The sequence below is a fragment of the Paraburkholderia piptadeniae genome (assembly GCF_900007165.1).
Lineage (GTDB): Bacteria > Pseudomonadota > Gammaproteobacteria > Burkholderiales > Burkholderiaceae > Paraburkholderia > Paraburkholderia piptadeniae.
Genome location: NZ_CYGY02000046.1, coordinates 114,630 through 170,379 on the forward strand (window position 1 = coordinate 114,630; position 55,750 = coordinate 170,379).

Sequence of the window (55,750 nt, forward strand, 5' to 3'; positions counted from 1 at the left end):
GGCGGCGCTCACGGGCTTCGTCGCCGATAGCCAGTCCGGGCGCGTCGCGGGAATCCGTGCTGGCTCGACAGGCGGCGTCGACGCGCTGTCGAGCGGCGCGTCCCAATGGCTCGCTGCGGGCAGCAGGAACGCGTACAGATCGGCGGGCACGCGGTCGCGCAACACGGCGCGCGCGAGAATGCGTCGCGTCTCGAACGATTGCAGATCGAAGTACATCGCGTAGACGACCAGCAGCGAATCTTCGGGCCGCCACGCTTCGGGCTGCGTGCGCAGCATCCAGTACTCGAATGGCCGCGACGACAGCGCGGCGAGGCCGGCATTGACGCCCGCCGTATAGCGCTCGACGATTTGCCGCTGGTCGGCGGGCATCGCCTCGACGATCGCGTGCGCGCGGGTGCGAAAGCGATGCAGGCGGTTGCGCCTGTCGAGATCGAGCGCATTCGGGCCGATCAGCGCGGACACCTCGCCCGCCGCGACGCGCCTGAGCAGGTCCATCTGAAAGAAGCGGTCCTGCGCGTGCAGGAAGCCGGTCGCATATGCGACGTCGGCACGCGACGCGCCGTGTATCGTCGGCACGCCGAGCGCGTCGCGCTCGATCGTCACCTTCGCCGACAGCGACGGCGCGCGCTGCGTTCCATCCAGTTGCGCAAGACTGCCGCGCAGCAGCAGCCAGCCGCCGAGCAGCGCCGCGCACAGCAGCGCGACGACCAGGCCCGCCAGCGCGAGCGCGGCGATCCCGACAGTCCGACCGATTGATTTTCCCGAGAACTGGCTTTCGACGGCGCGGCGACGGCTCATTGTTGGCTGATCGTTTGGAATTCGCTGGGTTCAGGGATCAAGGCGTCCGCGCATTGTGCACGAAGCCGTTTGCACTTTCCCATACGGTCACGGCGAAAGCGCGCGTTCTCGAGCATGCTGGATTTTGATCCAGTATCCAGGGCGCTCGTGCACCGCCGCGCGCGCCGGCGCGGCGTCGCGCAGCGGCTGATGGCGGCCGCCGACGCCGTGGCCCGCGACGAATGCAAGACCGTGCTCGTGCTCGACACGGTGACGGGCGGCGACGCCGAGCGCTTGTATGCGCGCGCGGGCTGGCAGCGGGTCGGCGAGGTGCCGAAATACGCGTTGATGCCGGATGGATCTTTCTGCGGAACGACCTTCTATTACAAGCATCTTTAGCGCGGCGCGGCCGAAGCGGAAAGTCGACCTTCGACAAACGTTTGCGAATTTGCGAAAACAACCCTTAATCTTTTCCGCCACGCGCCGTTATCGCGAGAGCATTCCCACTACTCGCAGGCGACATGGCCAAGACCATTCCGTTTCCCGGCGGCAACCAGGCGGCGCGCGCGCGGCAGGCGAAAGCATTGCTGCTGCCGATCCCGCGCAGCATGGCCGCCGAGCTGATCCTGCCCGTCCACATCGCGCTCGACGCGCTGCGGCGCGGCGCGGGCAGCATGAGCGCCGCGCAGACGCTCACGCAGACGATGCTGCTCACCGGCTTTCTCTGTGATCTCGGCTACGGCGCGATGACGTACGAGCAATTGCGAACCGCCGATCAGGCGATGGCCGCCACGTTCGATCACGGCCGCGCGACGGACGAATGGCGTCTCGACGAAGCGCACGTCGAGCTGCTCGCGCACATCGTCAGCACTTACGACGCGCAATTGCAGCGCGCGCCCCTCAGCGCGTTGACGGATGCAAGCGCCCGGCTCGACCGCATCATCGCGAACGGCGGCGCCGAGCCGACGCTGCGCAAGCAGGCCTGACAACGACGACTCCCTGCTCCCGAACCTTCTCACCGTTGGGGTCGGAGCGCATCGACAGCGGCAAGCGCACATTGCCTGTATCCTCTGCTGTTACCGACACGCCGCGCGAGCGGCCGCACCATCACTGCAACCATCTTGTATGGGACGGGAGTAAGCGCTAAGGCGCCCTCCCGTCGACCGCGGAGAAACTGCATGGGACGGGAGTAAGCATGGGACGGAAGTAAGCGCTGAAGCGCTAACTCCCGTCGACACGCCAACTCCCATCGACAGCGGAGAGGCTTCATGACAGACGACAAGCGCAGCCCCGAAAACATCGATCCCGATCTGCTCGAAGTAGCGCGCGAAATTTTCGACTGCGCGCGCCGCGGCGAAGCGAACATGCTGGCCGCCGTCATCGAGAAAGGCGCGCCGCCGAATCTGCGCAACGAGAAAGGCGACAGCCTCGTGATGCTCGCCGCCTATCACGGTCACGCCGATGCCGTGCGCGTGCTGCTCGAACGCGGCGCGGACCCGAACCTGCGCAACGACAACGGACAGACGCCCATCGCGGGCGCGGCGTTCAAGGGTTTCAAGGACGTCGTCGAGACCTTGCTCGCGCACGGCGCGGACGTCGAAGGTGCGTCGCCGGATGGGCGGACCGCGCTGATGATCGCCGCGATGTTCAATCGCACTGAAATGGTCGAACTGCTGCTCGCGCATGGCGCCGATCCGAACGCGCGCGACGCGAACGGTGTCTCGCCCGCCGATGCCGCGAGCCGCATGGGCGCGCCCGACACGGCCGCGCTGCTCGCGAAGAAGGCGGGCGCATGAAGCTCGCGGGCAAGAGTGTCGCCGTCGTCGCGCCGGCAGGCGTGCCCGATATGGAGCACGTCGAGCACAGCATCGCGCTGCTCGAAAGCTGGGGGCTGCGCGTGCAGGTGGGCGCGCATGTGCGCGACCGCTATCGGTATCACGCGGGCAAGCACGAAGACCGTGCCGCCGATCTGCACCGCGCGCTGACCGATCCATCCGTCGATATCGTGTGGATCGCGCGCGGCGGTTATGGCAGCGTCTATTGCCTGCACGCGCTGCCGCCGGAAGTCCCTTGCGCGAAGACGGTCGTGGGCTTTTCGGACGCGACTGCGCTGTTCGGCGCGCTGCACGGCATGCCCAATGTGCGCGTCATCCACGGTCCGACCTTGAACGGGCTCGCGACAAAACACGACGACGCGTCGCGCGACAGCATGCTCGCCGAGTTGCGCGAGGAACGCGCCGCGCCTGTTCCGCTGCAACGTCTGCATGGTTCGGGCACGCCGCGCGTCGAAGGCCATCTTGCGGGCGGCAACATCACCGTGCTCGCCAGTCTTGCGGGCACGCAATGGCAGGCGCGCTGCAACGGCGCGATCGTGCTGCTCGAAGACGTGACGGAGTTCGCCTATCGCATCGACCGAAGCATGATGCAGTTGCGCGAAGCGGGCGTATTCGATGGGGCGCGTGCGTTCGTGCTCGGCGATTTCATCCGCTGTCCGCTGCCGGACAACGCGGACTTTACGTTGCACGACATGCTCGTCGATCTGCTCAAGCCATATGACGTGCCGATCTATGCGGGCTTTCCGTTCGGTCACGGCTCGCGCAATCATGCATGGACGTATGGCGCGCACGCTGTGCTCGAAGGCGATCAGCTGGTTCGCTAGCGGGCCAGTTGCGCGAGAACGCGCTGGACGATGTAGATGTCGGGCGCGTCTGCTGCGTCTGCTGCGTCTGCTGCATTTGCTGCATTTGCCATCAGCGACTCGCGCGCGCACCACGGATACGGCAAGCGGCTCGCCCAGCGCAACAGGCTGCCGGCGGACGCTTTCGGCAACGTCGCCATTTCTTCGATCGTGATGTGCAGCCGCGTCAGGCAGCGCGCATGCGAATCGCCCGTCCAGTCGTAGCGGCCGTAACCGATGCGCGCCGCGCCCGTTCCCTTTTCCGTCATGCAGACGAGCCAGTCGCATGAAAACTCGCGCTGCCCATCGACGGGCATCGCGCCCACACAGAACGTATAAACGTTCTCGTACTTCTGCGCGAAATCGCTGACCAGCACCGATGCAATCGCATCGCGTCCATGTGTCTGCTGCGGAAACGCGATGGCCGTTGTCTTCACGGTCATCGCAAGCGATGCGTCGTGTGCGAACGCATCCGTCAGAAGATGCGGGCGATTGCCGTCCTTCGCGTAGACGTACGATTCGATTGCGTCTTTGAGATTGGCCATCGGTCAAACCATGTCGATAAGAACGAGCCGATCAGTCTAAGCCCTTCGTGTCGTTGCGCCTCGCTTGCCCTTGACGCCGGCACGGACTCTCGCCTTCTCTCGAATGCCACGCGCATTCTTTGCACGACATGACACAACTTGACGAAACGGGCGTTGCACGTGGAGCGCTCGCGTTCGACAATGCCTCTTCCTTGCCGCGGTCCCGCTCGCGCATGCATCCCACAGTTCGAACACGCGCCCTCGATGAACTCCCGCTTCGGCCGTCTCACGCGCATCCATTCCTTCATGCCGCTTGCCGGCGCGACGCTGATGCTGGGCATCGCGATGTCGTTCACGGCGCCGTATCTATCGCTGTTCGGCGTCGAGCAGGCGGGCATGACGCCGTTGAAGCTCGGTCTGTTCATGACACTGATCGCAGCAAGCGGCGTCATCGCTAGCGCGTGGGCAGGCAAGTGGTCCGACAAACATGGACATCATCGCGGGTTGCTCCTCGCGGCGTTGATCGCCGCATCGCTCGGCTTTCTGCTGCTTTGTTTCGTGCGCAACTATGAGGCGCTACTTGCAATCGGCGTCGCGTTTCTCGGCGCGGGCGGCTCGGCGATGTCGCTGGTGTTCTCGTTTGCTCGCGCCGCGCTGCCCGTGCACGACGAAGCGGAGCGCGCGTTCGCGCTGGCGACGCTGCGCACGGTGCTGTCGATGGCGTGGGTGTTCGGCCCGTCGGTGGGCGCGCTCGTGCTCGCGGGCGCGGGCTTCTATGGGCTCTTTCTGTTCGCTGCCGCGAGCTTCGCCGCATGCTGCGCGATCGTATGGCGCATGCGCCAATCGCCAGCCGGCGATCCGCACAGCGCGCCGTCACACTACGCGGGCGACCCCGCCTCATCGCTCGAAGTGACGACGCCCGAACCCGCCGAAGCGCCGCCGCCCTCGCCGCCCCATGCGCCCGGCACGCAGCGGCAAATCTGGCGCTCCATCGTCGCGTTGACCTTGATCGGTCTTGCCGCCAACGCGACGATGATCGTGCTGCCGCTTTATGTCGTGCACGGCATGAAGGGCACGCGGCTCGACGTGTCGATCATGCTCGGCCTTGGCGCGTTCCTCGAAATTCCAATGATGCTCGCGCTCGGCGCACGCGGCTCCACGCTCAACAAGCTGAACTGGCTCGCGGCCTGTGCGGCCGTGCATGTCGTGTATTTCATTGCCGTCGCGGCAGCGGGAACGGTCAACCTGCTGATTCCGATGCAGGCGTTCAATGCGTTCGTCGTGGCCGTCACGTCGTGTCTCGGCATGACGTACATGCAGGACTTGATGCCGCGCTCGCCCGGCGCGGCCACGGCGTTGTTCTTCAACGCGTCGCGGGTCGGCTCGATTCTGTCGGGCGTGTTGTCGGGTGTGCTCGTCGCGGGTCTTGGCTATCGCGGGACGTTCCTCGTCTGCGGATGCCTCGCGCTCGGCGCACTCATCCTGTTCGCCGATCCACCGTGGAAGCGCATCGCGCAACGCATGCGCGACCTGTGGGACGACTGGCGGCATCCGGCGCAATGAGTGCGCCATGCGACGATGCACCTGCTGCATCGCCGACGCGCCAGCAATGCAACACATGTCACGCGCTCCCGAAAACCCTCACCTTCAAGCGAACACGCCCGCTTGCGAGCAGCCATCAAGCGATGAACAGTAGGATCGGATGGGGCCGTATGGGTGCAGGTTGACGTCAAGCTCGCGCGTGCGTTCGATCGCTTAGAACGGCTCCTTGAACGGCCGCAGATCGATTTCGTGCGTCCACGCGGACGGGTGCTGAAGATGAATCTGCCAGTACGCCTCGGCGATGGCGTCGACATTCAACAGTCCGTTCTCGCCGCGCTCGGTCGCCGCCTGCGGACGCGCATTGCGCAGACGCTCGCCGTCGATGCCGCCGTCGATCACCACATGCGCGACATGCAGCCCGAGCGGCCCGAACTCGCGCGCCATGCTTTGCGCCACCATCCGCAGTCCGGCTTTTGCCGCCGCAAAGTGCGCGAAGCCGGGCTTGCCGCGCAGACTCGCCGATGCGCCCGTGAAGATCACCGTGCCGCGTCCGAGCGGCGCGAGCCGCCGCGCTGCCTCGCGTCCAACCAGAAAGCCGCCGACGGGACCCGAGCGAAGGAAGTCCTCCATCTGCTCTTGCGTCAGATCGCAAAACGGAACGTAGCGGTTGTTGCCGACGTTGTAGACGACGAGCGAAGGCACGTCGATATCGTCGGGCGGCGACATCGCCTTGTCGAACAGACGCATGACGTCGGCTTCCGATGCACCGTCCATCGCGAACGATTCCGCCGATTCGCCACGGCCCGCGATGTGTTTCGTCACGGCATCGAGCTTCGCCTGGGTGCGGCCCGCGACGATCACGTGATATCCGTTCGCCGCGATCTTTCTGCACAGCGCCGCGCCCAGACCGAGTTCGGCGCCTACGCCGATCACCATTGCGCTATTCCGCTTCATCGCGTCTCTCCGTTGTCCACGCGCCGTGCAGCACGGCGCATTGAAATCGTCGCGCGATTATAGGCACCGAACGCGAACGGCTGCCGGTGAAACGACACGCGCGGAAGCGACCGTTTTTCCGATCAGCGAGAAGTGGATGCGGCCGCCCGCCATCGCGAACGGAGTCAAGGCTCGGGGTTGTCGAGGTCCGATCTCACGACCGCTTCGCCGTGGCGCTGCGCGGCCTCGCGCGCCTGATCGCCGTCGATGAACGGCCCGATGTCGGGCGCGCCCGCAAAAGGGAACAGCAGCCGCCCGTCCGTTTTGCGCACGACCTTCAACTGCCCCATGTATGAGCCTTCCGTCGTGCGGCGGTAGGTGGCGTAGATCTGATAGTCGTCCGGCGACTCGGGTTTCGAGGCCACAGTGTCGCGTGCTTTCGGGAAAATCATCCGTGGCCTTGTCATCTTGCAACTCCAGGGTTGAATGCCCGTCTCGGCTTGTTGCCGGCATTTCGGTGAAATGGCGCAATGTCTCGCGTGACCTCGCGTGACCTCGCGTGACCTCGCGTGACCTCGCGTGACAGGTGCGGGGCGCGCACATTGCGGGTCGGTTCAGGCTGTACGGCCGCTCGCAGCGTCGGTGCGCCGTCGGCGTCAATGCACATTGGCGCCGCCGCCCGGCTTGCCGATGCCCGGCAAGCGCTGGTCGCCGCGGGTGCGGCCCGGATTGGGGACACCCGTGTCGGATGCGGCCGCGCCCGTCATGCCGGGCGTCGACGACTGCTGTGGCTGCGGCGTCTTCAGTTCGCCGGAAGTGATGCCAGGCGCCGATATCGGCTTGTCGCTCGGCGTCGCGAGATGCGAGTCTGTCTGCGCGTAATGGACTACGGGCGCGACTACCGGCACAACTAGCGGCACAACTACCGGCACGACCACCGGCGCGGCGACCGACGCACCGGCAAAGATTGCCGCCGTCGCGCCGCCTGCAATGGAAACCGTGTTCACGACATGCTCCTTTGTTCAGCCTGTCCGGAAACGCTCAGCAAACCCCGTTCCGCTGTGTCTGCGGCGCTTCACAACTGTGCTTCGAGACCGCGCTCGACGGCTGCACCCGATGCGCAGATTCGCATGCACGTCCATGCGTAATCCGCGATCGCCAGCGCGAGAGGCGCATGCCTCTGCCGGGAACGATGCATGCTCGAATACGCTTGATGACGCAGCGAAATGGCTGCGCGTTTGCCATATCGATCGAAAAAGGAGAACGCCATGCCACTGAAGAGAGGCACGTCGAAGGAAACCATCTCGCGCAACATCAAGACGGAAAAGAAGGCGGGCAAATCGCAGAAGCAGTCCGTTGCGATTGCGCTGAATCAGGCGCGCAAGTCCGGCGCGAAGATTCCGAAGAAGAGCGAGAAGTAGGCTCGCATCGTTTGCTCGAGACGCGGGCGGAGCGATCGGCCCGCGTGACGCGCCGACGGCTTCGGCGAGCGAGCCCAGCCGGCGGCGCCTTTTTCTTTCCAGCGCCCTTTCCAGCTTTCCTATCCCTTACGCAAGACGCGAAACGCGCGCGCTACCGCGTGCGCTCCTCGTCGTACTCCGGGCGCACGCCGCGCGGCAGCCACGGTTCCTTGCGAATGCACCACAGTTCGTAGTCCGGTTCGAACAGGCCCGTCTCGTCGAACGCGCCAAGCGGCACCGCTATTTCGTCACGATCTGCGTACATCATGAACGCGACCGATCCGCACGCCGGGCAGAAGTGACGCCGCCCCTGTTCGGAGCTTCGCCATTCGCGCGTGCTGCCCGTAAAAGCCACGGCGTCACGGTGGAAAATCGCATACGAACCAAATGCCGATCCGTGCACGCGCCGACATGTCATGCAATGGCACATGCCGACTCGTATCGGCGCGCCCACCGCGCGAAACCGCACTGCGTCGCATGCGCAACCGCCTTCATGGATTTGCTGCCGGGACTCGTGACTCATCGTGTCCTCCATCAGGTGAAGCCTCATCCTGCTGCACGGAGCCAGTCGGCGTCAAACGTTGCCAACCCCACGAAATCCGGGCACCTGTATGGGTGCAAGGCCTATACTTCGGTAACGGTCGGACCGCTGTTTTGCCGCCTGGCCGGCCACTTCACACGAGCGTATTGACGCCGGCTACAGACCCCTATGAGTGGATCTGACCGTCGCTAACCATTACTCTTCCAGCACCATGAGCGACGGCATCGAAAGCGCCCGCCGTGCAGGCGTCCTGCGTACTGGCGACCTGAGCGAACGCCCCGCGCGCGCACCCGACCATGCCGCCGAAGTGCGAACGCTTGTCACAGTTGCGGGCGCGCAAACGGGACGCCGCGACACGCTGCTGCAAGCCATCGCCGATGCCGCGCTCGCATCGTGCCGCGCGGGCAGCGCCGGCATCAGCCTGCTCGAAACGACGAGCGAAGGCGAAGCCGTATTCCGCTGGCGCGCGGTCGCGGGAGCTTGCGCGGGCCTCGAAGGCCAGACGACGGCGTGGGCCGAATGCCCTTGCGGCGTGACGCTTCAGCTCGGCGCGCCGCAACTGTTCGTCGATCCGCAGCGGTACTTCACGGCCCTGGGCGAAGCCGGCGCGATGATGATGGAAGGCATCATTACGCCGATTCCCTCCCGCAGCGCGGACTCGAAACAGCTAGGCGCGATCTGGGTTGCCTCGCACGACGACCATCAGTTCGACCGCGAGGACGTGCGTCTGCTCGGCAATCTCGCTGTGCTCGCGGGCGCGGCGTTGACGCTGCTCGATGCGCAACAGGCGGCCGAAGCGGAAGCGGCCGCCGCGCAACAGGCGCGACGTGCGCTCGAAGATGCGGCGAGCCGGCGCGACGAATTCATCGCGATGCTCGGCCACGAACTGCGCAATCCGATGGCGCCCATCGACAGCTCGATCGCCGCGCTCAAGGTGCTGTGCGCGGGCGAAAAGCCCGCTAACGAAGTGCTCGCGATCGCGCAGCGGCAGATGCGTCAGTTGCGCACGCTCGTCGACGATCTGCTCGACGCCGCGCGGCTGCGCCACGGCAAGCTCGCGATCAAGTACAGCCGCACGTCGCTGAACGAGATCGTGTACGACGCCGTGACGGCGCTCAAGCATCACGTCGACGCACGCAAGCATCGGCTCGTGATCGAAGGACTCGACGAGCCCGTTTATGTGCGCGCCGATCATGTGCGGCTCAGCCAGGTGGTCGGCAATCTGCTGTCCAACGCCGCGAAGTACACGCCTGCGGGCGGCACGCTGCGGCTGCGCGTGCAGGTCGATACGGATAGCCCGGCCGTCGATCCCGAACTCGGCGGCGTCGTGTCGATCATCATCGAGGACAACGGCGTCGGCATGAGTCCCGAAGCGCTCGCGCACGTGTTCGAACTGTTCGCGCAATCGCCGTCGAGCATGCGCCGCTCCGAAGGCGGTCTCGGCATCGGGCTCGCGGTCGCGAAGCGGCTCGTCGAACTGCACGACGGCACGATTGCGCTCGACAGCCTGGGCGTCGGGCGCGGCACGATCGTGTCGCTGCGTCTGCCGATTCTCGATGGCGAGCCAAGGCTCGCTGCAGATCTGCCCGTCGTGACGAGCGCCGCGCCGAGCCGCATTCTGCTCGTCGACGACAACGCCGATGCGCTCGACGCGCTGCACTTGCTGCTCGAACTCGAAGGCCACAACGTGATCGTCGCGCGCGGCGGACGCGAAGCGGTGCGGGTCGCGGCGAAGGAAATGCCCGAAGTCGGCATCATCGATATCGGCATGCCGGAAATGGACGGCTTCGAAGTGGCGCGCACGATCCGCTCGAACCGGGACCTCGCGCATATGTTCCTGATCGCGCTGACGGGCTACTCGTCGGAATCGGACAAGTCGCGCGCGCTCGCGGCAGGCTTCGACTATCACCTGACGAAGCCTGTATCGATGGAACGGCTCGCCGATGTGCTGTCGCATCGCGACGGCAGAAACGTCAGCGGTCTTGTCTGATGTAATGCGCGATGGCGCGAAGGTGAGCCGGCGTGTGTTCATCGGTGTCACTTTTCCTTAGTCCCGCAAACCCTCACCTATGACCGCGCGGCGCACTTCGACGCACTCTTGATGCCGCCCGCAAAACCTTATGGAACAAGGGTTTGCGACTGGCATCGGTGCGCGCTCGAAGCGCTTCCGCCTCACTCCCGAATCTTCTCACCTTGATGGCACGCTCTTCATCGAACTTGCGTTCCATTCGCAGACCCAGGTAAGGAACCGGCGAAGAATCCGGCAGGGCCGATCCAGCGCGCGCTCTCTCTTTGACGCCATGCATTTCCGTTTGGCCCTCGTGCTAAATCGTTGATTTACCAGGGTTCCGGCTTGGCCGATGATGTCTCGCGTCCGCAGCAAACATCTAACGGCAGGAGCCCATCATGTCCATGCAAGCCCTCGTGCTCAACCAGTACAACGGTCCGCTCGAACGGGTGACGCTGCCCATCCCCGAGCCCGCGCGCGGCCAGGTGCTGGTGCGAATCAACGCAAGCGGTCTGAATCCGCTCGATACGAAGATCCGTGTGGGCAACGCGGCCCATGCGTGTCATCCGTTGCCGCTCGTGCTCGGCATCGATCTCGCGGGCGTGGTCGTCGCGGTCGGGGCGGACGTGACTGCGTTCAGGACGGGCGACGAGGTGTACGGAATGACGGGCGGCGTCGGCGGCATCCAGGGTTCACTCGCGCAGTACGCGGCCGTCGATGCGCAACTGCTCGCCCACAAGCCATCCAGTCTGTCGATGCGCGAAGCCGCCGCGTTGCCGCTCGCGTTCATCACGTCGTACTCGGGCATCGTCGAGCGCGCGCATCTGCGTGCCGGTCAAACCGTGCTCGTGCAAGGCGGAGCGGGAGGCGTCGGGCATGTGTCGGTTCAGCTTGCGCGCGCGCTCGGCGCTCGCGTCTTCGCGACGGCAAGCGCGCGCGATCACGATGTCGTCGCGCGATTCGGCGCAACGCCGATCGATTATTCGGCGCGCAGCGTCGAACAGTACGTCGACGAACTGACCAATGGCGAAGGATTCGATCTCGTCGTCGATACCGTCGGCGGTGCGGCACTGGATGCATCGTTTGCGGCCGTCAGGCATTTCGGCCATGTGGTGAGCGCGCTCGGCTGGGGCACGCATGCGCTCGCGCCGCTGTCGTTTCGCGAGGCGACGTACTCGGGCGTGTTCACGCTTTATCCGCTGCTCACGGGCAAAAATCGCGCGCATCATGGCGAGATGCTCGAGGAGGCGACGCGTCTTGCCGAGCAAGGCAAGCTCGCGCCGCGCGTCGATCCGCGCCGCTTCGATCTTGCCTCTGCCGAGCGCGCATACGATGCGATCACGCAGCGCACCGCGCGCGGCAAGATCGTCGTCGAAATCGATTGATGGTTTGATTGATAGGCTGCTGGCGGCTCACACGTTCGCGAGCCGTTCGACCACGAGATCGAGCAGCGCACGCAGACGTGCGAGACGCTTCAGGTCGCGATGATAGGCGAGCCATACATCGCGGCCTGGCGGCGCTTCGCCGAGATCGATGCGGCGCAGGCCCGGCGTGTTGTCGCCGAGCGGACACGGCAGCACCGCGAAGCCGCCGCCTTCGGCACACATGCGCGCCTGCGCGCCGCGGTTGTTGCTCGCGTAGGCGATGTGCGCGTTCGGCAGCATCTGCCTGATCCACGCGACGTCGGGCAATTCGCCGAACGCGGTATCCATCGTGATCAGCGACCGGCCCTTGCCGTCGCCGCGCACGGGCGCAACGAGATCCGTGCGTCCGTAGAGCGCGTAATCCATATGCATCAGCTTGCGCTGGATGATGTCGGGTTCGTCGAACGGCGTGATGCGAAACACCAGATCGGCTTCGCGGCGCGCGAGGTTGTAGCGGCGCGAATCGGTGATCAGCTCGATCGACATCTGCGGATGACGCGCCAGAAACTCCGCGAATACAGGTGTCAGCACGTGAATGCCGTACCAGTCCGACGACGAGACGCGCAGTCCGCCTGACAATTGCTGCTCGCTGCCCGCGAGCGATCGCATGAACGCGTGCGCTTCTTCTTCCATGCGCTCGGCGTAGACGAGAACGGCCTGGCCTTCGTCGGTGAGCACGAAGCCATCGGCCGTGCGTTGAAAGAACGTGTGGCCGATGGCTTCTTCGAGCGCACGCAAGCGGCGGCCCATCGTCGGCTGCGTCTGTCCGAGCTGGCGCGCAGCCGCGCCCAGCGTGCCGCAGCGAGCGACCGCGAGGAAGATTCTCACGTCGCTCCAGTCCAGTTTCGAATCGTTCATAGACGCTCTTCGCTGCATGCGATCGATCGCGTTGCCTGCGATTATGACGGGCGACGGCACGCTTGCGGTGATCGTCGCGTGGGTGGATCGCGCGCGGTTGCGTGGCAAAGGTGAGAGCTTTCGGGAGTACGGCGTCTTGCGATTCGATACCCGTAAAAGCTCACCTTTGACGCGATGCGCGACTGTTTCATACGCGCTCGCACATGCGAGCCGAACGATTTACGCCTTGTTTTAGCGTCGTTTTTGCGCTTGAGGTGAATCGCGTGTTGCGCTTGGCGATCACCATCGGCGCGGGTCCTGTAAAACCTCACCTAAGCCGCGCGAACGCGTACAACTTGCGCACTCAGTGAAAGCACGCTCAGAACTTCATCTTCACCTGGAAGCCGATCGTGAACGGGAGGTGGTCGGAAGGAATTGGCGGAACGACGATGAAGTTCGCGCCGACGCGCTTATATTCGACCATCACGATGGGCGCGACGACGGGACCGATCGTGTGATCGTGACCGAGGCCCCAGCTGCCGTAGTTGTATCCGGAGATGATGCCGCCCATCGCAGCCAGGCGGATAACGCCCAAGTGCGCGAACTCGGGTGCCCAGACGGCGCCGCCGTACCATGACGGACGGCTTAACGAATTGCGAAACCCGCCCCCCGTCAGCGCCCATTGCCCGTTGAGCCAGCATTCGAGGCCGAGCCCTGGATTGAACTGCTCGAAGTGCGTGCCCGGGTCCGGGTTGATGTGATACGAGGCGAGCATCGCATCGACCCACACGCCTCCACTGCACCAGTCGGCCGCGCGCACGCCCGACGCCCCGATCAAACCGATACCTGCTATCACACCCGCCACGCACGCACGACGTATCTTGTTCTTGATCTTTCCAAACGGCATGTGTTCTCCGCGACCGGTCGCGCGCCGGCGTCATCGATGTCGCAATGAGTGTCGAATTGCTTTCCAGTCGCGCACTGTACCCCACAACCATGATGTTGATGTGGAGTGTGCGCTCGGAACGACAACGCGCTCGCAGACGGCAACGATAGCGAAAGAACGATGACAGCCAGGTGAATGCGTTGAACGCGCAATCACCTGGGCAACATGCGTGAGACTTAAAGGCCGAGATCCGACAGCCCCGGATGATCGTCCGGACGACGGCCGAGCGGCCAGCGGTACAGGCGTTCTTCTTCGCGGATCGGCTTGTCGTTGATGCTCGCGTGCCGATAAGCCATCAGTCCGTTCTCGTCGAACTCCCAGTTCTCGTTGCCATACGAACGGAACCAGTTGCCCGAATCGTCGTGCCACTCATAGGCGAAGCGCACGGCGATGCGGTTATCGGTGAACGCCCACAGTTCCTTGATCAGCCGGTAGTCGAGTTCCCTGGCCCACTTGCGCTGCAAGAACGTGACGATCTCGGCACGCCCTGTCGGGAACTCCGAGCGGTTGCGCCATTTGCTTTGCGGCGTGTAAGCGAGCGACACGCGTTCCGGCTCGCGCGTATTCCATGCGTCTTCTGCGGCGCGTACTTTCTGGATGGCCGTCTCGCGCGTGAACGGCGGGACGGGCGGACGTCTTTCGATTTCGGCCATGATGTTTCCTCGTTGAACTGCGTCAGGTGGACCTTCGCCCGTTCGGCGAACGGGTGCTTTCACTTGCGGCATCGAGCAGATGCATGGCGGCCGCGCGCGCATCGAGTGCCGCATCGGGGTCGCCGCTCACGAGCGCGACGCCAATCGCGCCGTCGATCAGGATCAGCCATTGACGCGACAGACGCGCTGCGCGCCGTCCGTCGCCGCCTGTCGACGCAACGTATTCGTCGCATTGCGTGCGCACGAATTCGAGCAGACGCTCCTTGTGTTCGCGCGCGACGACGCGAATCGGATCGTCAGGCGAAGCGATCTCGCCCGACGCATTGAGAAACGCGCAGCCATGAAACGATTCCGACGCAAACCATTCGCGCAATACATCGAACATCGCGAGCAGGCGAGCACGCGGATGCTTGCCACGGCGCAGCGTGCTTTCGCTGAACCATGTCATCCAGCGTTCGTCGCGCCTTTCGAGCGCGGCCGCCACCAGCGCATCTTTCGATTCGAAGTGCGTGTAGAAGCTTTTGCGCGCCGTGCCCGACTGCCGGACGATTGCATCGACGCCTGTTGCGTGAATGCCGCCCGCGTAGATCAGGGCTTCCGTTGCGTCGAGCAGCCGTTCGCGCGCGCTGGAGGTAGTGTCATCGGAGGTAGTCATGCGTGAAGGGTAGAACGATCATTCTCCCTCGTCAAGTTTTTGCTCGCTGTGCGATGTCCAGTCCGCTATCGGCGCGTTCGCGCGGCTTGCATTATCGTGTTGGGTAATCGTTCAAAAGGATGAGTGTCATGAGCATCGTTTTTCGCCGTCCTGCGCTTGTTGCAGTGTGTGCCGCTGTGTTCGCCGCGACGTTGGGCGCGTGCACGCCGTTGCAGGTCGTCACGCACACTGTCACGGCAACGGAAGCGCGAGTGCCCGCCGGCCAGTACAACCTCGATCCACATCACACGAGCATCACGTTCGATGTCGATCACTTGAAGTACACGCGCTTCACGATGCGATTCGATCGTGTGGAAGGTCAGCTCGACTGGAAGGAAGGCGGGCTCGACAAGAGCCAGGTGACGGTGACGATCGACGCCGCGAGCATCGATACGCACGTCGCGCTACTGGACAAGATGGTGAAGGGTCCGGACATGCTCGATGTCGAGCGCAATCCGCAGATCCGTTTTGTCAGCACGCGTTTCGAACGCACAGGCGATGCGCGCGGCAAGCTGACGGGCGATCTGACAATACGCGGCGTGACGCAGCCGGTCACGCTCGATGTGACGTTCAACGGCTATGGACGCGATCCGCTGACAAAAGCCGATACGCTCGGCTTTTCCGCGGACGGCCGGTTCAGCCGTTCGAAGTTTGGTCTGACGACGTGGTATCCCGCCGTGGGCGATGACATTCACGTCGTCATTCAGACAGAGGCCGCGCGTCCGCCCGCGAGCTGAACGCGCGTAGTCATCATGCCGTCCAGTCGAGGATGACTTTTCCGCTTTCCCCTGAGAGCATTGTCGCGAAAGCTTCTTCGTAATCGTCGACGGCAAAGCGATGCGTGAGAATCGGCGATAGATCGAGTCCGCTTTGCAGCATCGCGACCATCTTGTACCAGGTCTCGAACATCTCGCGGCCATAAATGCCCTTGATTTCGAGGCCTTTGAAGATGACCTGCGTCCAGTCGATGGCCGTTTGCGCGGGCGGAATGCCAAGCAGCGCGACCTTGCCGCCATGGTTCATCGCTTCGAGCATCGACGTGAACGCGCTCGGCACGCCCGACATTTCAAGGCCGACGTCGAAGCCTTCCGTCATGCGTAGATCGCTCATCACGTCGCGCAGCGATTCGCGCGACACGTTCACCGCGCGCGTCGCGCCCATCTTGCGCGCGAGGTCGAGCCGGTAATCGTTGATGTCGGTGATCACGACGTTGCGCGCGCCGACGTGCTTCGCGATCGCCACGGCCATAATGCCGATCGGCCCCGCGCCTGTAATCAGCACGTCTTCGCCGACGAGATTGAACGAGAGCGCCGTGTGTGTCGCGTTGCCGAACGGATCGAAGATCGCGGCGAGATCGTCGGAGATTTCGGGCGGGATCTTGAATGCGTTGAACGCGGGAATCACGAGATATTCGGCAAACGCGCCCTCGCGATTCACACCGACGCCGACGGTGTTGCGGCACAGATGCCGGCGCCCCGCGCGACAGTTGCGACAGAAGCCGCACGTGATATGCCCTTCGCCCGAGACGCGATCGCCGATCGAAAAGCCGCGCACTTCCTGGCCCATTTCGACGATTTCGCCGACGTACTCGTGACCGACATGCATCGGCACAGGGATCGTTTTTTGTGCCCAGTCGTCCCACTTCCAGATGTGAATGTCAGTGCCGCAAATCGCAGTGCGAGTGATGCGGATCATCACATCGTTGTGACCCACTTCGGGCTTCTTCACGCGGGTCAATGTGAGGCCCGGAGCGCGTTCGAGTTTTGCCAGTGCTTTCATTGCAATTGATGTCCCGTTTCAGATCACGCCAAGCGAACGGCCTACACGCGCAAACGCGTCGACGGTCCGATCGATCTGTTCCGCCGTGTGCGCGGCGCTCATCTGCGTGCGAATCCGCGCGCGGCCCTTCGGCACGACGGGATACGAGAAGCCGATCACGTACACGCCTTCTTTCAACAGCGCATCGGCCATGTTCGATGCGAGTTGCGCGTCGCCGAGCATCACGGGAATGATCGGATGTTCGCCCGGTACGAGCGTGAAGCCATGCGCGTTCATCGCGTGACGGAAGTGCGCGCCGTTTTCGCGGACGCGTTCGCGCAACTGCCTGCCTTCGTCGCTCGCGAGCAGTTCGAGCACTTTCAGCGATGCGGCCGCGATGCTCGGCGTGAGCGTGTTCGAGAATAGATACGGACGCGAACGCTGCCGCAGCAGATCGACGATTTCCTGGCGCGCCGCGACGTAGCCACCTGAAGCGCCGCCAAGTGCCTTGCCCAGCGTGCCCGTGATGATGTCGACGCGATCGATCACGCCGCAATGCTCGGGCGTGCCGCGTCCGTGCTCGCCGATAAAGCCGACGGCGTGCGAATCGTCGACCATCACGAGCGCACCGTAGCGGTCCGCGAGATCGCAAATGCCTGCGAGGTCGGCGGTGATGCCGTCCATCGAAAAGACGCCGTCCGTCGCGATCAGCTTGAAGCGCGCACCCGCCGCATCGGCTTCACGCAGTCTCGCTTCGAGATCCGCGAGGTCGTTGTTCTTGTAGCGGTAACGCTTCGCTTTCGACAGCCGCACGCCGTCGATGATGCTCGCGTGGTTCAGTTCGTCGCTGATGATTGCGTCGTTATCGTCGAGCAACGTTTCGAACAGGCCGCCGTTTGCATCGAAGCAGCTCGAATAGAGGATGCAGTCGTCCGTCTTCAGAAACGCGGACAACGCACGTTCGAGTTCCTTGTGAACAGTCTGCGTGCCGCAAATGAAACGTACCGACGCCATGCCGAAGCCGTCCTTGTCGAGCCCTTCTTTGGCGGCAGCGATCAGGCGCGCATCGTTCGCGAGGCCGAGATAATTGTTCGCACAGAAGTTCAGCACATCGGCGCCGCTGTCGAGACGGATGTCGGACGATTGCGGGCTCGCGATCACGCGCTCGGTCTTGTGAAAACCATCGGCGCGGATCTGGTCGAGCGTGTTGCGCAGATGCGCGAGGAAAGGGTCACGCATGAAACGGCTCCTTGAATGGCCGACTTTTCAACCAACATCAACGCACGATGTGCAGCGACGCGGAGGCCTGCTATAGTCGGCGATCGGCTTTTATCGGAAATTTTCGTTTTTTCGAACTAAAGTTCGATATGTCGAACAACTCTAAACGATAGGTCTGGAAATGGCAAGTTCGGGAATGCGCCGGGGGGCGTCGGGCACGGCCGTCACCGCAGCGCAAACGGCTGCCGCGCCACCGCGCGTCGGCGAGCAAATTCAACGGTTGCGCAGCGAACGCAAGATGACGCTCGACGATCTGTCGCGCGCAGCGGGCGTGTCGAAATCGATGTTGTCGGAAATTGAACGCGACAAGGCGAATCCGACGATCGCCGTCGCGTGGCGGCTGACGAATGCGCTCGGCGTCAGTCTGGATTCGCTATTTGCGCCACAAAAGGCGCCGGAGCCGATTGCGGTTTCTGGTCCGCACGACATCCCGACGCTGAGCGGTCACGACGCCAGATATCAGCTGCGCGTGTGGGGGCCGATCGAGCTGGCGGGCAAATTCGAATGGTATGAATTGACGCTCCAGGCGGGCGGCGCATTGGTGTCGAGCGCTCACGAGCCGGGTACGCGCGAACATCTGACGGTTTTGCACGGCGTCATCGATATCGACGCGGCGGGGACGACGAAACGTCTGAAGGCTGCGGATACGGCACGCTATGTCGCCGACGAACCGCATGCGATTCGCAATGCCGGTAAGGGTGAAGCGAAGGCCTTGCTGGTCGTGATCCACGGTTAGGCCTGCGCAGCCGGTTCTTCGGCAATACACCAGGTTGCGGCCGATACTGTATGTTTGTACAGTATACGCGACTGACGGGAGCCGAAGAAATGAACATCAAGCAAGAACAGGATCTGGCGGCGCTGCGCTTCAAGTCGGCCGCGCGCGACCTTGAGCATATCGTCCGGCATATCGCCGCGCGTTACATCGTGCAGCGGGTGCCGCTTACCTGGCGTCTTCTGCATGCCATCGAAGCGGAAGCACTCGCCGATCTCGGTTTTGCCAGCCGGCACGATCCGTTCATGCTCGCGCTGTTTCAACGGCCAACCGATTTTCAATTCCCCGAGACGGATGATCCCGTGGACTTCGGGCGGTCGAATGCGCTGCCCGCTGTGTTTGCGTTTGCCGTTGCGGCGTATGACGAAGCGCAGAAATCGAGGAGCGAAACTCCGACGCGGCGAGCGGCGAGTGGAAGTGTCCGCCGGGCTTGGGGCGGGTGAAGGGCATTCGGCGTCGGCTTCGAGGTATCAGGAGGGGCGGCGCCGGGAGTTTATGCGCGTAAAGTCACCGACTACAATCGTTTCACGCAACTAACGGAAGGACAGACCATGCCCTCAGCCAATCCCGTTGGCTCCATCGGCCCGTCACCCGATGCGACGGACCTGTTCGATCAGGAACGTCAGGACTGGCTCGTCGACCCGCGCACCGCATTCGACGCCTGGCTTGCGAGTCAGAATTTCCGCAATTCGTCGGCGGAGGTCTATCGCGCTCAGTGGGGACTTTTCCTCGAATGGCTGCAGGCTCGGCACAAAAACCTTGTGACCGTCGACATGCGCTCGATTGCCGAATTCGTTGCTGGACTCTCGATACGCAAACCGCAGCGCGCCCGCTATTTGCGGTTGATCGAACGTGTGCTCGATCATGTGCGCGAAATCGAACTCGCATCCACGAACCCGGCGCGCTTTATCGCTCAGGATGGCGAAGCGGAATGGCGCAACGCGCGTGACAACGAGCCGACAGGTTTTCTCACGGCCGCAGAACGTTCCGCATTGATCGCGCATCTTTCTTCGTCTGTCGCGCATCTGTCACCGGCGCAACGCTGGCGCGAGCGTCGGGATCGTGCATTGATTGCCGTATTTCTCGGCGGCGGCATCAAGACGGGCGAAGCGCGGACACTTGCGCTTGGTTGCGTGACGGCCTGTTCGCCGTGGATCGTGATCGAAGCGGCGAACCCGCTTTTTACGCGCCGGACACGCCTGGCGCCGTTCGCCGTTTCGATCCTCGACACATGGCTCGAAGAACGCAAGCAGGCGGAATTGCCGGGCGATCTGGTTTTCCCGGCATCGCCATCCGGGCGGCCGATGCACAAGGCGACTATGCTGCGAGCCGTCGACGCGTTGACGGAAGCGTCGGGCATTGGCCATTCCCGGGAAGCTCGCGCAAGCCCGCATACGCTACGCAACTCATTCGCAGCGGACCTGTTCGAAAGTGGGATGGAAGTCGAGGTCGTCGGGCAATGGCTAGGATTCGCCCAGGCTGTATCCGCGAATCGGCTGCATCGCGCATGGAAAACCTGGGCTGAACAACAGAAATTCGACGAAGAAAGACAGCTCGCAACGTCTGCCGTATCTCCCGCGAGTGCCGACGACACGCGGGACGACGACTAGACGTATCCCGTAAACCCTCACCTACGCGGTCCCGAAAAAACTCACTTTGGCCGCTTTTGGGTTACTGAAAGCGATCCGATCAGGACAAGGAAGCGCTTTGCGCTGGCGACATGAAGCGCGTCACGGCCGTCAGCCGCGAGCTACCCGTCCCCGATGAATGCTCGCATTCCGGACAAAGCAGCTCGTAACGGCCGTCGACCTGAGACAGTTCGGGTTCACCATCAGCGCATTTCGGACAACGGAGCGGGATTGTGACGTGCCCGTCGACGGCTGTTCCGATCGACTCGAGTTCATTGGCACTCAGCCTTCCTGCGCTCGCCAGATGACAGAGCAGATCCGCAATGGCGGGGCTGATGCCCCGCTGAGCGCGCAGCGCAGCCATCTGGCGCGTCAACAGATCGAGTTCCTCCGACTGTTCGCGCAGCTGCGCGTCAAGCCGATCGCCCCGTGCTTTCGCGGCCGCGAGTTGCTGAATGAAATCGAATTCCTTTCGGCTCGCATCGCGCACACCTGCCTGATAGGTCGTTGCCATCGCGCGTAACGAATCGAGCTCCACCAGCATCGGCTTGACGCGGCGTTCGGCTTCGGCCACCGCGTCCTTGATCTGTTGCGCATAGTGTTCGGTGTTCTGGCGCATTTCCCCCTGCAGGGCGTCGAGACGATCGCGCAATCCTGCATTCGCCGATTGCTCGACATCCACGCGCCTGTGTAGCGACTCGTTTTCGGCTTCAAGCCGGCGAACGGATGCTTTCAGTCCTTCCTGGTAAGCTGATCCGCTGGTGTTGGCTGCGGCGAGTTGAGTCTCAAGCACGCGTACGCGTTCCCATGCAGCGTCAGCGCGGACTTCGCTGCGCTGAATGGCTTCTTGGGAAACTTCGCGTCGGATCTTGCCCTCGTGTGAGTCTCGCTCGGCAGCGGCAAGTAACGTTCTTAGTTCTTGGCGTTCTTCATCGAGCGAGGCCCTTGCATGCGCCAACGCGTCTTCGAATAACGCGCCAAGCAACTCACCCGCGCGTTCCTCGAGCGATTTTGGAATGGCGCCACCGCTAATTCGTACACGCGATACTGAGCGTATGCGCTCCCAGAAGCTGTCGACGTCTTTTGGTATGTCGCTAGCGCTGCCCGTCTGCGTAAGTTCACGCACGGCGGCCATCGATGGCCGAATGCCGAGATCAAAAAAGAGCCGTTTGCAGGCGTGAAGCGACAATTCCTGACGACGCGCGCCATTCGCGCGCAGCGTGTCGAGTTCTTTTCGGATGGACTGGCGCTCTTCGTCCAGATTCATGGCTGCCTCAAGGTCGCGGAAGTCGACGAATCATAACAATTTACGTAGCGTTTGTTACGAATTTCATTCGACGCGCGTCATTCCTGCAACGAAGGCTTGATATCTACGCAATTCGGCGCAGCGAACCGGGATCGATGAGCGTCTTCGTGAAACAAATCGAAGCGTAGTCGATAAGTCATTGTTATGACGGCATTTTAGGTGATTGACCGATGTTTTGGCACTGTTTCACGGAGCGGGTGGGTGGTGCCGGGTTTGTGGTCTTCGAGGAAGCTCGCGGGGCACGTGTTGAGAGTAATAAAAGTAAACACCTTTGAACCTTAGTTAAAGACGTTAACGCCCGACGAAAGCCTTATGGGGCAAGGCGCTGCGCGGGATTAGGTGAAGCTTTACGGGAGACGTGGTGAGGTTTCGCGGGATCGCGCAGTGATGAGGTTCGGGGAGACGGGTGAGCCGGCTCGGGAAGGGTCGTGAGTGGCTTCGGGAACACCAAAGATTGGCCAGTTGGCCAAAGGTGAGCGCTTTCGGGAGGTTAGATCGATCAATGGCCCGCCAACGCTGATTGGTGTACCTCCGTCGCCGGTAGAAGCGGGTGAGCGGATTCAGGACGGCGATTCCAATGATCATTGAGCTGATTTCCTGGGCATTTCGCACGGTCGGTGAGCACTCGCGGGAGAAAACCGGACATCATGGTGAGATTTTTCGGGACTCGAAGGGCATTTAGGCTTGTATTTGGGCCGCGCAATCCCGATCGGTGAGGTTTTTCGGGAGCTGGTCGCCGTCCGTTTCGATCGGCAGGCGCGCTAAATGAGCGACTGTTGCGAGCATCGATCTTGAGGTGAGCGGATTCAGGAGATAAAGCCGCACGCATATCGTGCGCCAGTTTTTGCACCCACAATTCGGAAAGGTGAGGCTTTGCGGGAATCATGTGCGCCCGGTTTGGGCTGAAAGGTGAGGAAATGCAGGAGCGTCGGAGTCGCAATCGCGCTGAGAGGTCGTATTAGCGCGGGTTCGGCGACGGTGCCATGACCTGGTTCATTGCGTGAAGGTGAAGATTTTCGGGAGAGTCGGGCGATCAGATTTTGGGCATCACTGCGTCACTGGTTAGGGCTGAGGTGAGAGTTTCCGGGAGTCGAGCACTGACCCGGCAGGGTCGGCGCATATCTAAGTATCTAAATTTGCGGGTTTTTCACTTCGTAATCCACCAAAGGTGAGCTTCTTCGGGACGTCGGGCTGCCGATTCGCGGCGGTACAAAGCTGGGTCTGGATCGGCTCACAGGTGAGCATTTTCAGGAGGTTTTTTGCGCGCCCGAATTGTGTATGGGTTCAGGAAGCCCATCCGGTACCGGGTCAGTCATTCGCAAAGGTGAGAATATTCGGGACAGCGTCTTCGCAGTTTGACCGAGACCCAGCGCTTACCGAAAGCTGGGAATCCGCATGTACATCTCCGCGTTTGCGCCTACATCGGCCCCGCTCGGCGGATTTCTCCGTGTCGGCGGCCGGTCAGCCGATCAAAACATCGCTTTCGATGGTTTCGTCGACCCTTCACTGGCCCACTGACTTAGCCGTAGCACCCGTCGACGCGGCTTGGACGGCCGCCTCCCCACGGATACTGACGCGCGAGACCTGGATGGCCGGCCGGTCGTTCACGATGCGTCCGCAAATAGCCGTTCGCTGTTCTAGCGCTACCAGGAGCCGCAGCAGCATCTGCACGCGTCGTTTATTTGCGACTTCTGCAAAGGTGAGCCGTTACGGGAAGCGATTACGACGGTCGTCGCGCGCGCGACGCGACCTCACGTCAAGCAATCCCGCGACCATCAATGCCATGACAAAATGCGTCCGAAATCAAAAGGTGAGGCTTTGCGGGAGTGGCTCTGGGTGAGTTGGCTGCCGTAAACGCGTTTCACCCCAAGTAGGTGAGATAACCGCTATAGACGTGCATCACCACAGCCGGTATCCTTTCGCAAAATCTCTTCTTGACTCGACGCATGGCCACGAAGCGCGCGAAAAAAACCGATGTGGTGAGCCCAAGCTCCGCCGAATTGCGCAAGGCCGTCGAGGCGATTGCCATTCAGCCGAAGAGCGGCAAGATCACGCTGCTAACCCGCAAGCTCTTCAACGTGTTGCTCGCAGTCGCCCAGCAGGCGGATGAATCGGGCGACACCTATCGTGCGCTGCTTTCCGACATCGTCGCCAACTCCGCTTTCGATTCCAACGATACTGCACTCGTCAAGGAGCACCTGCGCCGGATGGTGTCGGTGCAGGTTGAGTGGAGCCAGGGCACGTCGAGCCAGAAGCCAGGGCGCAAGTGGGGCATCTCGACGCTGATCGCCGACGCCGAAATTCTCGAGGACCCCGCGACGCGGCGCGTCTGGGTAGAGTTCTCGTTCGCGCCGAAAATCAAGAAAAAGCTGCTCGATCCGGTGCAATACGCGCGGCTGAGCCTTCAGTTCCAGAGCCAGTTGCGCAGTAGCGCAGGTCTGGCGCTGTACGAAATCTGCGTGCGCTATCTGACCAATCCCAGCCATCTAACGATGCGTGAGGCGTGGGAGTGGTGGCGGCCGATCCTGTCCGGCACGCCTGACATGGAAGCCGGCGATGAAGCCAAGCGCGAGTACAAATATTTCAAGCGCGACTATCTGCGCCCGGCCATTGCGGAAGTCAATGCCGTTACGAATATCTTTGTCGAACTGATCGAACATCGCGAAGGCCGTCGGGTCGCGGAAATCCAGTTTCGCGTGACCGAGCGCAAGCAGCCGATGCTGGCGCTGGACGAGCATCCGAACGTCTTCGACAGTACGCTTGTCGACCGCATGGTGAAGATCGGCATCCCGCTCAAGGAAGCGCAGACGCTATACGCGGACAGCGAGGAAAACCGTATCCGCGCCGCGTTGCAAATGACGGAGCAGCGGATGCGCAGCACAACGCTACCGCCCGTGCGCAGTGCGCCAGCGCTGTTCAAGGACGCTTTGAAAAAGGGTTATGCTCCACCCGTCGATGCATTGCCTTCGGCACCCGCCAGCAAAGGCGCCATCGCGGCACCAGCAGATGATCTGAAGGCGCGTCTGCTGGGCGAATACATGGCGTATCGGCGCAAGGAGGCGCAGGCGCTGTACGACGAACAAGGTGAAGCAGAGCGTGAACTGGCGCGTCACTCGTTCGAGGAAGATGAACTGCCGGGTCTTGGTGCACACATGCGCGACGATTGGCGTCGACGCGGGCTGGAGTCGAAGCTGACGGAGACGGCGTTCTTCGACTGGCTCGCGCGCAGAACCTGGGGCGAGCCGACGGATGGCGATCTGCTTGCATTCACACTGAGTCAGTCGCGGGCCGCCTGAGCGCACAACCGGGCGCGCACTCGCTGCGCGCCCGTTGCTTTCCCTTACTGCTCCGCTAACATCTGTTCGATTTGCCGGAGTATCTCGTCGCGTTTCTCACGCGTGAGTCCGCGCAATTTCAGTTCGATCCGATCATCGCCGTACGACTTCAGATCGCCGACGGACACACCACCAAGCTTGATATCGAGCCGTTGTGCGTAACGCTGACGGCCGGCCGGTTTCGCACTCTCCTGCGCAGTCGCCCTGCCCTTGACGATGTCCGCGACCTGCCGCGTGCTCAGATCATCCGAAAGAATCTTGTTGATCAGGCGCAGTGTTGAATCAGTGCCGCGCGCCGAATGATACCGGCCAACCTGGTACGCCATGTTCGAACCGAATCGATCCGGCCGCGCCACCATCTCCTGCATCACGGCCTCCGGCAGCTTCGAAATCGACAGTGCGACAGCGATGGTCGACTCATCCAGGCCGAGATGTTCGGCGAGTTCTTTTTGACTCTGGAAGTGCTCTTCGTCCAGGAAGCGGCGCCATACGACGGCGTTGTCGAACACCGTCTGCGAATCGCGCTGGACGTTGAGGTCGTAGCCGAGTTTGTAGCTCTGAATGCCGATCGGCAGATCGATCACGATCGCCTTTACCGTCTCCTTGTTCGCCTCCTTCAACGCGCGAACACGTCGACCACCGTCGCTGACGAAGTAACTGCCGGGATTGTTGTAATCAGGAATGACGTGGATGGCCTGCTGCTGTCCTTGCTTCGCGAGGTTGACGGCAAGTTCGGCAATCGACGACTTCAGATAAAAGTACCGCGGATTGAACGGACTCGGCTTGATCGCCTTCAGCGGAAGTTCGATGATCTGGCCAGGGCGGTAGCCGTGCTCGGCTCGCCAGTTGCGGTATTCGACCGACTCGTTTGCCGCTTCCGCTGGCTCGGCGTCGCTGATGGCGGACGACATTGCAGGCGCGCTCGTGAAAGCCGCGATGTTCGAGGTCTTGGGCGCATTCTGCACGAGTCCGTCGATCGCGTTGAGCCGATCGAGCGCGGTGCGCTTTTCGCTGCTGGTCGAATCGGGGCGTGCCTGGAAGCCTTTGGCGAATTGGGACGGTTTCATTCAGGTACCTTTATGCGCATAAATTCAGGGAAGCAGAGCGGCGATCTCGTCGGCGCATGCGCGGATTTCGATGCTGGCAAGCTTGGCGCCTCGGTCGTTCATCTGTAGGACCGTCTGGCCGAGCGCCATTGCCTGCTTGTAGGCCTCTCGCGTCGGAATCTGGGTTCGCAAAAGCGGAAAACCGAGCTCTTCTAGTGCGCGCTTGAGTTCGCGCGTCAGCATTCTCTTCTCTTCGGTCTTATTGAGAAGAAAGACTGCGCGCAGGTCTTCGTTCATGACCTGCGCCTGCTGTACCAATTTCACGAGCCCGATGCTCGACCAGTAATCAGCCGGAGACGACGATGTGGGAATGACCGCGACCGTCGCAGCTAGCAGGACGACGCCGGAGACTTTCTCAGTGATGGACGGCGGACAATCGACGACGATCAGGTCGTAGTCGGCAACGAACTTCTTGATCTCGCGATGGATCTGAGCACCGGCTTCGGAGAGATTGACGACAGGGAACGGGATGCCGGACTCGCTATCCGAGGATGCGCTGGCCCAATGGATGAGGGTGTTTTGACCGTCGGCGTCAACAACCAGAACGCGCTTGCCTCGCTCGTGAAAGGCTGCGCCGAGGTGCATCGCAATTGTGCTCTTACCGACGCCGCCCTTCTGCTGTGTAACCGCGATGATTTCTGCCGCCAACGTTCACCTCCTCTTTTTGTACGCCGCTGAATTTTACCTTGTTAAATTTGTAATTCAATCAATTTTGCTCAGATCCAACGGTTATAGGCCGTTCGGCATGGGTTTATGCGCATAAAGGACGGGTGAGTAATCCGCCCGGCAGTCCGTGTATCCCGTGGGGACAGGATTGGGCGGGTGGGACTTTGCAGATGTGATTGAGGTTCTAAGTGGCGTTGGTGTGGGAGAGGCGATATTGACTGCATGGCGAATGCGATAGGCGACGAATGTCGACCATCTATTCATGTGCACCCCGGTTTATGCGCATAAACGATTCATGCTTCGCAGCGCAAACCGGTTGTCGCACCGTTCTACCCGGCCCCGATCTCTTCGTGATCTCGATCGGCTTTATGCGCATAAACCGGGGTGCACATGGCTGCACTACCTGCGGGATGAAGCAATCAGGCTCCTGGGTGCGAACCGAACCAAGGGATATGAGAGTCGCGCTCCTCAGACTGCGGCTCTCAACTTCTAGAGATGAAGACTCGCGGACCGATAAAGCGAGCCCACGGGAACGCGCAATCGTCGCTTGGTGCATGAACAACCTCGCTCGAATTCAACGGAAACGCTGCCGTCCGTGTCCCGCGCACGGAACTTTGTATTCCCCGAAAGGCAGGTCCTTAGACGGGCCAGCAGCTTCCATTGCCAACAGCGCTTGCGGCGCAGCTCTTGTCCGCAAACCGATGGTTAGATGTTGTGGCTACCGCAGCCGAGATAGCACGCCACGCCTAAGCCAATCAATTTCAACGGAGGGTTCCTTGTCAACGTCACGAGCGACATAACCCGCCGCGATCCAACCTACGAGTGAGCGACCGCTCTCCCAACGCTAATACAACTGCTCGCGCGACGGACCCCGCTCAAGATTCGTCGCGCAACCAGTTTGCGCCCAAGCGATCCGCGCAGCATGGCCGTAAAATCCTCCGTTTCATCCCGATCCGGCCTACAGCACTATGATCACCATCTACCACAACCCCCGCTGCTCGAAATCACGCGGCGCGTGCGACCTCATTGGCGACGTCTACAATCCGTCGAATGAACCCGTCGAGATCCTCGAGTACCTTCGTACTCCGTTATCCGTAACGCAGTTGAAGCAACTGAACCAGCAGCTTGGCTGCGCGGTACGCGAAATGATCCGAGATTCGGAACCGGCCTATAAAGAACTAGGACTCGCCGACACTTCATTGAGTGACGCTCAGTTATACGAAGCAATCGCCGCTCATCCGATCCTTCTTCAACGTCCAATCGTGGTTCGCAACGGACGTGCCGTCATCGGTCGACCGCCGGAGAATGTGAAAGCGCTGTTTCCCGAGTTCGCGAATTAGGCCGACAAGCATCAAACGAGCTGTCCGTATCGCGTTCCGACCAAAGCGTGGCAGCAATTGACGCACGGCTGACACTCTTACTGACGCAAGTCCAAATAGACTACGGTAGAAGCCGCGCAAGGCATCATCGCGCGGCGCTCTAATCTCGACCTCATGTGGGAGGACCGACATGCTGGAACTTAGACAGTCATGTGAAGCATGTGGCAAAGCGCTTCCACCAACCGCCACCGATGCGATGATCTGCAGCTTCGAATGCACGTTTTGCGAGGTCTGTGCGCTGACGAAGTTGCGCAACGTGTGCCCCAACTGCGGCGGGAATTTCCAACACCGTCCGATCCGTCCCGCTGCAATGCTCGCGAAACATCCCGCAGCGGCGGAACGGCACCCTGTCAACGTAGACGAGACATCACACAGCGGATTTTTCGCGCGTTATCGCGATACGCCGCCCTCACAGCGGTAGACACTCGACGGCGCACGAAAAGTGCAAAAAAGGCGCCTCATAAGAAGAACCTAGGCGCCCTTTTCTTCATCCCGCCGACGTCGAACCGGGGACTTCACACTTTCCCACCTCCATCGAGCCCGCTCCCCGTGCGCCAGACCTGCTTCCCGCGCTCGGACAGCTCACCGCAGCTATGCGTCTCGTCGGCTTGCGTACCGTCGACGGCCATATCGCCTCCCGGTTGTTCAAGCGAACGCGGTTTCTGCTGCTTTCTCGCGGCGATTGCCTCATCGTGGGATTTTCCAGAATGATCCAAGCTCATGATGTGGTCCTCCCAATGAAGTCTCTAAAAATGTAATCCGAGCACAGACCGCTCCCGGACGCATTAAGCTCTCAAAAGTTCGAGAAATCGCTTGTCCACAAGTTCACTTCGAAGCTGTAACAGCAGGTATTGTCGCGAGCCGTTTGTCGCGCTTTGCGGCCGCCCGGCAACCCGCTTGATTGATAAGGCAAAGATTCCACCTATCCACAGGGTTATCCAGAAAATCTGTGGATAACTTTTGCATCCCCCGATTTATCCACTGCGCGCGGCTAGCGTGTTATATCGCGTGCCGAATTCGGCGCTATGGTTCACACATCGGCCACTATGATTGACCGGCCGCATCTTTTTTTTCGCGCGTTCCGCGCCAACCGAGGAAGGAAGACATGGCCTATCACATTGCAGTCGTCGTCGGCAGCTTGCGCCGCGACTCGACCAACCGCCTTCTGGCGAAGGCATTGATTTCGCTCGCGCCTTCAGATTTTTCTTTTGAGTTTCTGGACATCGGCTCGCTTCCGCTTTATAGCCAGGATTACGACCACGATTTCCCAGAAGCGGCTCGCAACTTTAAGCAGCGGATTCTCGCTGCCAACGCATTGCTGTTCGTGACGCCTGAATACAACCGGTCGATACCCGGCGTGCTGAAGAACGCGCTCGACTGGGGCTCGCGCCCGTGGGGACATAGTGTGTGGGCCGGCAAGCCGGGCGCGGTGATCGGCACGTCGCCGGCTGCGACGGGCACGGCGTTGTCGCAGCAACATTTGCGCAACGTGCTGGCCTATCTCGATGTGGCGACGCTCGGCCAGCCGGAAATGTTCATCAAACACACGGCTGGCCAGATCGACGAAAACGGCAATATCGAAAGCGACGACACGCGCAAGTTCCTGCAAAAGTTTGTCGATCGCTACGTGGATTGGGTGAAGCGGCACATCGGCTAACGCCGCTTATCGACATGAGGCAGCGGCGCTCGACACCGGGCGCCGCCTCGCTTTCCGAACGGGATTGTCACAACATGCACGGCTACGTGTGACGATGCCCTGTCACGCGATCCCAGCCGTGCCGCACGGCGGCTTTGAACCGCTCCCAGCTGCCCTCCGGCCTGTCCCGCTCCCAGTGCTCGCGGACTTCGGGCTCGACTTCATCCCACTGCCGGTCTTGATAGCGGGTTTCGCGCGCCATCGCCGCGCCGTGATGATAGGCGGGTACATATTCGTCGAAGCGCGAGCCTTCGTCCGCGTACTGGGCGTCGTAGTGAGCGCGGAAATCTTCCTCGTACTCGAGGAATTCGTCGGGGACCTGTTGAGGCATCGCGCGCGCGGGCTCGGCCGTATCGGGTGTCATCACGGCGCCTGAACCGGCGATGCCCGCCGATGCAACGGCCGCTGCTCCAGGCGTTTCGCCCGGAGGCGTGACGGGTGGCGTGCTGGTCGGCGCCGCGTAGTTCGGATACTGACCCGGCCGCGTCGTCTCCTGCTGCGCCGCTGTGCGTGACGGCGCCGAGCCCGGCTGTTCCGGCGGCGGCGTTTCGGGCCGCATCACCGCGCCGGCGCCCGGCGCGCTCGCTGCGGCGAGTGCCTGCGCCGACGGCTCGTCGACGGGCGGTACGCCGTGCAGCGTATCCATCTGGGCACGCTTGCGCGCTTCTTCTCCGGTGAGCCGCGCATCGCTCGACGGCTGGGCCGCCGTCGGCACGGCAGCCGGCGTACTGATGCCGAGCTCATCCATCACCGAATGCTCGCGACGTGCCTGTGCCGCATCGTCGCGCGTTGCCGCTGCGCGGCTGCCCTCTGCCGGACGTTCGCTGACTTCGATCGCGCCCAGCCGCGTCAGCGAATTGCGCGCGAGTTCCGCGTGCGACTCGCTCGCGGCGTTCACGGCCACGAGCACCGCGCCGCGACGCACGGCTTCCGTGTAGCGCTCGGCCTCGGGCGCCGTCGTGCCCGAAGTCTGGAAGAGACTCGACAGAAATCGTTCGATATTCGCGATCACGCCGGGCGTATGCGCGGTGGCGACATCGGCGGGCGTTTCGGGGTTCGCCTGCAATTCGATGTCGGCGGAGGCGAAGCCGGCCTGCACGAGCATGTTGCGCGCGCTCTCGGCTTGCGCGTAGCTGTCGAAAAGACCAATCACGGTGTGTCGCATGTCTGTCTCCTGCGGCTTTCTGAACGGACCCCCGGCGCAGCCGAGGCCGCTCGTTCGTCGATGCCGTGAAACGCGCAACGTTCATGCCGGAATGCGCGACCGCGCAGTCAGCCGGAACGACGAAGGACGGGGCAACGAACCTGCGCCAGCGTCGAAACCATCGTCAATCGACGCGCGCCACGTTGCGTGGCGCCCTTTTACAACTAGCTGGTAATCCCTGGCAGTGCGTTCGAACCGGCCGGATGCGTCGGCGATTGCGCGATTTCCCGCTGCAGCGTCTGCAGGAATTTGTCGAGCAGCGCGATATCGAAGGGCTTCGACAACATGCGCGCGTCGACGTGGCGCGCGCGCTCCAACTCTTCAGCATAGCCCGTGACGAGAATCACCGGGAGCTTGGTCTCGAAGGTCTGGATATGCTCGGCGAGATCGATGCCGTTCAGCTTGCCCGGCATGTGGATGTCGGAGATCACGAGATCGAACGGCAGCGGCTCGCCCGCATGCTTCTGCGCCGCGCGCGCGGCGTCGAGCCGTTCGACTGCTGCGTCGGCGTTGAATGTGCACGTGACCTCGTGGCCCATCATCTGCAGCAGCGCTTCCGTGCCCGCGGCGACTTCGTCGTTATCCTCGACGAGCAGAATGCGCAGTCCGTGCGGCGCGTCCCGTTGCTCGGCGACGGGTTCGACGGGCCGCTCGACTTCCGGCGCGTGCGTCGCTCGCGGCAGATAGAGCCGCACCGACGTGCCCGCGCCGATCGCGCTGTCGATCGCCGCGAGGCCGCCCGAGCGCTCGCAGAACGCGAACACCTGCGGCAAGCCGAGACCCGTACCCATGCCTTTCGGCTTGGTCGTGAAGAGCGGCTCGAACGCGCGCGACAGCACGTCCGGCGGCATGCCGACGCCCGTATCTTCCAGCGACAGCTGCACGAAATCGCCTGTGATCGGAAAACCGTCTTCATGACGGAAACTCACGTTGCTCGTGCGCACCGTGAAGCGGCCGCCGTTCGGCATTGCATCGCGCGCATTGACGGCGACGTTGATCAGCGCCAGCTCGAGCTCGGCGACATCGACGTGCATCGGCCACACGCCGACGCCGACGTCCATCACCAGCGCGGCCTTTGCGCCGAGCGACGCGCGCAGCAGATCGTGGCAGCCGGGCAGCCAGCGCGCGACGTCGAGCGTTTCGCTGCGCAACGGCTGCTTGCGCGCGACGCCGAGCAACTGCCGCGTGAGCGACTGGCCGCTTTTCAATGCGCGCTCGATCGCGGCCAGTTCGCGATCGAACGTGGCCGCGCCGCGCCGGCGCAGGATCTGCGCGTTGGCCGAGACGATCATCAGCAGGTTGTTGAAATCGTGCGCGACGCTGCCGACCAGATTGCCGAGCGCTTCCATCTTGCGCGACTGCCGGTACGCCGATTCGATCGAGCGGCGCATCGACGCTTCCGCCTGCCAGCGCTCCCACGCCTCTTCCTCGGCGGCGAGCCGCTTGAGCGACAGCCAGATCACGCACCACAGCGCGATCGACGGCACGAACATCGACAGGATCAGCACGCTCAAATGCCGATACCACGTGGCCCAGATCGCCGACGTGCGATAGCCGCACGTCACATAGACGGGGTACGAGCCGACGCGGCGAAACGCGACGATCAGGCCCTCGCCGTCGACCGTCGAACGCACGCGCACGACGCCCGCGCGCCGGCCTTCGGCGAGTGCATCGGTATAGGCGTTGTGGCGCGTCGGTTCCTCGACTTTCGACATCGGAGTGACGGGGTAGCGCGCGAGCAGCGAAGCGTCGGCGCGCGTCAGCGCCATCGTCATCGGCGAGTCGGTGCCGCCGCGCAGCTCGCGGTAGAACGCGTTGAAATAGCTGGGCCGCAATGCGACGGATACGATGCCCGCGAACGAGCCGTCGTCCGCGCGCCGCGCGACGCCCGTATTGAACACGACTTCCCCCGCCACGTTTCCGACCATCACCTTCGACACGTGCTCGAGCACCTGGCCGTCGCGGATGCCGACGAAATCCTCGCGCTGGCTGATCGACACGGACGGCGCCGGATAGAAGCGGCTGCTCGCGAGCAGGGTGCCATCCCGGCCGAAGATGGCGACGGCCGCGACTTGCGGATAGCCGCCGCCCATCGTTTGCAGCTTCTCGTGGATCGAGGCTTCGCGATCGCGGATGCCGTCGTCGTCGAGACCCTGGACGAGATCGACGACGCGCGCATCGAGCGCCTCGTTCATGTCGAACACCTTCAGCGCATGCTCTTCGGCGACGCGCACGGTGCGCAGCGTCACATCCGTCGCGTCGGCTTCGCGCGAGCGCAGGTCGCTGAACGCCATCGCCGCGACGAACACGCACGGCAGCACGACGGCCGCCACCAGCAGCGCGATCAGCGTCATGCGGCGCACGGCGAAGTTGTGCTCGGGCACGGCGGGAAACACGGCTTCGTCGGGCCGCGCGGCGCGTGCGCGCCCGTCCGATGCTTTCACGTCGACGGAATCGGGCCGGTCAGGTTTCGTCATGGCGCAGGCCGCGCAGGCGGCGGGTGGCAAGCGGTAGAGCTCTCATCATAGAGTCGGTGCGCGGCTTGCTCGCGTGCAATGCAACCATGCGCGCAACGGCCGCGCCCCATCGAGGCTTGAAAGCGTTGGCCGGATACGCCTGCAAATCAGCGACGAATCCAGAAGCGCAAACGTACACAAAAGTAAAAAGACGATCTTCCGTCGAGCTGATTGCCATATTTTCACTGCAATTCGACTGTTTTGAGTTGATTTCATTCGACGAACGCCCGTTCGCGAGTTGCCTTTTCGCCGATTTGCTTCGAAAATTGCGCAACGATAAATACTCAGCCCGCCATGATCGGGCGAAATCCGCGCGAGGGCCCGGGCATTGCATGCCATGCAAGTCCCGCCAAACCCTCGCGGAGACCAGCGGGGCACCACGGAGCCATGAACGCCGTCTTGCCGCCGCAGCATGATCAACGGGGTAGGCTTCGAAAATGCCGGTCATTGACGTTGTCCATTGCGTGCACACTGCATCGGCCGCGCGCCGCCCGTGCAGCGCGCGCCGTACGGCGCGTTCGTCGGGCCGCCATCGTGTCGAGCATCGCTCGTGCCGACCGCTTCTCCTTGCCGCTTACTCCTCGTCCGTGCGGTTCCGTTGCGCGACTGCGCGAGCGGCCACTAAAGATTAAATTCACGCCGCCGTTAACACGTACGAGCCCACTCCGTTTCCAGTCCACTGCCATGTCTTTGCCCATTGTGATCGCCGATGATTCGCTGCTTGCCCGCAAGGTGCTCACCAAGGCATTGCCGGAGGATTGGAAAGTCGACATCACCTATGCCTCGAACGGCCGCGAAGCGCTCGATCATTATCGCAAGGGCCGCGCATCGGTGATGTTTCTCGATCTGACGATGCCCGACATGACGGGCTATCAGGTTCTTGAGGCTCTACAGCACGAGGACCTCAATACGTTCGTGATCGTCGTGTCCGCCGATATCCAGCCGATGGCAAGGGAGCGCGTGCGCACGCTTGGCGCGATTGCCTTTATCGCCAAGCCCGTGACCCCGGAGGCGCTGCGTCCCATCCTGAAGGAGTACGGTTTGTATGTCTGAGCCAGTCCTAAACGAAGAGCAGCGCGACGCGCTGCAGGAGATCGCCAATCTGGCGATGGGCCAGGCCGCGACGCGCCTCGCGCTCCTGCTCGATGCGTTCATCGAACTTTCCGTGCCGCGCGTGCGCGTGGTCGCCGTGCGCGAGGCGGCGCAGGCGCTGCGCGACATGACGGGCATCAACGAGCCCGTCAGCGCCGTCCGGCAGGGCTTCCGGTCCGACATCAAGGGCGAGGCGCTCGTGATCTGCCGCACGGGCAGCATCGAGCAGCTGTGCGCGCTCGTGAGCGATCCGTACGCGAAGTCCGCGTACGAGGCGACGTCGCAGGAAGAACTCATGTTCGACGTCGCGAACATCCTGACGGGCGCGTGCGTGTCGTGCATCCTCGACCAGCTCGGGCGCACGCCGGTGTTTTCGCCGCCGGGCCTGCTCGGTTCTGCGATGTCGCTCGACGACGTCTTCCAGCCGAAAGTGCTCGCCTGGGAGGCCGCGCTGTTGGTCGAAGTGAACTTCGCGCTGGAGGATCAGAGTTTCCGCGCCCACCTCGTGATGCTGATGGCGGAAGACTCGATCCGCCATCTGAGCACCGCGCTGGACGCGTTGCTTTCCAGCCTATGAATGCTCCGCTTCCAACGCTGAGCGACCTGGTCGTCGAACGGGTCGGCTTTGGCATTTTCGTGCTCGACCGTCAGATGAACGTGCTGATGTGGAACCGCTTCATGCACGATCACAGCGGACTGTCGGCGCAGCAGGTGGTCGGCAGGTCGATTTTCGCCAGCTTTCCGGAACTGCCGCGCGTGTGGTTCACGCGCAAGGTCGAAAGCGTTTTCCAGCTCGGCAGCTTTGCGTTCAGCTCGTGGGAGCAGCGTCCGTATCTGTTCAAGTTCGATCATGACCGGCCGATCACGGGCGGCGTCGATTACATGCAGCAGGACTGCACGTTCATGCCGATCATGCGCGAGCGCGAAGTGGAGGCCGTCTGCGTGACGGTGTGCGATGTGACGCACGTGAGCATCGTGCAGCGCGAGCGCGAAGAGGCTGTCGCGAAGCTGCAGGAATACGCGGACCGCGACGGCTTGACGGGTATCGCGAACCGACGGTTCTTCGAAGCGCGGTTGCGCGACGAATACACGCGCTGGCAGCGCTACGGCGGCAATCTGTCGATCCTGCTATTCGATCTCGATCACTTCAAGAAGATCAACGACCAGTTCGGCCACATGGTCGGCGATACCGTGCTGCGCGAGATGGCTCGGCGCGTGTCGCACGTCGTGCGTGCGCAGGATACGTTCGGGCGTTTCGGCGGCGAGGAGTTCGCGTTGCTGCTGCCGTGCACGCCGCTCGACGATGCGATGCAGGTCGCGGAGAAGATCCGGAACACGATCGGCGGATCGGCCGTCGATGTGCAAGGCGTGAACGTGCCGGTGACTGCGAGCGTCGGCGGCGCGGCGGCGCGGGTGGGCGTGCCGGCCTACGAGGCGCTCATCAACGAGGCGGACGCCGCGCTCTATAGCGCGAAGCGGCAGGGGCGCAACCGCTCGGTGGCCTTCATCTGAGTGGTTTTCGTGGCGCGGGGGCCGGGCGCCCGCCGGCAAGCCGCACGTGTTCGACGCCCGCTGCGCTGATTCACTTACGGCTCATCCACGAGCCGACGATGCGCCACTGGCCGTCGCGACGCAAGAAATCGTCCTTGAATGCGAACACGGCTGACTGACCGTTCGGCGCCATGAAGTGATCTTCGCCGACTGCGACGGCCTGATCGCCGTCCACATGAATCTGCACATTCTGCAGCGTCTGCTTCGAGCCTGCGGGCAAGGGCGGCGCGCTCAGCACATCGCTTTTCGTACGCGCCGCGCCCGACGGCGTGATCTCGCGATACGAGTCGTCGAGCAGTGCTTTGAGCGTGTCGCGATCGCGATGCATGCTTGCCTGCAGCCACGTTTCCTCCATCTGGCGGATCACGGCTTCGTCGTTTTGCGTGGCGAAGACGGGTGCCGAAAACACAAAAGCGGCGAGAAGAGGCGCGGCTAAAAACATATGGAATTTCATGATTTTCCTTCAATAAAACGAAATTGGCGGATTATTTAAAATCAATTAATTTTGAACGCGAAAATGATCGATCAATTAATACCGGAGATAATCCGACTGAAAATGGACTCCAGGAAAATGTCGACATATTTGATGTCGACCATTTGCGGGCGGACAGCGCTTTGGCCTGTGGTGTGTCCCTTCGGTGTTCATAGCGACGACAAATGTAATCGCGATTTGCCCCGCGATATCTCAGACAAGTCTTAATTTGAGATAGCCCGCCAATCAACGCCATAACCAGAGCTGACAAAGCGATTTTGATTGGCATTGCGCCAAATGCCGCCGGCATTACCCCGTCGACCTCCCATACCGATTAACCGTGCGCCTGCGCGCTTGCCGCGCTCACACGATCGCTCGCTGTTTCTGCGGCGCCTGTCAAAGGTTGGTATACTTTTCGCCGTTTTCCGGCCTTTGTGGCTGGAGTTTCGCGCGTGTCCGCGCGCGCGGGCGGCTTGCCCTGCGGGTAGGCATGACTTCTTGATCGCCCCCTCGTGGGTGTCTCAGCGGAGATCGTCTTGGCCGTTTCCAACCTCGTCGTGGACGAAACACAAACTGACGCAGCCGCCGCAAGTTCGGGCAGCTCGTTTTATCTCGCGATGCGCATCCTGCCGCCGGCGCAGCGCGACGCGATGTACCAGGTCTACGCCTTCTGCCGCGCCGTCGACGATATCGCCGACAGCAACCTGCCGCGCGCCGAACGCGCCGCGGGTCTCGAGCGCTGGCGGGCGGACATCGACGCGTGCTACGCGGGCTCGCCGCGCGCGTCGCTGCGCGAACTGACCCGGCACATCCACACGTTTCACCTGCAGCGCGAAGACTTCCACGCGATGATCGACGGCATGGCGATGGACGCCGCCGCCGACATCTGCGCGCCCGACGAAGCGACGCTCGATCTGTACTGCGACCGCGTCGCGAGCGCGGCGGGCCGGTTGTCGGTGAGAATTTTCGGGATGGAGGAGCAGCCCGGCATCGAGCTATCGCATCATCTGGGACGCGCGCTGCAACTGACGAACATCCTGCGCGATATCGACGAAGACGCCGCGATCAACCGCTGCTATCTGCCGTACGAGCTGCTCGCGCGGGAAGGCATCGCGACGTCGAATCCGCTTACGGTCGCCGACGATCCGTCTCTGCCTCGCGTGTGCGCGACGCTCGTCGAGCGCGCGAAGCAGCACTTCGCCGCCGCCGACGCGATCATGGATGCGCAGCCGCGCGCGCAGGTTCGCGCGCCGCGCATCATGTCGGGCGTCTATCGCGTGCTGCTCGATCGCACGCTGGATCGCGGCTTCGACATTCCGCGCACGAAGATCAGCAAGCCGAAGCTGCGGATGCTGGCCATCGTCGCGCGCTACGCTTTCTTTTGATGCGCAAGCTGGTCCATGTGATCGGCGCGGGGCTGGCCGGTCTGGCGGCTGCTGTGCAGTTGCAGCGGCGCGGCGCGCAGGTGATCCTGTACGAAGCGGCCGAACAGGCGGGCGGCCGCTGCCGTTCGTACTACGACCGCGTGCTCGCGGGCACGGTCGACAGCGGCAATCACCTGATGCTGTCGGGCCAGCAGGCGACGCTGAACTACTTGCGCGCAATCGGTTCCGCCGACGAACTTGTCGGGCCGATACAGCCCGAATACCCCTTCGTCGATCTCGCGACGAACCGGCGCTGGACAGTCCGGATGTCGCCGGGACGTTTTCCGGCGTGGATTTTCGAGGCCGGCGCGCGCGTGCCGGAGACCGTGTGGTCGGACTATCTGTCGATCGTGCCGCTGCTGTTCGCGAAGCCCGGCCGCACCGTCGCGCAGACGATGCGCAGCAACGGCGTGTTGTGGGACCGCATGCTGCGGCCCCTGCTGCTCGCGATGACGAACATCGAGCCGCGCCACGCGACGGCCGAAGTGGCGGGCGCTGCGCTGCGCGACACGCTCGCGGCGGGCGGCCCCGCAAGCCGGCCGCTGATTGCGCGCAACGGGCTGGGCTCTGCCTTCGTCGAACCGGCGCTGCGTCTTTTGCAGCACGGCGGCGCGGCGATCCGGCTCGGCACGCGGCTCGACGCGCTCGAGCTTGCGCACGCGTCGGAGAGCCGCGTGAGCGCGCTTCGATTCGGTGACGAGCGCGTCGAAATCGGCGTGAACGAGGCCGTCGTGCTGGCCGTGACGCCGGATGTCGCGCAAGCGCTGCTGCCGGCCGTGCAGGCGCCGGGCCGGTTCTCCGCCGTCGTGACGGCGCATTACGCCGTCGAGCCGCCGCTCGGCCACCCGCCGCTGACGGGCCTCGTCAACGCGACCGCCGACTGGCTGATCGCGTCCGACGGGCGTCTGTCGGTGACGGCATATGACGCCGCGAGTCTCATCGATACGCCGCGCGACGAACTCGCGCGTACGCTGTGGAAGGACATCGCGAGAGCGACGGGGCTGTCAGACGATCTGCCGCTGAAGTGGCAGGTGACGGTCGAGCCGCGCGCGACGATCGCCGCGCGGCCCGAAGACGAGATGCGCCGTCCCGCTACGCGCACTCGCTGGAACAATCTGATGCTTGCAGGCGACTGGACGGCAACCGGCCTGCCAGCGGGCATCGAAGGAGCGATCCGCTCGGGCCGGAAGGCCGCGGATACGCTATTGAATGAACTGATGGAACGCCGATGAACGACCTATCCATGACCCAGACGCTGGGCGATGCACTGCCTCAAACGCTGATCGACGATCACGCCCCCGTCGCTGCCGCGCTGGCGACGGGCGCCGCGCCCGTCGATGCGCTCGACGCCGCCGTCACGCGCGCGACCGATGCGATCCTCGCCGCGCAAAAGGACGACGGCCACTGGGTCTACGAACTCGAAGCCGACGCGACGATTCCCGCCGAATACGTGCTGCTCGTTCATTACCTCGGCGAGACGCCCGACGTCGAACTCGAACAGAAGATCGCGCGCTATCTGCGCCGCATCCAGTTGCCCAACGGCGGCTGGCCGCTCTTCATGGATGGCGCGCTCGACGTCAGCGCGAGCGTGAAGGCCTACTTCGCGCTGAAGATGATTGGCGATCCGGAAGACGCCGAGCACATGGTCCGCGCGCGCGAGGCGATTCTCGCGAACGGCGGCGCCGAGGCGGTGAACGTGTTCACGCGCATTCTGCTGGCGCTCTTCGGCGTGGTGACGTGGTACGCGGTGCCGATGATGCCCGTCGAAATCATGCTGCTGCCCAAGTGGTTCCCGTTCCATCTGTCGAAGGTGTCGTACTGGGCGCGCACCGTGATCGTGCCGTTGCTCGTGCTGAACGCGAAGCGCCCCGTCGCGCGCAATCCGCGCGGCGTGCGCATCGACGAACTGTTCCGCGGCGCGCCCGTGACGACGGGCCTGCTGCCGCGCTCGGGCCACCAGAGCAAAGGCTGGTTCGCCTTTTTCCGCACCGTCGACGGCGTGCTGCGCATGACGGACGGCCTGTTCCCGAAAGCGTCGCGCGAGCGCGCGATCAAGGCGGCCGTCGCATTCGTCGATGAACGTCTGAACGGCGAAGACGGCCTCGGCGCGATTTTCCCGGCGATGGCGAACTCGGTGATGATGTACGACGTGCTCGGCTATCCCGCCGATCACCCGAATCGCGCGATTGCCCGCAAGTCGATCGACAAGCTGCTCGTCATCCACGAAGACGAAGCGTATTGCCAGCCGTGCCTGTCGCCCGTGTGGGACACGTCGCTCATCGCGCATGCGCTGCTCGAAACGGGCGACGAGCGCGCCGAAGAGGCCGTGCTGCGCGGCCTCGAATGGCTGCGCCCGCTGCAGATTCTCGACGTGCGCGGCGACTGGATTTCGCGCCGTCCGGATACGCGTCCCGGCGGCTGGGCATTCCAGTACAACAACGCCCATTACCCCGACGTCGACGATACGGCCGTGGTCGCAATGGCGATGCAACGCGCGGCGGCGCTGACGAAATCGGATGTCGACGGCAACGCGATTGCCCGCGCCCGCGAGTGGGTGGTCGGCATGCAGAGCAGCGACGGTGGCTGGGGCGCGTTCGAGCCGGAAAACACGCAGTACTACCTGAACAACATTCCGTTCTCCGATCACGGCGCATTGCTCGATCCGCCGACGGCGGACGTGTCGGGCCGCTGTCTGTCAATGCTCGCGCAACTCGGCGAAATGCCCGCGACGAGCGAGCCGGCGCGCCGCGCGTACGACTATCTGCTGAAGGAGCAGGAAGAAGATGGCAGCTGGTACGGCCGCTGGGGCATGAACTTTATCTACGGCACGTGGACGGCGCTGTGCGCGCTCAACGCGGCGGGCATCTCGCTCGAAGACGCGCGCATCAAACGCGCCGCGCAATGGCTCGTGTCGATCCAGAACCCGGACGGCGGCTGGGGCGAAGACGGCACCAGCTACAAGCTCGACTACCGCGGCTACGAAAAGGCGACGAGCATTCCGTCGCAGACGTCGTGGGCGCTGCTCGGGCTGATGGCAGCCGGTTACGTCGATCATCCCGCCGTCGCGCGCGGCATCGAATATCTGAAGAGCGAGCAGCGCGACCACGGCCTGTGGGACGAAGAGCGCTTTTCCGCGACGGGCTTCCCGCGCGTGTTCTATCTGCGCTACCACGGCTATCGCAAGTTCTTCCCACTGTGGGCCCTCGCGCGCTACCGCAACCTGACGCGCACGGGCGAGAAGCGCGTCACCGTCGGAATGTGATGGCGGCTCGGCCCGATCGCATGAACGCGAGCCTGCCCGTCATCGCCGTCACGGGGATGGCGTTCGAGGCGCGCATCGCGCGCGGCAAGGGCGTCGACGCTGTGTTCGCGGCGCGCGCCGATCTGCTCGAACGCGCGCTCAACGAAGCCGTCGCGCGCGGCTGCGCGGGCATCGTCAGCTTCGGCACGGCGGGCGGGCTGGCGCCCGATCTGGCGCCCGGCGCGCTGATCGTCGCGAGCAGCGTGCATAGTCCGCTCGGAAAGGTCGATACCGATCTGCGCTGGTCCGCGCGCATCGTCACCGCGCTCGGCGCGACCCCGCTGAATACAAAGCTGTGGCGCGGCCCGATGGCGGGCGTCGGCGCGCCGCTCGTCGGCGCTGCGGACAAGGAGGCGCTGCATGCGTCGACGGGCGCGCTTGCTGTCGACATGGAATCTCACCTCGCGGGCGCGATCGCCGAGGCGAACGGCTTGCCCTTTGCGGTCTGCCGCGCCGTCGTCGATCCGGCGTGGCGCACGCTGCCCTCCGCCGCGACGGCGGGCCTGCGCGACGACGGCACAACGGCCATCGGGCCGATCCTGCGCGAACTGGCGCGCCAGCCGTCGCAACTGGGCGGCCTGCTGCAGGTTGCCGCCGACGCCCGCGCCGCCCGTAGCACGCTCGTCGCTGCCCGGCACGCCCTGGAACGCTCGGGCGCGCTCCTCTTTCCCTGACGCATCAAGCCGCACGCTGCACGCCGCGAAAACGAAACAGTGTGTTGGTCTTGATAACCTAGGGAAAACCCTTATGTCTGATATAGTGCTACGTATTAACCCTAGGGCGCGCCGACGAGCGCGTCCGCGCTATTCCGAAGAGGGACCGAATGAATTTCCACACACGCAAATGGGTCAAGCCTGAAGACCTCAATCCCAACGGCACGCTGTTCGGCGGCAGCCTGCTGCGCTGGATCGACGAAGAAGCCGCCATTTACGCGATCTGCCAGCTCGACAACCAGCGCGTCGTGACCAAGTTCATGTCCGAGATCAACTTTGTCAGCTCGGCGCGGCAGGGCGACATCATCGAGCTCGGCATGACGGCGACCCATTTCGGCAGGACGTCGATCACGCTGCGCTGCGAAGTACGCAACAAGATCACGCGCAAGAGCATTCTGACCGTCGAAAAGATGGTGTTCGTGAATCTCGACGAGAACGGCAATCCGGCGCCGCACGGCCGCAAGAAGATCCGCTACGCCGACGAGGCTTTCGAGCGCTACAGCGAAAAGCTGCGCGCGATGCAGCAGCAACCGGCGTTGCTTGCATCGGAAGACGCCGAGGCAGTTAATGCTGTCGATCAGGAAGCGGACGCAGCGCATTGACGCGCGGCGCGGCGGTTCATCGCCGTAATCCTTCGGCTAGCTGAGTCGGCCGCACAAAAAATCCCCGGTTGGTTGCGTGACCAGCCGGGGATTTTTTTGCATCCACAGGACAAAAGCCAAAGCGGCTTATTGCGAAGGGGACTTGTCGGGCGAAGGCGAGGGCGACGGCGCGGGAGCCGCGCCTTGCGCTGGCGCTGCGCCCGACGGGTTCGACATCGACGGGACGGGCGTGCCGTCGCTGGGCGCCGTCGACGAGGCGGGCGGCGGCGCGGACGTGTCGCCCGGATCTTCGTAGTTCGGCAAGCCGTCGTCATTGGCGGGCGGCGTCCGCTTTGCGCCACCTGCGCCCGATGCGCCTTCCGGCGGCGCGGCCTCGCCCGGATTCTCGTAGTTTGGCAAGCCGGTGGGCGCCGCGCCCGGAACAGTCGACGGCGCCACGCCCGACGCCCCCGAAGGCGCTTCCGCACCCGAATCCTCGGGCTCGCTATAGTTCGGCAGATTCGAAGCGGGCGCGCCAGCGTTGCGCAGCAGCGAGCGGCGCTGCTGCGTGTAGGCGTCGCGGACGAACGAGTATTTGTCGAGCGCGGCCTGTTCCAGCAGCGTCGTCGCGCCGAGCAGATCCGAACGCACGCTGACGAACTGCAGGAAGTACAGCGGGTACTTGTACTCCGCGTCCAGATACGTCATCGGGTTCGCGCGGAAATCGACGAAATAGCCGAGGCCGTCGCGGAACGAACTCGGCCCGAAAAGCGGCAGCACCAGATACGGACCCGACGGCACGCCCCAGCGTCCGAGCGTCAGGCCGAAGTCCTGCTTGTGCTTCGGCAGTCCGGCAGGCGTCGCGAAATCGATCAGGCCGCCGATGCCGAACGTCGAGTTCATCGCGAAGCGCATCAGGCTTTCCGTCGCGTCCTTGATGTGCAACTGCAGAAGGCTGTTGGCGAAGTTGTCCAGATCCCCGAGGTTCGAGAAGAAGTTGCTGATCGCCTGGCGCAGCGGCTGCGGCGTGACCTTCTGATAGCCCTTCGCGATCGGCACGGCGACGGTGCGATCGAGTGCATCGTTGAACGTGAAAATCGCGCGGTTCATCGGTTCGAGCGGGTCTCCCGGCTTCCGGTCCGGTCCTGTTGCACACCCCGTCGCAAGACTCGCGGCGGCCAGCGCCAGCGCGGCTGTTCGCATCTTCATGCGGCTATCCTTGTTGTTTCTTCAATGCGCGGCGAGCGCGCGGTTTGCCCATCAACACCGGCTGAAATACCACAGCGCCCGTCAGCGTGCAGACAAGGGACAGCGCGAGCAGCCGTCCCATGCTCGATGTGCCCGGATGGTGCGACAGCCACAGACTGCCGAACGCCGTCGCCGTGGTCGCCGCGCTGAACAGCACGGCATGCGTGAGACTCGATTGCAGCAGGCCTGTCTGTCCCCGGCGCCATGCCATCACAAAGTAGATCTTGAACGCCACGCCGACGCCGAGCATCAGCGGCAACGCGATGATATTCGCGAAGTTCAGCGGCATGTTGAACGCGACGCACAACTCCAGCGTGACGATAGCCGACACCAGCAGCGGCACGAGCGTGCGCAGCACGTCGCCGAACCGGCGCAGCGTGAGCCACAGCAGCACCGTGATCGACAGGATGGCCCACGCGCCCGCCTGCAGGAACGCCGTGATGATCACGTTCGCCGAGTGCAGGATCGAGATCGGCCCGCCGATTGCGCCAGGCTCCGCCGTCTTCACGGCCTTCGCGAAGTTGCGCAGCATCACGTCGTCGCCGGGATCGGCGCCGGGCGGCACCTTCGGCGAAATCTCGACGAGCGCCTGGCCCGTCTTCGACACCCAGCTCTCCGCGATGTCCTTCGGCACGTTCTCGCGCGTGATCTCCGATGGTTGCAGCAAGGTCGTCAGCTGGTGCAGCGAGATTTTCAGCGGTTCCGACATCGCGCGCTCGGCGCGGTCGCGCGTCGAGACATCGGCGTTCGCGAGCTTGGTCAGCGTATCGGACAGATGCTTCGCTTCGGCGGCGCCGGGGCCCGGGTGATCTTCGGAGGCGAGTGCGAGCTGGTTCGCGCAGCGCTTCAACGCGGCGACGCGCACGGCATCCGTGGCGGGCGGCGCGGGCGTCTGCGTGAGCGCGGGCAACAGCTGCTGGGCGGCCGCCGAAATCAGCGCGAGCTTTTGCGGCTGGTCGGCGGGAATGTACGTGGAGAGCGTCGTCGTGCGGCCGACTTCCGGCAGCTTCGAAAGCCGCGCGGCAATCGCGTCCGCGGCTGCCAGCGAAGGCGCGAGCGCGCGCACGTTGTTGACGGCGGCTTCGGGGGCGTCGTTGAGGGAGATCAGCGTCGCCATCGACTCCGTGTTCGGGTCTTTCAGATGCAGCGGATTGAAGTCGAAACGCAGATGCAGCAGCAGCGGCGATGCGCCGATGATCGCCACGGCTGTCGCGATCAGCACCGGCGTGCGGTTGCGGTCGAGAAAGTCGTCGACGGGTGCGAGGAACTTGAAGCCCGGCGACTCCGGTTCGCCCCGCGGATTGAGCACCTTGATGAGCGCGGGCAGCAACGTCATGTTGGTCACGTAGGCGACGAACATGCCGACGCCCGCGATCTTGCCCAGTTCGGACACGCCGCGATAGGCCGTCGGCAGGAACGAAAAGAAGCTCTCGGCAACGGCGACGGCGGCGAGCGTCAACGGCACGCCGATGCTGTAAGCGGTGTGAATGAGCGCGGCCGCGAGCCGGTCATCACGATTGCGCTCCTCGCGATACTTCACGCCGAACTGCACGCCAAAGTCGACGCCGAGCCCGACGAACAGCACCATGAACGCGACGGAAATCATGTTCAGCGCGTCGACCATCATCAGCCCGAGCGCGGCCGTGATGGCGAGGCCCACGAACAGCGTGACGAACACGGCGAAGATCAGGCGCCCCGAGCGCAGCGCGAGCCAAAGAATGCCAAGCACAACGAGGAACGTCGCGATGCCGTTGATCTCCGCGCCGTCCTGCACCGATGCGAACTCTTCATCGGCGAGAGGCTGTTCGCCCGTCAGCCGGATGCGCGCGCCGTACTGCGCATCGAGATCGAGCGATGCAGCCGTCTTGCGAATCTCTTCCGATGCATGCGCGCCCGCTTGCAGCGCCGCGTAGTTGACGACGGGTTGCACCACGATGAACGCCCGCGCGGGCATCTTCGCGGCGTCCTTGTCGACGAGCGCGCGCCACGAGAACACGGCGGGCTCGTTGGCGAGCACGTGATCGATCACGGTCGCGCTGCGCGACAGCAGGTTGCTCATGTCGGCGAGCTTCACCTGGCCGATCTGCAGCGGCAGCAACAGGCTCGTGGTCAGCGTGCCCGCGAGACCCGTCAGGCTCGGATCGTGCGCGAGCGAGTTGATGAGGGGGCGCGCCTTGGCCAGTTGCCCGGTCGTCGATTGCACTTCGCTGACGGAAGGAAACAGCAAGCCGTTCTTTTCGAAGAACGGCCCGCTGCCCGGTTGCGATACCGAGACGAACTCCTTCGTTTCCTTTTGCAGTTCCGTGGCGAGCGTGTTGGCGGCGGCGTTCGCGTATTCGGGTGCGCCGGCCTCGACGACGACGAGCAGCGTTTGCCCGCGATCGGGGAAGGCCTTGTCGATCTGCTTTTCCAGCGCGGACCATTGCGCATCGTTCTCAACGAGACGGCTGGTGTCGGTATTGATCTTGAAGTGATGAACGACATAGGTGGCGCTCAGCACGGCGAGTACGAGCGACAGCCCGATGACCTGCAGCGGACGGCGCACCGACCAGACAACGAGGCGAACGATTGAGGACTTCAGCATGTACGCGAGCGGGACCTAGTCAGATTGGTGTTATTGGCAGAGGGCACAAGTATACCGACGCGGCCGTCGCAAGGTCGCGTAAGCGAACGCAGTGCGGCCCGTCAAAGCCGGTATACTGGCCCGTACCCCCGGCGCGGAAGCGGCCTGTTCCGCGCGGGTTATTCTCAACTGTCCCGATGAGCGTATGAAACGTTATATATCTGCTTTTCTGGCAGCCGCCGTGGTTTCCACCGCGGCTTTCGCACAAAGCGCGCCTGATGCGATCGTGAGGAGCGCGGTCGAAGGCACGGTCAGTGCGATGAAGGCCGACCCGCAGGCACGCGGCGGCGACATGAAGAAGATCACGCAAGTGGTCGAGTCACATTTCGTGCCCGCGACGAACTTCCAGCGCACGACGCGCATCGCAGTCGGTAAAGCCTGGAGCACCGCGACGCCTGAACAGCAAAAACAACTGTATGAGCAATTCACGAAACTGCTTGTCGGTACTTATGCGGCATCGCTTTCGCAACTGCGCGATCAGGATGTGAAGTTCCGCTTCCAGCCGGCGAACACGTCGGCCGATGCGAAAGACACCGTCGTTCAGTCCCATGTGCTGAGCAACGGCGGCGACGATGCGATCGACTACCGCCTGGAAAAAACGGCGAACGGCTGGAAGATTTACGACATCAACATGATGGGCGCGTGGCTCATCCAGGTGTATCAGACGCAGTTCCAGGAGCAGCTGTCGAAGGGTGGCATCGACGGTCTGATCAAGTTCCTCACGCAGCACAACGCACGCAGCGCGGGCTGACAACTGCGCCTTGACCGCATAGCTTCGCGCGGCGACGCAGCGAGGCACACGCAACGAGGCACAAACAGAAAGAGCGCAACGGTTTGAACCGTTGCGCTCTTTTTTCATGCCGCTGCGATCCGACTCAGTTCAACGCGGCTGCCGAGGTCTGCACCTTCTTGCCCGTGCCCGCGCGCTTGATCTCGTCGAGCTTGATCTCGACGTGACGCGAGAACACGTATTCGGCGGGACGCTGCCTGTCGAGCGGGATGTCCTTTGCGAATTCGCCCGTCGTCCGCGCGCCCGTCAGGCTGACCTTGAACGCCTTCAGCGGATGCGAGACCGTGTCCATCACGGCCGTCGCTTCGAAGCCGCAGTGGACCATGCAGTCCGCGCACTTCTCATAGTTGCCCGTGCCGTACTTGTCCCAGTCGGTGGTTTCCATCAGTTCCTTGAAGGTCTTCACGTAACCTTCGCCGACCAGATAGCACGGCTTCTGCCAGCCGAACACGGTGCGCGCCGGGTTGCCCCACGGCGTGCATTCGTACGTCTGGTTGCCGGCGAGGAAGTCGAGGAACAGGCTCGACTGGCTGAACGACCACTTCTTGCCGTTGTCGCCGCGCTTGAAGATTTCGCGGAACAGCTGCTTGGTCTTTTCGCGGTTCAGGAAGTGCTGCTGGTCGGGCGCGCGCTCATACGCATAGCCCGGCGACACCGTAATGCCGTCGACACCCATCGGGCCGACCGTGTCGAAGAACGCGGCGACGCGTTCCGGCACGGCATCGTTGAACAGCGTGCAGTTGATGTTCACGCGGAAGCCGCGGCGCTTGGCTTCCTTGATGGCGGCGACGGCCTTGTCGTACGTGCCGTCCTGCGACACCGAGTGGTCGTGCATTTCGCGGTCGCCATCCAGGTGCACCGACCAGACGAAGTACGGATTCGGCTCGTAGTCGTCCATCTTCTTTTCCATCAGCAGCGCGTTCGTGCACAGGTACACGAACTTCTTGCGCGCCATGATGCCCTTGACGATCTGCGGCATCTCCTTGTGCAGGAGCGGCTCGCCGCCCGCGATCGAAACGACGGGTGCGCCGCATTCGTCGACGGCTTCGAGGCATTCGGCCAGCGACAGACGCTGGTTGAGGATGGGGTCCGGATAGTCGATCTTGCCGCAGCCGTTGCATGCGAGGTTGCAGCGGAACAGCGGCTCGAGCATCAGCGCGAGCGGATAGCGCTTGTTGCCCTTCAGGTGCTGACGCATGATGTACGCGCCGACCCGGACCTTTTGTAGCATCGGAATAGACAAATCGTCCTCCTTAAACTTCGCGTGCAGCGAGTGGTTGCGTCAGTTTCGACGGCAACTTGAATTCAACTTTTTCTTCACGTCCCGCCATCGTCGTGACGTCGACGGGGCCCAGTGCGCGAAGCGCATCAATGACGTTCTCGACCATTTCTTCAGGCGCCGATGCGCCCGCCGTAAGGCCGACCGTTTCGACGCCTGCGAACCATTCCGGCTTGAGTTCGGAGCCGTCGGCGACGAGGTAGCTCGGCACCCCCGATTCGCCGCCGATTTCGCGCAGGCGATTCGAATTCGAGCTGTTCGTTGCGCCCACCACCAGCAACACGTCCACGTGCGAGCTGAGTTCGCGCACGGCGGCCTGGCGGTTCTGCGTCGCGTAGCAGATATCGCGCGTATCGGGGCCGACGATATCCGGGAAACGGCGCTTCAGCGCATTGATGATGCCGCGCGTGTCGTCCACCGAAAGCGTGGTCTGCGTAACGTAAGCAAGCGGCGTGTCAACGGGCAGTTCCAGCTTTGCGACGTCGGCTTCGCTTTGCACGAGCAGCACGGGCCCCGGAATCTGGCCGATCGTGCCTTCTACTTCAGGATGACCGGCATGGCCGATCAGGATCAGCGTGCGGCCCGCGGCGACATACTGCCGTCCTTGCACATGCACCTTGGTCACGAGCGGGCAGGTGGCATCCAGCACATCCAGACCGCGCTCTTCCGCGTCGCGTTCGACGCTTTGAGCAACACCGTGGGCACTAAAAATCGCAACTGCGCCCTGCGGCACCTCATCGAGTTCTTCGACGAAACGCGCGCCTTTGCGGCGAAGATTATCGACCACGTGCCTGTTGTGGACGATCTCGTGACGCACGTAAACCGGTGCGCCATGTTGCTGCAAAGCGCGATCGACAATCTCGATCGCCCTCACTACTCCCGCACAAAAGCCGCGGGGTTGGGCAAGGATGACTCGCATAGGCTGGCGAACTCCGACTGACGCGGGTTTCCGGCAAGATCGGTAAATACGACCTGTTCGCCGCGTCTATATAGTTGATTGTCTTAAATCCGACGAAAGTCGATACTCGAGACCAAACGCGCATTCTAACGCTATCGCCGTTTGTTTGCTTTTTTGATGCATTGAGCTGTGGTGTTTCGCGCGGCAAAAATGACTCGCTGCGCAGGGTGACGGGAACCCTTAAACTATCGGGCCTCGTCGCGCGTGCGCACGCTGCGCAACGTTTGCTCGCAAGCGCTGAATTTTCTGCGACGTTTTTCGCATATGGCGCATTCTTGAACGTATCGAAAGGGCCGTCTATCACATATTCGATGGTCGGGCAGCGGTCGTTTTCCACGATTGGCGCGTCGTCGCGGTGGGTGTTGCCGCGCGCGTCCGCAACCGCGCATCGCAGCGCGGCTTCCAAAGAGGGCAATGCATGATTGCGGCGGTTCTGTTTCTGTTGGCGTGTCTATCGCTCCTGATCTGGTGTGTGCTGCTGTTCGCGCGCGGCGGCTTCTGGCGCGCGCATCCCGCTGCGCCGCTCGCGTCCGGGACGCGTGACGCGTGGCCGGGCGTCGCCGCCGTGGTGCCGGCGCGCAACGAGGCGGACGTGATCGCGCGGGCTGTCACGTCGCTGCTCGCACAGGACTATCCGGGCGAGTTCCACGTGATCGTCGTCGACGACCACAGCACCGACGGCACGGCCGACGCCGCCCGTGCCGCCGCGCTCGCGCTGAAGTGTCCGGACCGGCTGATGGTGATCGGCGCAAAGCCGCTGCCTGCTGGCTGGTCGGGCAAGGTGTGGGCGCAGTCGCAAGGCATCGAGGCCGTGCGCGCGCTCGGCTACCTGCCCGAGTATCTGCTGCTTACGGACGCCGACATCGGCCATCCCGCCGACGCGCTCACGCAACTCGTGATGCGCGCCGACGCGGAACAGCGCGATCTCGTCTCGCTGATGGTCCGCCTGCGCTGCGACTCGTTCTGGGAAAAGGCACTGATTCCCGCCTTCGTGTTCTTCTTCGCGAAGCTCTACCCGTTCTCGTGGGTCAACAATCCGCGCAACCGCACGGCCGGGGCGGCGGGCGGCTGCATGCTGGTGCGCCGCACGGCGCTGGAAGAAGCGGGCGGCATCGAATCGATTCGCGCGGAGCTGATCGACGACTGCAGCCTTGCCGCGCGCATCAAGCATCGTGGCGAAGGGCGTCACCCGATCCGTCTGGACGTGGCGGCGCGCAGCGTGTCGCTGCGTCCTTACGACAGCTGGCGCGAGATCTGGAACATGATCGCGCGCACCGCGTTCACGCAGTTGCGCTATTCGGCGTGGCTGCTCGCGGGCACGCTGCTCGGCATGACGATCATCTATCTCGTGCCGCCCGTCGTCGCCATCGTGCTCGGTCCCAAGGGCTGGCCCGCGTGGCTCGCGTGGGCGGCGATGTGCTGCGCGTATGCGCCGATGCTGCGCTACTACAACCGCTCCCCGCTGTGGGCGCCGTTCCTGCCGCTCGTGGCGCTGTTCTACGTCAGCGCGACGTTCGGCTCAGCCGTGCGCTACTGGCGCGGCAAGGGCGGGCAGTGGAAGGCGCGCGTGCAGGCGCCCGCCGGGTCGAATCAATGAGGCGGCTCGTCTGCCTGATCGCGCTGTCGCTGGGCCTGATGCAGGCCGCACTGGCGGACGATCAGACCAGCCACGACCACATGTCCGCTTATCTGCGCCAGAAGTTCGGCGTCGCAAAGGAGAAGGCCGAACAGATTTCGAACGCAGTGCGCGCCGCATCTGAAAAGTACGCGCTGCCACCCGCGCTGATTCTGGCGATCATCTCGATCGAATCGCGCTTCAAGGAAAAGGCCAAGGGCGGCAACGGCGCGACGGGGCTGATGCAGGTCGTGCCCGGCGCGCACAAGCGGATGCTGAAAGACGTGAAGGATCTGACCGATCCGGAGACGAACATCGAGGTCGGCTCGGCGATTCTGTATGGCTATGTGAAATCGGCGGGCGGCGATATGAATGCCGCGCTGAAGAGCTACGGCGGATCGCAGGCGTATGCGGAGAAGATCAACGGCCGCGTGAAGACGTTCGCGGAAGTGCTGGACGCCGAGGCGGCCGCGGCATCGGGCGCGGACCAGCCGCTGCCATCGCGCGACGGCGGCTGTGATGCGCGCTGGACCTTGCTGTGTATCGGGCCCGTTGTCTACGTGAGCCCCGTTGATGATGCCACCGACAAGCCCAGCGTTTCGCAGCGCGCGTCCGATCTGCTCAATTCACTGCTGCCGCATTGAACGGACGCGACGACACCAAGCGCACGGCTCGACGGCTCGGCGAGCCGCCGCGCGCATTACTTCTGCGTCAGCATCATGTACATCTGGATGACCATGTCCGGCGAGAACTGGAACGGCACCCAGCCATGACCCGTGTGACGCAGCACCAGTAGGCGATCGCCGTTCGATTGCTTCTGCACGGCCATCACCGGGTTCTTCGTCGAGACGAAACGCCAGCCGGCGGGCAGGTTCGGCGGGACTTCCGGCTCCATCGACGCGCGCGCGTTCGACAGTTCCTCGACCAGCTGACCGACCTGCGACGGATGCAGCGTGACCGACTTGCCGCCGATCGTCATCGTGATTTCGTTCTGGCTCGGGCGTTCGATATGCAGCATCGGCTTTTCGTCAGCAGCCGCTGCATCGGCTTCCTGCGGCTCGACTCGTGCTTCAGCCGCGGTTTGCGCGGTTTTTGCAGTTTCGATGGGCGCTTCGACAGCAGCGGCCGCGGCTTCGACTGCGGAAGAGGCGGCCTCGACCTGTTGCCGGGACGTCGTGAAAGCCTGAATCAGCTGATCGACGCCCGTTTCGAGCGCGCCAATCTGTTCGTGAAGGTTCATGCGTAGTTCTCTGGTAAGACCCGCGATTTTACCTTCTGCGCGCCGACGTTAAACTTCGTGTCGGCATCGAGTTGTAACAAAGCGTACGCGCGAGAATCGCCGCGTCTGCCTTACGTCTTCAGATAGCCCGCGTCGCGGAACCAGTCGAGCGCATCACGCAGTCCCTCGCGATAGGGCCGCGCGCGATAGCCGAGTTCGCGCTCCGCTTTCGCCGACGTGAAGTACATCTTGTTCTTCGACATCTTCAGGGCGTCGACGGTCACGAACGGCTCACGCTTCGTGAACTTCGCGACGGCTTCCGCGCCCATCGCGAGCGGGTACAGCGGCCAGCGCGGCAGCGCGATGGTCGGCGGCTTGCGCCCGACCATGCCGGCGATATCGGCGAGCATCTGCTGCAGCGGCAGATTCTCGCCGCCGAGGATATACCGTTCGCCAATCTTGCCGCGTTCGAGCGCGAGGAAATGGCCCATCGCGACGTCATCGACGTGTACGAGGTTCAGCCCCGTATCGACGAAAGCCGGAATCTTGCCGAGCGCCGCTTCGACGATGATGCGGCCCGTCGGCGTCGGCTTCACGTCGCGCGGGCCGATGGGCGTCGATGGATTGACGATGACGGCGGGCAGCCCGTCGTTCGCGATCATCCGTTCGACGGCGCGCTCCGCGAGCACCTTGCTGCGCTTGTACACGCCGATGGCCTGCTGCGGCGTCATCGGCGATGTTTCATCGACGGACTGGCCCGAGCTCGTCACCTTCAGCGTCGCGACGCTGCTCGTGTACACGATGCGCTCGACGCCTTCCTTCAGCGCGGCGCGCATCGTCGCTTCCGTGCCTTCCAGATTCGAGCGCTCGATTTCGTTCGGGTCGGGCGCCCACAGCCGGTAATCCGCTGCGACGTGCAGCAGATAGCGCGCGCCGCGCAGCGCGGCGCGCATCGATGCTTCGTCGCGCATGTCGCCGACGGCGATCTCCGCGTCGAGCGATTCGACGTTGCGGCGCGGACTCGTCGGGCGCACGAGCACGCGCACCGCGAAGCCCTTTTGTTGCGCGATGCGCGCGACTGCCGAGCCGACGAAACCAGATGCACCGGTGACGAGTACGAGATCGCGAGTCTGATCGGTCATTGCCTGCCGTTCCCCTTTTGCCGTTTCTTCTCTACTGCTGCCCGAATGGCGTATCGCAGAGGTCGGATTGTACGTGCTGCGGGTGAAGGACTGTCGATGGCGCGCGCCGTGCTCGCGTGCCCGTCGGCAAGCAAAGCCCGCGCGGCGCGACTAGAATGCCCGCGTGAACGCATGGAAACGCATAGGGAGGTGAGAGGATGTCCGGCACAGATCTCGATTCGCGGATGGAAACGTATTACGTGCGCGTGCGCGGCATGGTGCAGGGCGTCGGCTTCCGACTCGCGACGGTGCGCCAGGCGCATGCGCTGGGCATCCGGGGATGGGTGGCGAACATGGACGACGGTTCCGTCGAAGCGATGCTGCAAGGGCCGGCGAATCAGGTCGACCGGATGCTGTCGTGGCTGCGTCACGGGCCGCCGACGGCGCGCGTCACGGAAGTGACAGGCGAAGAGCGCGCTACCGACAAGCGCTTCGAACGTTTCGAGCAGCACTGAAGCGTACGAAGCACTCGAATCACTTGAATGAAGCAGAAAAAAGCGCGCGGCACCGCGCGCTTTTTTCATGCTGATGAATCAGCGCGCCACCAGCAGGCTCTCTGCAAACCCCCAGTCGCGCTCGATCCATTGATGGCTGCACACGAAGCCCGCGTCGTCGGCAATCGCGTGCAACTCTTCCGTGTGGTACTTGTGGCTGCTTTCTGTCCAGATCGTCTCGCCTTCTTCCAGTTCGACCGACAGCTTTGCCGCGCGCACTTGCGCGCTCACATGCCGCTTCGCGCGTAGATGCATTTCGACGCTGCGTACGTCGGGGTTGAAGCGCGCGACATGCTCGAACGCGTCGAGCGGAAAATCGCCATCGAGTTCGCGATTGATCCGCGCAAGCAGATTCAGGTTGAACGCGGCCGTCACGCCAATGGGATCGTCGTACGCGGCTATCAGCACGGGCACAGGCTTTTCGAGGTCGGTGCCGAGCAGCAGCGCATCGCCGGGCGCGAGCATGTTGCGGATGTCGCGCAGAAAACGCGTGGCGGCAAGCCGGCCGAAATTGCCGATCGTGCTGCCGAGAAACAGCACGAGCAGCGGCTCATCCTTGGCGCGGCGCTTGCTCACTTCGGCGAGCCCCGCGAGATAGTCGCGCTCATAGCCGACGATCGAAATGCGTTCGATGTCGCCCAGTTCGCGGCGACATAATTGCAAAGCGGTGCGCGAAATTTCAATCGGGCAGTAAGAAGTGGGACGCTTTTTACACAGCGCTTCGAGGATGCGGCGCGTCTTGCGGCCGCTGCCGCTGCCCAGTTCCGCGACGATTGCATCGTGCGGCAACTGCGCGACGATGTCGGTCGCGTGCTGCGCGAGCAGGCGTTCTTCGGCGCGCGTCACGCCGTATTCGGGCAGCGCGGTGATCACTTCGAAGAGCGCCGATCCCACTTCATCGTACAGATACTTCGACGGCAATTCCTTCTGAGGCTGCTTGCTGAGGCCAGCGCGGACGGCGGCGGCAAACTCCGGCGATACGTCGTGCGACAGATGATGCGATACGGCTGGCTGAGTCATGTTGGCTCCGTGTTGGCTCGTTTCCAGTGATGACTTGAGGACTGCGGATAGCAGATACGTTGGAGTGAGTGAACCGGCCTGCGTTCATGCGCGGCTAGCGTGAGCGCGTTCGATGACCGGGGCGTGTCTGCGTTCACACGTCTGCGAAGCAGATTGAAAGCCGGGTGCGAGCGGCGTTGAACAGCACGGTCAAGCAAGAACCGCGCACGAGCGGCGCGAGAACTCAACAGGAGCGCGCCCGTCATTCCACCGAAGATTCGCCGACGTCACGCCGCGCAGAGATAGAGTTAAATTTTTATAGTCCATCGTGCGTGAATATGCACGCGCGCATTTCGCCCAGAAAACGCGACGTGGCGCGTGTAACCCGTCTAGAATGCGCGCTTTACGCGATGGCCGCGGCTCCACATTCGGGGACGCGCGCGCCGCGCAGTTAAAACAAGACTTAAACAATGGACGACATCACTCGCGCTATCGAGCCCCGCCTCGTGCTCCGCCTCGCGTCTCGCACGCGTGGCCTCTCGAAGCGGAC

The 55,750-nt window shown here is 63.2% G+C and carries 54 protein-coding genes and 1 pseudogene (1 of these 55 running past the window's edge); 28 read left to right on the forward strand and 27 right to left on the reverse strand.

The window, feature by feature from the left end; genetic code table 11:
- A protein-coding gene (locus BN2476_RS23515) for a penicillin acylase family protein (RefSeq protein WP_087736556.1) crosses the window boundary here: on the reverse strand, positions 1-798 show its 5' portion. 1,716 nt of this gene lie to the left of the window's left edge; only the first 798 of its 2,514 coding nucleotides appear in the window; its start codon is at positions 796-798; the stop codon falls past the left edge of the window.
- Positions 799-930: 132 nt separating this feature from the next.
- Between BN2476_RS23515 and BN2476_RS23520 the strand changes: the two are divergent.
- The 4 genes and pseudogenes from BN2476_RS23520 to BN2476_RS23535 all read left to right on the forward strand — a co-directional run.
- Positions 931-1,176, forward strand: a pseudogene (locus BN2476_RS23520) (GNAT family N-acetyltransferase); the annotation flags it as partial.
- A 122-nt stretch (positions 1,177-1,298) separates the two neighbouring features.
- A complete protein-coding gene (locus tag BN2476_RS23525) occupies positions 1,299-1,763 on the forward strand; it encodes a hypothetical protein (protein WP_087736557.1) in 465 nt (154 codons plus the stop codon).
- Between the two features lie 282 nt (positions 1,764-2,045).
- Positions 2,046-2,573: an ankyrin repeat domain-containing protein gene (locus BN2476_RS23530; RefSeq protein WP_087736558.1), complete on the forward strand. Its 528-nt coding sequence runs from the start codon at positions 2,046-2,048 to the stop codon at positions 2,571-2,573.
- Entirely contained in the window at positions 2,570-3,436 is an 867-nt protein-coding gene (locus tag BN2476_RS23535; RefSeq protein ID WP_087736559.1) for an LD-carboxypeptidase, read from the forward strand. The genes BN2476_RS23530 and BN2476_RS23535 overlap by 4 nt, the downstream gene beginning before the upstream one ends.
- Here the strand turns inward: BN2476_RS23535 and BN2476_RS23540 are convergent.
- Positions 3,433-3,999, reverse strand: coding sequence for a nuclear transport factor 2 family protein (locus tag BN2476_RS23540; protein WP_087736560.1), 567 nt, complete (start codon positions 3,997-3,999; stop codon positions 3,433-3,435). The genes BN2476_RS23535 and BN2476_RS23540 overlap by 4 nt on opposite strands.
- A gap of 243 nt (positions 4,000-4,242) precedes the next feature.
- Between BN2476_RS23540 and BN2476_RS23545 the strand changes: the two genes are divergently transcribed.
- Positions 4,243-5,541, forward strand: coding sequence for a sugar efflux transporter (locus BN2476_RS23545; protein ID WP_087736561.1), 1,299 nt, complete (start codon positions 4,243-4,245; stop codon positions 5,539-5,541).
- A gap of 192 nt (positions 5,542-5,733) precedes the next feature.
- On the opposite strand, the gene BN2476_RS23550 is transcribed toward BN2476_RS23545, so the two are convergent.
- The 3 genes from BN2476_RS23550 to BN2476_RS23560 all read right to left on the reverse strand — a co-directional run bounded on the left by BN2476_RS23550 (position 5,734) and on the right by BN2476_RS23560 (position 7,460).
- The gene (locus BN2476_RS23550; RefSeq protein WP_087736562.1) at positions 5,734-6,474 is read right to left on the reverse strand and encodes an SDR family NAD(P)-dependent oxidoreductase; all 741 of its coding nucleotides are present in this window, start codon (positions 6,472-6,474) and stop codon (positions 5,734-5,736) included.
- A 164-nt stretch (positions 6,475-6,638) separates the two neighbouring features.
- Entirely contained in the window at positions 6,639-6,920 is a 282-nt protein-coding gene (locus tag BN2476_RS23555) for a DUF6723 family protein (protein ID WP_087736563.1), read from the reverse strand.
- Between the two features lie 189 nt (positions 6,921-7,109).
- Positions 7,110-7,460, reverse strand: a complete 351-nt coding sequence (locus BN2476_RS23560; protein WP_087736564.1) for a hypothetical protein — start codon at positions 7,458-7,460, stop codon at positions 7,110-7,112.
- Between the two features lie 261 nt (positions 7,461-7,721).
- Between BN2476_RS23560 and BN2476_RS47250 the strand changes: the two genes are divergently transcribed.
- Positions 7,722-7,874, forward strand: coding sequence for a hypothetical protein (locus tag BN2476_RS47250; protein ID WP_162849262.1), 153 nt, complete (start codon positions 7,722-7,724; stop codon positions 7,872-7,874).
- 151 nt (positions 7,875-8,025) lie between these two features.
- On the opposite strand, the gene BN2476_RS23570 is transcribed toward BN2476_RS47250, so the two are convergent.
- Positions 8,026-8,436, reverse strand: a complete 411-nt coding sequence (locus tag BN2476_RS23570) for a GFA family protein (RefSeq protein WP_087736665.1) — start codon at positions 8,434-8,436, stop codon at positions 8,026-8,028.
- A 229-nt stretch (positions 8,437-8,665) separates the two neighbouring features.
- On the opposite strand from BN2476_RS23570, the gene BN2476_RS23575 reads away from it, so the two are divergent.
- Both BN2476_RS23575 and BN2476_RS23585 read left to right on the forward strand, forming a co-directional pair.
- The gene (locus BN2476_RS23575) at positions 8,666-10,444 is read left to right on the forward strand and encodes a hybrid sensor histidine kinase/response regulator (RefSeq protein ID WP_087736566.1); all 1,779 of its coding nucleotides are present in this window, start codon (positions 8,666-8,668) and stop codon (positions 10,442-10,444) included.
- A gap of 416 nt (positions 10,445-10,860) precedes the next feature.
- A complete protein-coding gene (locus tag BN2476_RS23585; protein WP_087736568.1) occupies positions 10,861-11,847 on the forward strand; it encodes a zinc-dependent alcohol dehydrogenase family protein in 987 nt (328 codons plus the stop codon).
- Between the two features lie 27 nt (positions 11,848-11,874).
- On the opposite strand, the gene BN2476_RS23590 is transcribed toward BN2476_RS23585, so the two are convergent.
- The 4 genes from BN2476_RS23590 to BN2476_RS23610 all read right to left on the reverse strand — a co-directional run bounded on the left by BN2476_RS23590 (position 11,875) and on the right by BN2476_RS23610 (position 14,977).
- Entirely contained in the window at positions 11,875-12,744 is an 870-nt protein-coding gene (locus BN2476_RS23590) for a LysR family transcriptional regulator (RefSeq protein ID WP_087736569.1), read from the reverse strand.
- Positions 12,745-13,102: 358 nt separating this feature from the next.
- Positions 13,103-13,630 (reverse strand): hypothetical protein, encoded by a 528-nt coding sequence (locus tag BN2476_RS23600; protein ID WP_087736571.1) that lies wholly within the window; start codon positions 13,628-13,630, stop codon positions 13,103-13,105.
- A gap of 215 nt (positions 13,631-13,845) precedes the next feature.
- On the reverse strand, positions 13,846-14,322 hold the full coding sequence (locus BN2476_RS23605) for a nuclear transport factor 2 family protein (RefSeq protein WP_087736572.1): 477 nt from the start codon (positions 14,320-14,322) through the stop codon (positions 13,846-13,848).
- A gap of 22 nt (positions 14,323-14,344) precedes the next feature.
- Positions 14,345-14,977 carry a TetR/AcrR family transcriptional regulator gene (locus BN2476_RS23610; RefSeq protein ID WP_087736573.1) on the reverse strand — a complete coding sequence of 211 codons (633 nt, stop codon included), beginning with the start codon at positions 14,975-14,977 and terminating at the stop codon, positions 14,345-14,347.
- A gap of 128 nt (positions 14,978-15,105) precedes the next feature.
- Between BN2476_RS23610 and BN2476_RS23615 the strand changes: the two genes are divergently transcribed.
- On the forward strand, positions 15,106-15,753 hold the full coding sequence (locus BN2476_RS23615) for a YceI family protein (protein ID WP_087736574.1): 648 nt from the start codon (positions 15,106-15,108) through the stop codon (positions 15,751-15,753).
- 13 nt (positions 15,754-15,766) lie between these two features.
- Here the strand turns inward: BN2476_RS23615 and tdh are convergent, their stop codons facing one another.
- Both tdh and BN2476_RS23625 read right to left on the reverse strand, forming a co-directional pair.
- Positions 15,767-16,795, reverse strand: a complete 1,029-nt coding sequence (gene tdh / locus BN2476_RS23620; protein WP_087736575.1) for an L-threonine 3-dehydrogenase — start codon at positions 16,793-16,795, stop codon at positions 15,767-15,769.
- 18 nt (positions 16,796-16,813) lie between these two features.
- On the reverse strand, positions 16,814-18,013 hold the full coding sequence (locus tag BN2476_RS23625; protein WP_087736576.1) for a glycine C-acetyltransferase: 1,200 nt from the start codon (positions 18,011-18,013) through the stop codon (positions 16,814-16,816).
- A 160-nt stretch (positions 18,014-18,173) separates the two neighbouring features.
- On the opposite strand from BN2476_RS23625, the gene BN2476_RS23630 reads away from it, so the two are divergent.
- From BN2476_RS23630 to BN2476_RS23640, 3 genes are all read left to right on the forward strand, one after another.
- Positions 18,174-18,788, forward strand: a complete 615-nt coding sequence (locus BN2476_RS23630) for a helix-turn-helix domain-containing protein (protein ID WP_087736577.1) — start codon at positions 18,174-18,176, stop codon at positions 18,786-18,788.
- 89 nt (positions 18,789-18,877) lie between these two features.
- Positions 18,878-19,267, forward strand: a complete 390-nt coding sequence (locus BN2476_RS23635) for a DUF2471 family protein (protein ID WP_087736666.1) — start codon at positions 18,878-18,880, stop codon at positions 19,265-19,267.
- Between the two features lie 108 nt (positions 19,268-19,375).
- On the forward strand, positions 19,376-20,434 hold the full coding sequence (locus BN2476_RS23640) for a tyrosine-type recombinase/integrase (protein ID WP_087736578.1): 1,059 nt from the start codon (positions 19,376-19,378) through the stop codon (positions 20,432-20,434).
- Positions 20,435-20,513: 79 nt separating this feature from the next.
- Here the strand turns inward: BN2476_RS23640 and BN2476_RS23645 are convergent, their stop codons facing one another.
- On the reverse strand, positions 20,514-21,719 hold the full coding sequence (locus tag BN2476_RS23645; protein ID WP_087736579.1) for a DNA-binding protein: 1,206 nt from the start codon (positions 21,717-21,719) through the stop codon (positions 20,514-20,516).
- A 1,985-nt stretch (positions 21,720-23,704) separates the two neighbouring features.
- Here BN2476_RS23645 and BN2476_RS23650 point away from each other — a divergent pair.
- Positions 23,705-25,054 carry a replication initiation protein gene (locus BN2476_RS23650; protein ID WP_087736580.1) on the forward strand — a complete coding sequence of 450 codons (1,350 nt, stop codon included), beginning with the start codon at positions 23,705-23,707 and terminating at the stop codon, positions 25,052-25,054.
- Positions 25,055-25,098: 44 nt separating this feature from the next.
- Here the strand turns inward: BN2476_RS23650 and BN2476_RS23655 are convergent, their stop codons facing one another.
- Both BN2476_RS23655 and parA read right to left on the reverse strand, forming a co-directional pair.
- Positions 25,099-26,160 carry a ParB/RepB/Spo0J family partition protein gene (locus BN2476_RS23655; protein WP_087736581.1) on the reverse strand — a complete coding sequence of 354 codons (1,062 nt, stop codon included), beginning with the start codon at positions 26,158-26,160 and terminating at the stop codon, positions 25,099-25,101.
- Between the two features lie 24 nt (positions 26,161-26,184).
- Positions 26,185-26,847 carry a ParA family partition ATPase gene (gene parA / locus BN2476_RS23660; RefSeq protein ID WP_087736582.1) on the reverse strand — a complete coding sequence of 221 codons (663 nt, stop codon included), beginning with the start codon at positions 26,845-26,847 and terminating at the stop codon, positions 26,185-26,187.
- 986 nt (positions 26,848-27,833) lie between these two features.
- Between parA and arsC the strand changes: the two genes are divergently transcribed.
- Positions 27,834-28,205 carry an arsenate reductase (glutaredoxin) gene (gene arsC, locus BN2476_RS23665; RefSeq protein ID WP_087736583.1) on the forward strand — a complete coding sequence of 124 codons (372 nt, stop codon included), beginning with the start codon at positions 27,834-27,836 and terminating at the stop codon, positions 28,203-28,205.
- A 169-nt stretch (positions 28,206-28,374) separates the two neighbouring features.
- Positions 28,375-28,665, forward strand: coding sequence for a DUF1272 domain-containing protein (locus tag BN2476_RS23670; protein WP_087736584.1), 291 nt, complete (start codon positions 28,375-28,377; stop codon positions 28,663-28,665).
- Positions 28,666-28,759: 94 nt separating this feature from the next.
- Here BN2476_RS23670 and BN2476_RS23675 read toward each other — a convergent pair whose 3' ends face one another.
- On the reverse strand, positions 28,760-28,966 hold the full coding sequence (locus BN2476_RS23675) for a hypothetical protein (RefSeq protein WP_087736585.1): 207 nt from the start codon (positions 28,964-28,966) through the stop codon (positions 28,760-28,762).
- A gap of 383 nt (positions 28,967-29,349) precedes the next feature.
- Here BN2476_RS23675 and BN2476_RS23680 point away from each other — a divergent pair, with 383 nt between their 5' ends.
- Complete coding sequence (locus BN2476_RS23680; protein ID WP_087736586.1) at positions 29,350-29,901, forward strand: NADPH-dependent FMN reductase; 552 nt, start codon at positions 29,350-29,352, stop codon at positions 29,899-29,901.
- 82 nt (positions 29,902-29,983) lie between these two features.
- On the opposite strand, the gene BN2476_RS23685 is transcribed toward BN2476_RS23680, so the two are convergent.
- From BN2476_RS23685 to BN2476_RS45645, 3 genes are all read right to left on the reverse strand, one after another.
- A complete protein-coding gene (locus BN2476_RS23685; protein WP_087736587.1) occupies positions 29,984-31,105 on the reverse strand; it encodes a hypothetical protein in 1,122 nt (373 codons plus the stop codon).
- Positions 31,106-31,308: 203 nt separating this feature from the next.
- Positions 31,309-33,621 carry a hybrid sensor histidine kinase/response regulator family protein gene (locus BN2476_RS23690; RefSeq protein WP_087736588.1) on the reverse strand — a complete coding sequence of 771 codons (2,313 nt, stop codon included), beginning with the start codon at positions 33,619-33,621 and terminating at the stop codon, positions 31,309-31,311.
- Entirely contained in the window at positions 33,608-34,108 is a 501-nt protein-coding gene (locus BN2476_RS45645) for a hypothetical protein (RefSeq protein WP_143811025.1), read from the reverse strand. Before BN2476_RS45645 ends, BN2476_RS23690 begins: the two co-directional genes overlap by 14 nt.
- A 236-nt stretch (positions 34,109-34,344) precedes the next feature.
- On the opposite strand from BN2476_RS45645, the gene BN2476_RS23700 reads away from it, so the two are divergent.
- From BN2476_RS23700 to BN2476_RS23710, 3 genes are read left to right on the forward strand one after another with little or no spacing between them, the layout of a single operon-like run.
- On the forward strand, positions 34,345-34,713 hold the full coding sequence (locus tag BN2476_RS23700) for a response regulator (RefSeq protein ID WP_087736590.1): 369 nt from the start codon (positions 34,345-34,347) through the stop codon (positions 34,711-34,713).
- Positions 34,706-35,329, forward strand: a complete 624-nt coding sequence (locus tag BN2476_RS23705) for a chemotaxis protein CheC (RefSeq protein WP_087736591.1) — start codon at positions 34,706-34,708, stop codon at positions 35,327-35,329. Before BN2476_RS23700 ends, BN2476_RS23705 begins: the two co-directional genes overlap by 8 nt.
- Positions 35,326-36,264: a GGDEF domain-containing protein gene (locus tag BN2476_RS23710; RefSeq protein WP_087736592.1), complete on the forward strand. Its 939-nt coding sequence runs from the start codon at positions 35,326-35,328 to the stop codon at positions 36,262-36,264. Before BN2476_RS23705 ends, BN2476_RS23710 begins: the two co-directional genes overlap by 4 nt.
- Before the next feature lie 70 nt (positions 36,265-36,334).
- Here BN2476_RS23710 and BN2476_RS23715 read toward each other — a convergent pair whose 3' ends face one another.
- The gene (locus BN2476_RS23715) at positions 36,335-36,757 is read right to left on the reverse strand and encodes a nuclear transport factor 2 family protein (protein ID WP_087736593.1); all 423 of its coding nucleotides are present in this window, start codon (positions 36,755-36,757) and stop codon (positions 36,335-36,337) included.
- A 554-nt stretch (positions 36,758-37,311) separates the two neighbouring features.
- On the opposite strand from BN2476_RS23715, the gene hpnD reads away from it, so the two are divergent.
- From hpnD to BN2476_RS23740, 5 genes are all read left to right on the forward strand, one after another.
- Complete coding sequence (hpnD, locus tag BN2476_RS23720; protein WP_087736594.1) at positions 37,312-38,160, forward strand: presqualene diphosphate synthase HpnD; 849 nt, start codon at positions 37,312-37,314, stop codon at positions 38,158-38,160.
- A complete protein-coding gene (hpnE, locus tag BN2476_RS23725; RefSeq protein WP_087736595.1) occupies positions 38,160-39,431 on the forward strand; it encodes a hydroxysqualene dehydroxylase HpnE in 1,272 nt (423 codons plus the stop codon). Before hpnD ends, hpnE begins: the two co-directional genes overlap by 1 nt.
- The gene (gene shc / locus BN2476_RS23730; protein WP_087736596.1) at positions 39,428-41,461 is read left to right on the forward strand and encodes a squalene--hopene cyclase; all 2,034 of its coding nucleotides are present in this window, start codon (positions 39,428-39,430) and stop codon (positions 41,459-41,461) included. Before hpnE ends, shc begins: the two co-directional genes overlap by 4 nt.
- Entirely contained in the window at positions 41,461-42,174 is a 714-nt protein-coding gene (locus BN2476_RS23735) for a phosphorylase (RefSeq protein WP_087736597.1), read from the forward strand. The genes shc and BN2476_RS23735 overlap by 1 nt, the downstream gene beginning before the upstream one ends.
- A 149-nt stretch (positions 42,175-42,323) precedes the next feature.
- Positions 42,324-42,815, forward strand: a complete 492-nt coding sequence (locus BN2476_RS23740; RefSeq protein ID WP_087736598.1) for an acyl-CoA thioesterase — start codon at positions 42,324-42,326, stop codon at positions 42,813-42,815.
- A 126-nt stretch (positions 42,816-42,941) separates the two neighbouring features.
- Here BN2476_RS23740 and BN2476_RS23745 read toward each other — a convergent pair whose 3' ends face one another.
- Entirely contained in the window at positions 42,942-44,003 is a 1,062-nt protein-coding gene (locus tag BN2476_RS23745; protein WP_087736599.1) for an MlaA family lipoprotein, read from the reverse strand.
- Positions 44,004-44,007: 4 nt separating this feature from the next.
- A complete protein-coding gene (gene hpnN / locus BN2476_RS23750; protein WP_087736600.1) occupies positions 44,008-46,626 on the reverse strand; it encodes a hopanoid transporter HpnN in 2,619 nt (872 codons plus the stop codon).
- Positions 46,627-46,810: 184 nt separating this feature from the next.
- On the opposite strand from hpnN, the gene BN2476_RS23755 reads away from it, so the two are divergent.
- Positions 46,811-47,416, forward strand: coding sequence for an MlaC/ttg2D family ABC transporter substrate-binding protein (locus tag BN2476_RS23755; RefSeq protein ID WP_087736601.1), 606 nt, complete (start codon positions 46,811-46,813; stop codon positions 47,414-47,416).
- Between the two features lie 124 nt (positions 47,417-47,540).
- Here the strand turns inward: BN2476_RS23755 and hpnH are convergent, their stop codons facing one another.
- On the reverse strand, positions 47,541-48,698 hold the full coding sequence (hpnH, locus tag BN2476_RS23760; RefSeq protein ID WP_087736602.1) for an adenosyl-hopene transferase HpnH: 1,158 nt from the start codon (positions 48,696-48,698) through the stop codon (positions 47,541-47,543).
- Positions 48,699-48,708: 10 nt separating this feature from the next.
- Positions 48,709-49,653: a 4-hydroxy-3-methylbut-2-enyl diphosphate reductase gene (gene ispH, locus BN2476_RS23765; RefSeq protein ID WP_087736603.1), complete on the reverse strand. Its 945-nt coding sequence runs from the start codon at positions 49,651-49,653 to the stop codon at positions 48,709-48,711.
- A 457-nt stretch (positions 49,654-50,110) separates the two neighbouring features.
- Between ispH and BN2476_RS23775 the strand changes: the two genes are divergently transcribed.
- Both BN2476_RS23775 and BN2476_RS23780 read left to right on the forward strand, forming a co-directional pair.
- The gene (locus BN2476_RS23775) at positions 50,111-51,289 is read left to right on the forward strand and encodes a glycosyltransferase (protein ID WP_087736605.1); all 1,179 of its coding nucleotides are present in this window, start codon (positions 50,111-50,113) and stop codon (positions 51,287-51,289) included.
- Positions 51,286-51,951, forward strand: a complete 666-nt coding sequence (locus tag BN2476_RS23780) for a lytic transglycosylase domain-containing protein (protein WP_087736606.1) — start codon at positions 51,286-51,288, stop codon at positions 51,949-51,951. The genes BN2476_RS23775 and BN2476_RS23780 overlap by 4 nt, the downstream gene beginning before the upstream one ends.
- A gap of 56 nt (positions 51,952-52,007) precedes the next feature.
- Here the strand turns inward: BN2476_RS23780 and BN2476_RS23785 are convergent, their stop codons facing one another.
- Both BN2476_RS23785 and hpnA read right to left on the reverse strand, forming a co-directional pair.
- Positions 52,008-52,547, reverse strand: coding sequence for a hypothetical protein (locus tag BN2476_RS23785; protein ID WP_087736607.1), 540 nt, complete (start codon positions 52,545-52,547; stop codon positions 52,008-52,010).
- Positions 52,548-52,657: 110 nt separating this feature from the next.
- On the reverse strand, positions 52,658-53,668 hold the full coding sequence (gene hpnA, locus BN2476_RS23790; RefSeq protein ID WP_087736608.1) for a hopanoid-associated sugar epimerase: 1,011 nt from the start codon (positions 53,666-53,668) through the stop codon (positions 52,658-52,660).
- A gap of 197 nt (positions 53,669-53,865) precedes the next feature.
- Here hpnA and BN2476_RS23795 point away from each other — a divergent pair, with 197 nt between their 5' ends.
- A complete protein-coding gene (locus BN2476_RS23795; RefSeq protein ID WP_087736609.1) occupies positions 53,866-54,162 on the forward strand; it encodes an acylphosphatase in 297 nt (98 codons plus the stop codon).
- Positions 54,163-54,240: 78 nt separating this feature from the next.
- Here the strand turns inward: BN2476_RS23795 and egtD are convergent, their stop codons facing one another.
- Positions 54,241-55,221, reverse strand: coding sequence for an L-histidine N(alpha)-methyltransferase (egtD, locus tag BN2476_RS23800; RefSeq protein ID WP_087736610.1), 981 nt, complete (start codon positions 55,219-55,221; stop codon positions 54,241-54,243).
- Positions 55,222-55,750 lie beyond the last annotated feature (529 nt).

Coding starts and splice junctions, on each gene's coding strand:
- BN2476_RS23670 (WP_087736584.1), top strand. CDS start 28,375: ATGCTGGAACTTAGACAGTCATGTGAAGCATGTGGCAAAGCGCTTCCA.
- hpnE (WP_087736595.1), top strand. CDS start 38,160: ATGCGCAAGCTGGTCCATGTGATCGGCGCGGGGCTGGCCGGTCTGGCG.
- BN2476_RS23635 (WP_087736666.1), top strand. CDS start 18,878: ATGAACATCAAGCAAGAACAGGATCTGGCGGCGCTGCGCTTCAAGTCG.
- hpnN (WP_087736600.1), bottom strand. CDS start 46,626: ATGCTGAAGTCCTCAATCGTTCGCCTCGTTGTCTGGTCGGTGCGCCGT.
- BN2476_RS23795 (WP_087736609.1), top strand. CDS start 53,866: ATGTCCGGCACAGATCTCGATTCGCGGATGGAAACGTATTACGTGCGC.
- BN2476_RS45645 (WP_143811025.1), bottom strand. CDS start 34,108: ATGACCGGCATTTTCGAAGCCTACCCCGTTGATCATGCTGCGGCGGCA.
- ispH (WP_087736603.1), bottom strand. CDS start 49,653: ATGCGAGTCATCCTTGCCCAACCCCGCGGCTTTTGTGCGGGAGTAGTG.
- BN2476_RS23785 (WP_087736607.1), bottom strand. CDS start 52,547: ATGAACCTTCACGAACAGATTGGCGCGCTCGAAACGGGCGTCGATCAG.
- BN2476_RS23780 (WP_087736606.1), top strand. CDS start 51,286: ATGAGGCGGCTCGTCTGCCTGATCGCGCTGTCGCTGGGCCTGATGCAG.
- BN2476_RS23655 (WP_087736581.1), bottom strand. CDS start 26,160: ATGAAACCGTCCCAATTCGCCAAAGGCTTCCAGGCACGCCCCGATTCG.
- BN2476_RS23740 (WP_087736598.1), top strand. CDS start 42,324: ATGAATTTCCACACACGCAAATGGGTCAAGCCTGAAGACCTCAATCCC.
- shc (WP_087736596.1), top strand. CDS start 39,428: ATGAACGACCTATCCATGACCCAGACGCTGGGCGATGCACTGCCTCAA.
- BN2476_RS23745 (WP_087736599.1), bottom strand. CDS start 44,003: ATGAAGATGCGAACAGCCGCGCTGGCGCTGGCCGCCGCGAGTCTTGCG.
- hpnA (WP_087736608.1), bottom strand. CDS start 53,668: ATGACCGATCAGACTCGCGATCTCGTACTCGTCACCGGTGCATCTGGT.
- BN2476_RS23530 (WP_087736558.1), top strand. CDS start 2,046: ATGACAGACGACAAGCGCAGCCCCGAAAACATCGATCCCGATCTGCTC.
- BN2476_RS23550 (WP_087736562.1), bottom strand. CDS start 6,474: ATGAAGCGGAATAGCGCAATGGTGATCGGCGTAGGCGCCGAACTCGGT.
- egtD (WP_087736610.1), bottom strand. CDS start 55,221: ATGACTCAGCCAGCCGTATCGCATCATCTGTCGCACGACGTATCGCCG.
- BN2476_RS23645 (WP_087736579.1), bottom strand. CDS start 21,719: ATGAATCTGGACGAAGAGCGCCAGTCCATCCGAAAAGAACTCGACACG.
- BN2476_RS23570 (WP_087736665.1), bottom strand. CDS start 8,436: ATGAGTCACGAGTCCCGGCAGCAAATCCATGAAGGCGGTTGCGCATGC.
- BN2476_RS23650 (WP_087736580.1), top strand. CDS start 23,705: ATGGCCACGAAGCGCGCGAAAAAAACCGATGTGGTGAGCCCAAGCTCC.
- BN2476_RS23585 (WP_087736568.1), top strand. CDS start 10,861: ATGTCCATGCAAGCCCTCGTGCTCAACCAGTACAACGGTCCGCTCGAA.
- tdh (WP_087736575.1), bottom strand. CDS start 16,795: ATGAAAGCACTGGCAAAACTCGAACGCGCTCCGGGCCTCACATTGACC.
- BN2476_RS23545 (WP_087736561.1), top strand. CDS start 4,243: ATGAACTCCCGCTTCGGCCGTCTCACGCGCATCCATTCCTTCATGCCG.
- BN2476_RS23590 (WP_087736569.1), bottom strand. CDS start 12,744: ATGAACGATTCGAAACTGGACTGGAGCGACGTGAGAATCTTCCTCGCG.
- BN2476_RS23575 (WP_087736566.1), top strand. CDS start 8,666: ATGAGCGACGGCATCGAAAGCGCCCGCCGTGCAGGCGTCCTGCGTACT.
- BN2476_RS23700 (WP_087736590.1), top strand. CDS start 34,345: ATGTCTTTGCCCATTGTGATCGCCGATGATTCGCTGCTTGCCCGCAAG.
- BN2476_RS23755 (WP_087736601.1), top strand. CDS start 46,811: ATGAAACGTTATATATCTGCTTTTCTGGCAGCCGCCGTGGTTTCCACC.
- BN2476_RS23630 (WP_087736577.1), top strand. CDS start 18,174: ATGGCAAGTTCGGGAATGCGCCGGGGGGCGTCGGGCACGGCCGTCACC.
- BN2476_RS23605 (WP_087736572.1), bottom strand. CDS start 14,322: ATGGCCGAAATCGAAAGACGTCCGCCCGTCCCGCCGTTCACGCGCGAG.
- BN2476_RS23625 (WP_087736576.1), bottom strand. CDS start 18,013: ATGCGTGACCCTTTCCTCGCGCATCTGCGCAACACGCTCGACCAGATC.
- BN2476_RS23680 (WP_087736586.1), top strand. CDS start 29,350: ATGGCCTATCACATTGCAGTCGTCGTCGGCAGCTTGCGCCGCGACTCG.
- BN2476_RS23610 (WP_087736573.1), bottom strand. CDS start 14,977: ATGACTACCTCCGATGACACTACCTCCAGCGCGCGCGAACGGCTGCTC.
- BN2476_RS23715 (WP_087736593.1), bottom strand. CDS start 36,757: ATGAAATTCCATATGTTTTTAGCCGCGCCTCTTCTCGCCGCTTTTGTG.
- arsC (WP_087736583.1), top strand. CDS start 27,834: ATGATCACCATCTACCACAACCCCCGCTGCTCGAAATCACGCGGCGCG.
- BN2476_RS23525 (WP_087736557.1), top strand. CDS start 1,299: ATGGCCAAGACCATTCCGTTTCCCGGCGGCAACCAGGCGGCGCGCGCG.
- BN2476_RS23735 (WP_087736597.1), top strand. CDS start 41,461: ATGGCGGCTCGGCCCGATCGCATGAACGCGAGCCTGCCCGTCATCGCC.
- BN2476_RS23535 (WP_087736559.1), top strand. CDS start 2,570: ATGAAGCTCGCGGGCAAGAGTGTCGCCGTCGTCGCGCCGGCAGGCGTG.
- BN2476_RS23640 (WP_087736578.1), top strand. CDS start 19,376: ATGCCCTCAGCCAATCCCGTTGGCTCCATCGGCCCGTCACCCGATGCG.
- BN2476_RS23775 (WP_087736605.1), top strand. CDS start 50,111: ATGATTGCGGCGGTTCTGTTTCTGTTGGCGTGTCTATCGCTCCTGATC.
- BN2476_RS23690 (WP_087736588.1), bottom strand. CDS start 33,621: ATGACGAAACCTGACCGGCCCGATTCCGTCGACGTGAAAGCATCGGAC.
- BN2476_RS23710 (WP_087736592.1), top strand. CDS start 35,326: ATGAATGCTCCGCTTCCAACGCTGAGCGACCTGGTCGTCGAACGGGTC.
- BN2476_RS23555 (WP_087736563.1), bottom strand. CDS start 6,920: ATGACAAGGCCACGGATGATTTTCCCGAAAGCACGCGACACTGTGGCC.
- BN2476_RS23600 (WP_087736571.1), bottom strand. CDS start 13,630: ATGCCGTTTGGAAAGATCAAGAACAAGATACGTCGTGCGTGCGTGGCG.
- BN2476_RS47250 (WP_162849262.1), top strand. CDS start 7,722: ATGCCACTGAAGAGAGGCACGTCGAAGGAAACCATCTCGCGCAACATC.
- BN2476_RS23615 (WP_087736574.1), top strand. CDS start 15,106: ATGAGCATCGTTTTTCGCCGTCCTGCGCTTGTTGCAGTGTGTGCCGCT.
- BN2476_RS23705 (WP_087736591.1), top strand. CDS start 34,706: ATGTCTGAGCCAGTCCTAAACGAAGAGCAGCGCGACGCGCTGCAGGAG.
- BN2476_RS23675 (WP_087736585.1), bottom strand. CDS start 28,966: ATGAGCTTGGATCATTCTGGAAAATCCCACGATGAGGCAATCGCCGCG.
- BN2476_RS23540 (WP_087736560.1), bottom strand. CDS start 3,999: ATGGCCAATCTCAAAGACGCAATCGAATCGTACGTCTACGCGAAGGAC.
- BN2476_RS23685 (WP_087736587.1), bottom strand. CDS start 31,105: ATGCGACACACCGTGATTGGTCTTTTCGACAGCTACGCGCAAGCCGAG.